Source organism: Lentzea miocenica (assembly GCF_033949945.1).
In the GTDB taxonomy this organism is placed as follows: domain Bacteria; phylum Actinomycetota; class Actinomycetes; order Mycobacteriales; family Pseudonocardiaceae; genus Lentzea; species Lentzea miocenica.
This window is the reverse complement of record NZ_JAXAVW010000045.1, coordinates 1-55,499: the sequence shown is the minus strand read 5'-3', so window position 1 is coordinate 55,499 and position 55,499 is coordinate 1. Positions and strand designations below refer to the sequence as shown.

At 68.4% G+C, this 55,499-nt stretch carries 59 protein-coding genes and 1 pseudogene (2 of these 60 only partly in view); 35 read left to right on the top strand and 25 right to left on the bottom strand.

The features are described 5' to 3' along the window. Positions 1-15, bottom strand: partial view of a hypothetical protein gene (locus SK803_RS40490; RefSeq protein WP_319971536.1) — the start only. Its footprint begins 108 nt before the window's first position; the window shows 15 of its 123 coding nt (coding positions 1-15); it begins with the start codon at positions 13-15; the stop codon falls past the left edge of the window. Here SK803_RS40490 and SK803_RS40485 point away from each other — a divergent pair. Beyond that, positions 1-963, top strand: the 3' portion of a protein-coding gene (locus SK803_RS40485) for a transposase (protein WP_319971534.1). 15 nt of this gene lie to the left of the window's left edge; the window shows 963 of its 978 coding nt (coding positions 16-978); its start codon lies off the left edge, out of view; its stop codon occupies positions 961-963. The genes SK803_RS40490 and SK803_RS40485 overlap by 30 nt on opposite strands. 50 nt (positions 964-1,013) lie before the next feature. Here the strand turns inward: SK803_RS40485 and SK803_RS40480 are convergent, their stop codons facing one another. Together SK803_RS40480 and SK803_RS40475 are read right to left on the bottom strand one after the other, a co-directional pair. Further along, positions 1,014-1,442 carry a hypothetical protein gene (locus SK803_RS40480; RefSeq protein ID WP_319971503.1) on the bottom strand — a complete coding sequence of 143 codons (429 nt, stop codon included), beginning with the start codon at positions 1,440-1,442 and terminating at the stop codon, positions 1,014-1,016. Then, complete coding sequence (locus tag SK803_RS40475) at positions 1,439-3,079, bottom strand: DNA repair helicase XPB (protein ID WP_319971502.1); 1,641 nt, start codon at positions 3,077-3,079, stop codon at positions 1,439-1,441. Before SK803_RS40475 ends, SK803_RS40480 begins: the two co-directional genes overlap by 4 nt. A gap of 110 nt (positions 3,080-3,189) precedes the next feature. Between SK803_RS40475 and SK803_RS40470 the strand changes: the two genes are divergently transcribed. The 4 genes from SK803_RS40470 (at position 3,190) to SK803_RS40455 (ending at position 5,954) form a co-directional block, all read left to right on the top strand. After that, the gene (locus tag SK803_RS40470; protein WP_319971501.1) at positions 3,190-3,774 is read left to right on the top strand and encodes an LppU/SCO3897 family protein; all 585 of its coding nucleotides are present in this window, start codon (positions 3,190-3,192) and stop codon (positions 3,772-3,774) included. 50 nt (positions 3,775-3,824) lie between these two features. Then, the gene (locus SK803_RS40465) at positions 3,825-4,307 is read left to right on the top strand and encodes an LppU/SCO3897 family protein (RefSeq protein ID WP_319971500.1); all 483 of its coding nucleotides are present in this window, start codon (positions 3,825-3,827) and stop codon (positions 4,305-4,307) included. Between the two features lie 54 nt (positions 4,308-4,361). Next, positions 4,362-4,880, top strand: a complete 519-nt coding sequence (locus tag SK803_RS40460) for an LppU/SCO3897 family protein (protein ID WP_455032253.1) — start codon at positions 4,362-4,364, stop codon at positions 4,878-4,880. A gap of 225 nt (positions 4,881-5,105) precedes the next feature. Next, on the top strand, positions 5,106-5,954 hold the full coding sequence (locus SK803_RS40455; RefSeq protein WP_319971498.1) for an LppU/SCO3897 family protein: 849 nt from the start codon (positions 5,106-5,108) through the stop codon (positions 5,952-5,954). A 98-nt stretch (positions 5,955-6,052) separates the two neighbouring features. Here the strand turns inward: SK803_RS40455 and SK803_RS40450 are convergent, their stop codons facing one another. Then, complete coding sequence (locus SK803_RS40450; protein WP_319971497.1) at positions 6,053-7,030, bottom strand: ABC transporter substrate-binding protein; 978 nt, start codon at positions 7,028-7,030, stop codon at positions 6,053-6,055. Between the two features lie 483 nt (positions 7,031-7,513). Here SK803_RS40450 and SK803_RS40445 point away from each other — a divergent pair, with 483 nt between their 5' ends. Genes SK803_RS40445 through SK803_RS40430 form a run of 4 tightly spaced genes read left to right on the top strand, consistent with a single transcriptional unit; the run spans position 7,514 to position 12,622 of the window. Then, positions 7,514-10,843: a nitrate- and nitrite sensing domain-containing protein gene (locus tag SK803_RS40445; protein WP_319971496.1), complete on the top strand. Its 3,330-nt coding sequence runs from the start codon at positions 7,514-7,516 to the stop codon at positions 10,841-10,843. Beyond that, a complete protein-coding gene (locus SK803_RS40440; RefSeq protein ID WP_030470879.1) occupies positions 10,840-11,259 on the top strand; it encodes a roadblock/LC7 domain-containing protein in 420 nt (139 codons plus the stop codon). The genes SK803_RS40445 and SK803_RS40440 overlap by 4 nt, the downstream gene beginning before the upstream one ends. Positions 11,260-11,289: 30 nt before the next feature. Further along, the gene (locus SK803_RS40435; RefSeq protein WP_319971495.1) at positions 11,290-12,036 is read left to right on the top strand and encodes a DUF742 domain-containing protein; all 747 of its coding nucleotides are present in this window, start codon (positions 11,290-11,292) and stop codon (positions 12,034-12,036) included. Next, positions 12,017-12,622, top strand: a complete 606-nt coding sequence (locus SK803_RS40430) for a GTP-binding protein (protein ID WP_030470877.1) — start codon at positions 12,017-12,019, stop codon at positions 12,620-12,622. Before SK803_RS40435 ends, SK803_RS40430 begins: the two co-directional genes overlap by 20 nt. 139 nt (positions 12,623-12,761) lie before the next feature. Here the strand turns inward: SK803_RS40430 and SK803_RS40425 are convergent, their stop codons facing one another. Further along, a complete protein-coding gene (locus SK803_RS40425) occupies positions 12,762-13,538 on the bottom strand; it encodes a hypothetical protein (protein WP_319971494.1) in 777 nt (258 codons plus the stop codon). Positions 13,539-13,658: 120 nt separating this feature from the next. After that, positions 13,659-15,911 (bottom strand): helicase-associated domain-containing protein, encoded by a 2,253-nt coding sequence (locus tag SK803_RS40420; RefSeq protein WP_319971493.1) that lies wholly within the window; start codon positions 15,909-15,911, stop codon positions 13,659-13,661. A 102-nt stretch (positions 15,912-16,013) separates the two neighbouring features. Between SK803_RS40420 and SK803_RS40415 the strand changes: the two genes are divergently transcribed. From SK803_RS40415 to SK803_RS40400, 4 genes and pseudogenes are all read left to right on the top strand, one after another. Beyond that, on the top strand, positions 16,014-16,199 hold the full coding sequence (locus SK803_RS40415; RefSeq protein ID WP_109633120.1) for a hypothetical protein: 186 nt from the start codon (positions 16,014-16,016) through the stop codon (positions 16,197-16,199). Between the two features lie 116 nt (positions 16,200-16,315). Continuing rightward, the gene (locus SK803_RS40410) at positions 16,316-17,698 is read left to right on the top strand and encodes an NAD-dependent malic enzyme (protein ID WP_319971492.1); all 1,383 of its coding nucleotides are present in this window, start codon (positions 16,316-16,318) and stop codon (positions 17,696-17,698) included. Positions 17,699-17,746: 48 nt separating this feature from the next. Continuing rightward, positions 17,747-18,220, top strand: coding sequence for a cyclic pyranopterin monophosphate synthase MoaC (gene moaC, locus SK803_RS40405; RefSeq protein WP_319971491.1), 474 nt, complete (start codon positions 17,747-17,749; stop codon positions 18,218-18,220). An 8-nt stretch (positions 18,221-18,228) separates the two neighbouring features. Beyond that, positions 18,229-19,109 (top strand): annotated as a pseudogene (locus tag SK803_RS40400) (molybdenum cofactor biosynthesis protein MoaE). Positions 19,110-19,346: 237 nt separating this feature from the next. Here SK803_RS40400 and SK803_RS40395 read toward each other — a convergent pair. Beyond that, positions 19,347-19,979 (bottom strand): transglycosylase family protein, encoded by a 633-nt coding sequence (locus SK803_RS40395; RefSeq protein WP_319971490.1) that lies wholly within the window; start codon positions 19,977-19,979, stop codon positions 19,347-19,349. 476 nt (positions 19,980-20,455) lie between these two features. Here SK803_RS40395 and SK803_RS40390 point away from each other — a divergent pair, with 476 nt between their 5' ends. Next, positions 20,456-22,825: an ATP-binding protein gene (locus SK803_RS40390; protein WP_319971489.1), complete on the top strand. Its 2,370-nt coding sequence runs from the start codon at positions 20,456-20,458 to the stop codon at positions 22,823-22,825. Here SK803_RS40390 and SK803_RS40385 read toward each other — a convergent pair. Together SK803_RS40385 and moaA are read right to left on the bottom strand one after the other, a co-directional pair. Continuing rightward, positions 22,789-23,076: a MoaD/ThiS family protein gene (locus SK803_RS40385; RefSeq protein ID WP_319971488.1), complete on the bottom strand. Its 288-nt coding sequence runs from the start codon at positions 23,074-23,076 to the stop codon at positions 22,789-22,791. The genes SK803_RS40390 and SK803_RS40385 overlap by 37 nt on opposite strands. Then, positions 23,073-24,131 (bottom strand): GTP 3',8-cyclase MoaA, encoded by a 1,059-nt coding sequence (moaA, locus tag SK803_RS40380; RefSeq protein WP_319971487.1) that lies wholly within the window; start codon positions 24,129-24,131, stop codon positions 23,073-23,075. Before moaA ends, SK803_RS40385 begins: the two co-directional genes overlap by 4 nt. A gap of 115 nt (positions 24,132-24,246) precedes the next feature. Between moaA and SK803_RS40375 the strand changes: the two genes are divergently transcribed. Further along, a complete protein-coding gene (locus SK803_RS40375) occupies positions 24,247-24,693 on the top strand; it encodes a MarR family winged helix-turn-helix transcriptional regulator (protein ID WP_319971486.1) in 447 nt (148 codons plus the stop codon). Between the two features lie 4 nt (positions 24,694-24,697). After that, complete coding sequence (locus SK803_RS40370) at positions 24,698-25,489, top strand: HAD-IIA family hydrolase (RefSeq protein ID WP_319971485.1); 792 nt, start codon at positions 24,698-24,700, stop codon at positions 25,487-25,489. Here the strand turns inward: SK803_RS40370 and SK803_RS40365 are convergent. Together SK803_RS40365 and SK803_RS40360 are read right to left on the bottom strand one after the other, a co-directional pair. Next, positions 25,486-26,082, bottom strand: coding sequence for a hypothetical protein (locus SK803_RS40365; protein WP_319971484.1), 597 nt, complete (start codon positions 26,080-26,082; stop codon positions 25,486-25,488). The genes SK803_RS40370 and SK803_RS40365 overlap by 4 nt on opposite strands. Next, positions 26,079-26,828 (bottom strand): Scr1 family TA system antitoxin-like transcriptional regulator, encoded by a 750-nt coding sequence (locus SK803_RS40360; RefSeq protein ID WP_319971483.1) that lies wholly within the window; start codon positions 26,826-26,828, stop codon positions 26,079-26,081. The genes SK803_RS40365 and SK803_RS40360 overlap by 4 nt, the downstream gene beginning before the upstream one ends. A 118-nt stretch (positions 26,829-26,946) precedes the next feature. Here SK803_RS40360 and SK803_RS40355 point away from each other — a divergent pair, with 118 nt between their 5' ends. From SK803_RS40355 to SK803_RS40335, 5 genes are all read left to right on the top strand, one after another. Beyond that, a complete protein-coding gene (locus tag SK803_RS40355; protein ID WP_319971482.1) occupies positions 26,947-28,065 on the top strand; it encodes a helix-turn-helix domain-containing protein in 1,119 nt (372 codons plus the stop codon). Between the two features lie 17 nt (positions 28,066-28,082). Continuing rightward, positions 28,083-28,646 (top strand): HD domain-containing protein, encoded by a 564-nt coding sequence (locus tag SK803_RS40350; RefSeq protein WP_319971481.1) that lies wholly within the window; start codon positions 28,083-28,085, stop codon positions 28,644-28,646. 70 nt (positions 28,647-28,716) lie between these two features. Next, the gene (locus SK803_RS40345; protein WP_319971533.1) at positions 28,717-29,502 is read left to right on the top strand and encodes a metallophosphoesterase; all 786 of its coding nucleotides are present in this window, start codon (positions 28,717-28,719) and stop codon (positions 29,500-29,502) included. 14 nt (positions 29,503-29,516) lie between these two features. Then, the gene (locus SK803_RS40340) at positions 29,517-31,112 is read left to right on the top strand and encodes an AMP-binding protein (protein ID WP_319971480.1); all 1,596 of its coding nucleotides are present in this window, start codon (positions 29,517-29,519) and stop codon (positions 31,110-31,112) included. A gap of 323 nt (positions 31,113-31,435) precedes the next feature. Beyond that, on the top strand, positions 31,436-31,828 hold the full coding sequence (locus SK803_RS40335; RefSeq protein ID WP_319971479.1) for a VOC family protein: 393 nt from the start codon (positions 31,436-31,438) through the stop codon (positions 31,826-31,828). Positions 31,829-31,885: 57 nt separating this feature from the next. Here SK803_RS40335 and SK803_RS40330 read toward each other — a convergent pair whose 3' ends face one another. Then, positions 31,886-32,260 (bottom strand): YccF domain-containing protein, encoded by a 375-nt coding sequence (locus tag SK803_RS40330; protein ID WP_319971478.1) that lies wholly within the window; start codon positions 32,258-32,260, stop codon positions 31,886-31,888. A 22-nt stretch (positions 32,261-32,282) separates the two neighbouring features. On the opposite strand from SK803_RS40330, the gene SK803_RS40325 reads away from it, so the two are divergent. Next, positions 32,283-33,239, top strand: coding sequence for a Gfo/Idh/MocA family protein (locus SK803_RS40325; RefSeq protein WP_319971477.1), 957 nt, complete (start codon positions 32,283-32,285; stop codon positions 33,237-33,239). On the opposite strand, the gene SK803_RS40320 is transcribed toward SK803_RS40325, so the two are convergent. Together SK803_RS40320 and SK803_RS40315 are read right to left on the bottom strand one after the other, a co-directional pair. Then, on the bottom strand, positions 33,218-34,423 hold the full coding sequence (locus SK803_RS40320) for an Nramp family divalent metal transporter (RefSeq protein ID WP_319971476.1): 1,206 nt from the start codon (positions 34,421-34,423) through the stop codon (positions 33,218-33,220). The two genes, SK803_RS40325 and SK803_RS40320, sit on opposite strands and share 22 nt — an antisense overlap. Before the next feature lie 63 nt (positions 34,424-34,486). Beyond that, positions 34,487-35,044, bottom strand: a complete 558-nt coding sequence (locus SK803_RS40315; RefSeq protein ID WP_319971475.1) for a TetR/AcrR family transcriptional regulator — start codon at positions 35,042-35,044, stop codon at positions 34,487-34,489. Between the two features lie 53 nt (positions 35,045-35,097). Here SK803_RS40315 and SK803_RS40310 point away from each other — a divergent pair, with 53 nt between their 5' ends. Further along, entirely contained in the window at positions 35,098-35,715 is a 618-nt protein-coding gene (locus SK803_RS40310; protein ID WP_319971474.1) for an HAD family hydrolase, read from the top strand. Here SK803_RS40310 and SK803_RS40305 read toward each other — a convergent pair. Next, complete coding sequence (locus SK803_RS40305) at positions 35,687-35,890, bottom strand: hypothetical protein (protein ID WP_319971473.1); 204 nt, start codon at positions 35,888-35,890, stop codon at positions 35,687-35,689. The two genes, SK803_RS40310 and SK803_RS40305, sit on opposite strands and share 29 nt — an antisense overlap. A 126-nt stretch (positions 35,891-36,016) precedes the next feature. Between SK803_RS40305 and SK803_RS40300 the strand changes: the two genes are divergently transcribed. Together SK803_RS40300 and SK803_RS40295 are read left to right on the top strand one after the other, a co-directional pair. Next, positions 36,017-36,406, top strand: coding sequence for a cold-shock protein (locus SK803_RS40300; RefSeq protein WP_319971472.1), 390 nt, complete (start codon positions 36,017-36,019; stop codon positions 36,404-36,406). 13 nt (positions 36,407-36,419) lie between these two features. Further along, entirely contained in the window at positions 36,420-37,007 is a 588-nt protein-coding gene (locus tag SK803_RS40295) for an HD domain-containing protein (protein ID WP_319971471.1), read from the top strand. Between the two features lie 58 nt (positions 37,008-37,065). On the opposite strand, the gene SK803_RS40290 is transcribed toward SK803_RS40295, so the two are convergent. From SK803_RS40290 to SK803_RS40280, 3 genes are read right to left on the bottom strand one after another with little or no spacing between them, the layout of a single operon-like run. Then, positions 37,066-37,500, bottom strand: a complete 435-nt coding sequence (locus tag SK803_RS40290; RefSeq protein ID WP_319971470.1) for a DUF2771 family protein — start codon at positions 37,498-37,500, stop codon at positions 37,066-37,068. Between the two features lie 31 nt (positions 37,501-37,531). Further along, positions 37,532-39,034 carry an MFS transporter gene (locus tag SK803_RS40285; RefSeq protein ID WP_319971469.1) on the bottom strand — a complete coding sequence of 501 codons (1,503 nt, stop codon included), beginning with the start codon at positions 39,032-39,034 and terminating at the stop codon, positions 37,532-37,534. Positions 39,035-39,037: 3 nt separating this feature from the next. Further along, complete coding sequence (locus tag SK803_RS40280) at positions 39,038-39,790, bottom strand: glutaminyl-peptide cyclotransferase (RefSeq protein WP_319971468.1); 753 nt, start codon at positions 39,788-39,790, stop codon at positions 39,038-39,040. 58 nt (positions 39,791-39,848) lie between these two features. Here SK803_RS40280 and SK803_RS40275 point away from each other — a divergent pair, with 58 nt between their 5' ends. From SK803_RS40275 to SK803_RS40265, 3 genes are read left to right on the top strand one after another with little or no spacing between them, the layout of a single operon-like run. Beyond that, positions 39,849-40,586, top strand: a complete 738-nt coding sequence (locus tag SK803_RS40275; RefSeq protein WP_319971467.1) for a DUF3027 domain-containing protein — start codon at positions 39,849-39,851, stop codon at positions 40,584-40,586. Next, on the top strand, positions 40,583-43,357 hold the full coding sequence (locus SK803_RS40270) for a sacsin N-terminal ATP-binding-like domain-containing protein (RefSeq protein ID WP_319971466.1): 2,775 nt from the start codon (positions 40,583-40,585) through the stop codon (positions 43,355-43,357). The genes SK803_RS40275 and SK803_RS40270 overlap by 4 nt, the downstream gene beginning before the upstream one ends. Before the next feature lie 2 nt (positions 43,358-43,359). Beyond that, on the top strand, positions 43,360-43,653 hold the full coding sequence (locus tag SK803_RS40265; RefSeq protein ID WP_319971465.1) for a hypothetical protein: 294 nt from the start codon (positions 43,360-43,362) through the stop codon (positions 43,651-43,653). On the opposite strand, the gene SK803_RS40260 is transcribed toward SK803_RS40265, so the two are convergent. Genes SK803_RS40260 through SK803_RS40250 form a run of 3 tightly spaced genes read right to left on the bottom strand, consistent with a single transcriptional unit; the run spans position 43,650 to position 46,849 of the window. Further along, a complete protein-coding gene (locus SK803_RS40260) occupies positions 43,650-44,945 on the bottom strand; it encodes an MFS transporter (protein WP_406601655.1) in 1,296 nt (431 codons plus the stop codon). The two genes, SK803_RS40265 and SK803_RS40260, sit on opposite strands and share 4 nt — an antisense overlap. A 4-nt stretch (positions 44,946-44,949) precedes the next feature. Beyond that, complete coding sequence (locus SK803_RS40255; RefSeq protein ID WP_406601654.1) at positions 44,950-45,375, bottom strand: MarR family winged helix-turn-helix transcriptional regulator; 426 nt, start codon at positions 45,373-45,375, stop codon at positions 44,950-44,952. A gap of 40 nt (positions 45,376-45,415) precedes the next feature. Continuing rightward, the gene (locus SK803_RS40250) at positions 45,416-46,849 is read right to left on the bottom strand and encodes an NCS2 family permease (RefSeq protein ID WP_319971464.1); all 1,434 of its coding nucleotides are present in this window, start codon (positions 46,847-46,849) and stop codon (positions 45,416-45,418) included. Between the two features lie 16 nt (positions 46,850-46,865). Between SK803_RS40250 and SK803_RS40245 the strand changes: the two genes are divergently transcribed. Further along, positions 46,866-47,129 (top strand): DUF2530 domain-containing protein, encoded by a 264-nt coding sequence (locus SK803_RS40245; protein ID WP_319971463.1) that lies wholly within the window; start codon positions 46,866-46,868, stop codon positions 47,127-47,129. On the opposite strand, the gene SK803_RS40240 is transcribed toward SK803_RS40245, so the two are convergent. Together SK803_RS40240 and SK803_RS40235 are read right to left on the bottom strand one after the other, a co-directional pair. Continuing rightward, the gene (locus SK803_RS40240) at positions 47,126-47,479 is read right to left on the bottom strand and encodes a hypothetical protein (RefSeq protein ID WP_319971462.1); all 354 of its coding nucleotides are present in this window, start codon (positions 47,477-47,479) and stop codon (positions 47,126-47,128) included. The genes SK803_RS40245 and SK803_RS40240 overlap by 4 nt on opposite strands. A 4-nt stretch (positions 47,480-47,483) precedes the next feature. Continuing rightward, positions 47,484-47,945 (bottom strand): DUF6247 family protein, encoded by a 462-nt coding sequence (locus tag SK803_RS40235; RefSeq protein WP_319971461.1) that lies wholly within the window; start codon positions 47,943-47,945, stop codon positions 47,484-47,486. 61 nt (positions 47,946-48,006) lie between these two features. Here SK803_RS40235 and SK803_RS40230 point away from each other — a divergent pair, with 61 nt between their 5' ends. Next, entirely contained in the window at positions 48,007-48,771 is a 765-nt protein-coding gene (locus SK803_RS40230; RefSeq protein WP_319971460.1) for an ABC transporter permease, read from the top strand. A gap of 136 nt (positions 48,772-48,907) precedes the next feature. Here the strand turns inward: SK803_RS40230 and SK803_RS40225 are convergent, their stop codons facing one another. Beyond that, on the bottom strand, positions 48,908-49,531 hold the full coding sequence (locus SK803_RS40225; protein ID WP_319971459.1) for a superoxide dismutase: 624 nt from the start codon (positions 49,529-49,531) through the stop codon (positions 48,908-48,910). 90 nt (positions 49,532-49,621) lie between these two features. Here SK803_RS40225 and SK803_RS40220 point away from each other — a divergent pair, with 90 nt between their 5' ends. From SK803_RS40220 to SK803_RS40205, 4 genes are all read left to right on the top strand, one after another. After that, the gene (locus tag SK803_RS40220) at positions 49,622-51,274 is read left to right on the top strand and encodes an ABC-F family ATP-binding cassette domain-containing protein (protein ID WP_319971458.1); all 1,653 of its coding nucleotides are present in this window, start codon (positions 49,622-49,624) and stop codon (positions 51,272-51,274) included. Then, complete coding sequence (locus tag SK803_RS40215) at positions 51,271-51,681, top strand: hypothetical protein (RefSeq protein WP_089949907.1); 411 nt, start codon at positions 51,271-51,273, stop codon at positions 51,679-51,681. Before SK803_RS40220 ends, SK803_RS40215 begins: the two co-directional genes overlap by 4 nt. Positions 51,682-51,716: 35 nt before the next feature. Further along, entirely contained in the window at positions 51,717-51,923 is a 207-nt protein-coding gene (locus SK803_RS40210) for a hypothetical protein (RefSeq protein ID WP_319971457.1), read from the top strand. 126 nt (positions 51,924-52,049) lie between these two features. After that, entirely contained in the window at positions 52,050-53,009 is a 960-nt protein-coding gene (locus tag SK803_RS40205) for a hypothetical protein (RefSeq protein WP_319971456.1), read from the top strand. Here SK803_RS40205 and SK803_RS40200 read toward each other — a convergent pair. Beyond that, positions 53,006-54,502: a glutamate--cysteine ligase gene (locus SK803_RS40200; RefSeq protein WP_319971455.1), complete on the bottom strand. Its 1,497-nt coding sequence runs from the start codon at positions 54,500-54,502 to the stop codon at positions 53,006-53,008. The genes SK803_RS40205 and SK803_RS40200 overlap by 4 nt on opposite strands. A 209-nt stretch (positions 54,503-54,711) precedes the next feature. Here SK803_RS40200 and SK803_RS40195 point away from each other — a divergent pair. Next, positions 54,712-55,499 (top strand): TrmH family RNA methyltransferase (locus SK803_RS40195; RefSeq protein ID WP_319971454.1); only part of this gene is annotated, 788 nt, incomplete at its 3' end.

The window sequence follows — 55,499 nt, the reverse complement described above, 5'->3', positions numbered from 1 at the left end:
GACCACCTTGCCCAACGGCGCGTCACCGATATCCCGATCGTGTGCTGCGACGCCGGATACTCACCCGCGGCACTGGGCGTGCTCTCCGAGCAGCGGGTGCACATCGTGGTCCGGCTGCGCACTGACAGCGTGCTGTTCACCGAACCCCCGCCTGCCACACCAGGCACCCCAGGACGTCCCCGCCGGCATGGCCCGCCGATGAAGCTGCCCGACCAGGCCACGTGGCCCGACCCGGATCAGGCCCAGATCGTCGCGGCCGGACCAGATCGTGCCGGACTGACCGTGACCTGCTGGCACCGGCTGCACCTACGCCCGTCCCGCGCTTACCGCGAACCCGACACCGCAGACCAGCCCGCCAAAGCCAACCGCAGACTGATCCACGGCGACCTGATCCGCATCCGCTCCAACAACCCCCGCCACAAAACGATCTGGCTCTGGCACACCGGGCCGCCCGACAACTTCAACCTCGACACCATCTGGCGGGCCTACCTGCGCCGCTTCGGCATCGAGCACTTCTTCCGCTTCGGCAAACAACACCTCGCCTGGACCACACCCCGCCCACGCACCCCGCACCAAGCCGAACGCTGGAGCTGGCTGGTCGCCACCGCCTACACCCAGCTTCTACTCGCTCGCGGCCTGACCCGCACCCGGCTACTGCCCTGGGAACGCGGTCACCTCATGAGCCCCCACCGGGTCAAACGCGGGTTTCGCGCACTTCGCGCCGAGCTGGGCACCCCCGCCCAACCACGACAAAACTCCACACCTGGCCAGGACGGCCACCCGGCCGCCCCAACCAGCACAAACACACCCGCTACCCCAAAGCCAAAGAGCCTCAGGGTTAAAACACCAGGCGTCTGCAAGTACCACCAACCCTTGATCGAATCGCCCTCAACCGCACCCAACCTCTTCGCCGCCTGCCGAACCGGTAGCCGCTCCGCAGGCTCCGAGAGCTGTTGGCAGTAGAAAAGTGCCTCTTGAGGTCGAGTTGGTGGTACTTGCAGACGCGTCAACAGCTAGTCGAGGGCGGCGGTGTGGCGTAGCTGTTCGGGCGTCGGGTCGGTGACCAGGACCTGCAAGGCGGCGGCGAACTGGTCGAAGCGCCGGTCGAACTCGGCCAGTTCGCGCGACGGCTCCGCGACCAGCGCCGCCCGCCCCGCCTTGGGGATCGCGGTCGCCAGCGCGTCACGAAGCGGCTGAGCCCGGCGCAGGGCCAGGAGCAGCGTCCACAGCCGCTGCTCGACGAGGGCCACCTGGACGGGATCACCGGTCACCCGCAGGAAGTCCGACCGCACGGCCGTGGCGCGGCGGCGCTGCGAGGGGCACGTGAAGTCGTCCGACCGGACCACCTGCGTGTCCGGAGCCGACCTGGCCAGCGACTCCTCCGACCGGAACCGCCGCACGGGCACGGTCCCAGCCGGGTCCCACATCCACCAGAACGTCATCCGACCAGGTCGTCCGCGTCGACGATCTTGTACGCGTAGCCCTGCTCGGCCAGGAACCGCTGCCGGTGCGCCGCGTACTCGGTGTCGAGCGTGTCGCGCGAGACGACCGAGTAGAAGTGCGCCTGCCTGCCGTCGCCCTTGGGACGCAGGATCCGGCCGAGGCGCTGGGCCTCCTCCTGGCGCGACCCGAACGTGCCGGACACCTGGATGGCCACGGACGCCTCTGGCAGGTCGATGGAGAAGTTCGCGACCTTCGAGACGACGAGCGTGCGCAGCTCGCCCTTGCGGAACTTGTCGAACAGTTCCTCGCGCTCTTTGTTCTTCGTCGATCCCTTGATCACCGGTGCGTCCAGCTCCTCACCAAGCTCGTCGAGCTGGTCCAGATAAGCACCGATCACCAGAGCCGGCTCGTCGGGATGCTGGTCCAGCACCCGCTTGACCACCGGGATCTTGGTCCGCGCGGTCGAGCAGAGCTTGTAGCGCTCCTCGGGCTCCGCCGTCGCGTACTGCAGCCGTTCGTTGTCCGTCAGGGTCACCCGGACCTCGGTGCACTCGGCGGGCGCGATCCAGCCCTGCGCCTCGATGTCGCGCCACGGCACGTCGTACCGCTTCGGCCCGATCAACGAGAAGACGTCGCCTTCCTGCCCGTCCTCGCGCACCAGCGTCGCGGTCAACCCCAGGCGCCGGCGACTCTGCAGATCGGCCGTCATCCGGAACACCGGCGCGGGCAGCAGGTGGACCTCGTCGTAGACGATCAGGCCCCAGTCTCGCGAGTCGAACAGCTCCAGGTGCTTGTACTCGCCCTTCGACTTGCGGGTGATCACCTGGTAGGTCGCGATCGTGACCGGCCGGATCTCCTTGCGCTCACCCGAGTACTCGCCGATCTCCTCCTCGGTGAGCGAGGTGCGCGCGATCAGCTCGCGCTTCCACTGCCGCCCGGCCACGGTGTTCGTGACCAGGATCAGCGTGGTCGCCTGTGCCTCGGCCATCGCCGCCGCGCCGACCAGCGTCTTGCCCGCGCCACAGGGGAGCACGACGACCCCGGAGCCACCGGCCCAGAACGCCTGGGCGGCCAGCCGCTGGTAGTCGCGCAGCTTCCAGTCGGTCTCGTCGAGCGCGATCGCGTGCGCCTCGCCGTCGACGTACCCGGCGTGGTCCTCGGCCGGCCAGCCGACCTTGAGCAGCAGCTGCTTGAGCCGCCCGCGCTCGCTGGGGTGCACGACGACGGTGTCGTCGTCGATCCGCGCCCCGAACATCGGTGCGACCTTCTTGTTGCGCAGCACCTCCTCGAGCACCGCGCGGTCGTTGGAGTGCAGGACGAGCCCGTGCACCGGGCTGTTGGTGAGCACCAACCGCCCGAACCGGCTCATCGTGTCGACCACGTCCACCAGCAACGGCTGCGGCACGGGGTAGCGGCTGAAGCGCACCAGCGCGTCGACCACCTGCTCGGCGTCGTGCCCGGCCGCGCGGGCGTTCCACAAAGCCAGCGGCGTCACTCGATACGTGTGCACGTGCTCGGGCGCCCGCTCCAGCTCGGCGAACGGCGCGATGGACGTTCGCGCGTCGTTGGCGAGAGGGTGGTCGACCTCGAGCAGCAGCGTCTTGTCCGACTGAACGATCAGTGGGCCATCGGTCACGGTGACCAGTGTCCCTGACGACGCCAAATGGGTTCGACCTGCGTCAACTGGCGACAACCGACTGTGAGGCGACACACGCAGCCAACACGTCGTGTCGTACGTTCTCGCGCATGAGCACCGAGTCGACTGATCCCGTCGAGCCACCGGCCACGGTGGCACCGGCTCCTGAGGAGACCGAGACCGACGAGTCGCCCAAGAAGAACACCTGGCTGAAGCCCGTCATCGTCGCCGTGCTGGCGATCATCCTGGTCGGCGGTGGCGTGTACGCGCTCACCGCGCTCAACGGCACGAAGGTCGGCGACTGCGTCAGCGCCTCGCCGAAGGACGTCGACAAGCCGGACGGCGACTGGAACGTCTCGTCGCAGGGCTGCGGCGACACGGCCGCCACGCACCGGGTCGCGAAGGTGCTGAACAGCGCCGACGACCCCTGCCCTGACGAGGGCATCTACGAGCCGGTGAAGTCGGGCGGCGACTCGCTGTGCCTGATGCCGAACCTCGCAGAGGGCAACTGCTACACGTCCGGTGACGACGGCGCCTTCAAGAAGGAGGCGTGCACCACCGAGTCGCCGGTGAAGATCGTGAAGAAGGTCGACGGCCTGCCCGAGGAGGGCACGGTGTGTCCGGAGGGTTCGAGCGAACTGCGGTTCAGCGAGCCTGCCTCGGTCTACTGCATGGGTGTGCACGAAGGATCCTGATCGGGTGAACTCGGTTGAGTTGACCGCTGTCCGACGCCGATACCCAGGCCATGAAGAAGGTCGGCCTGGGTATCGCTGTTGTCTTCGCGCTCGTCCTGCTCGGCGGGTTCGTGCTGAACCAGCTCGGTGACGTGACCAGGACGGCCCAGGTGGGCGACTGCGCCCGCATCTCCGGCGCGCTCGACAACCCGAAGTACGAGGCGCTCGACTGCGCCTCGGAGAACGCGAACGTCAAGATCGCCAAGGTCCTGCAGTGGAACGAGAACAAGTGCCCCGACGGCGGCATGGACTACTCGACCTACACGGGCGACTCCACGTTCTGCCTCATGCCGAACTTCGTCGAGGGCGCCTGCTACGGCCAGAGCCAGGAGACCGGCATCGCCAAGGTCGACTGCGCGACCAAGGACTCGGTGAAGGTCGCCAAGGTGCTCGCCGGCAAGACCGACGGTGCCGCCTGCGGAGGCTCACGCGCGGCGGTCTTCCCGGAACCCGCCGTCACCTTCTGCCTCGAGCGCGGCGACGAGAAGCCGTGATCTTCGGGTAAGCGCGGCACGCCCGTGCGTCTGCATGACACCCTCTGCGGCGTGATGATCGACGGGGAGGCCGGGCCGCCGAAGACGAGCGTGGCGAAGCGGGTGCTGACCTACGGGTCCACGCTGGTCGTCGCGGCCGTCGTGATCTACGGCCTGACCGAGTACCTGACCCCGATCCAGAAGCCGAAGCAGGGCGACTGCGCGTACCTGACCGGTGCTGCCGACGAAGGTCGCTACAACGCCGTCGACTGCTCGGCGCCCAACGCGAACTACGTGGTCGCCGGGACCGTGGCCAGGTCGGCGGCCTGTCCCAATCCCGCGGACGCCGACTGGGTGCCCGTCCGGGCGATCGACCCGAAGATCCGGTTCTGCCTGGTGCCGATCTACGCCGAGGGCGAGTGCTACGACGACTCCGGGTCCGGCTTCGACATCACCGCCGTGGACTGCGGCTCAGAAGGGTCGTTCCAGGTGGCAAAGGTGAGCAAGGGCACGTCGGCTCCCGCGTGCCCGACGGGTGCGGAGGCCCGCGCGTTTCCCGAGGTGAAGCTGACCTACTGCGTCGCTCCCCGGTGACTCGGCACAAGCGGCAGTAACGTTTCCGTAAAGCCCAGGCGGATTCCTTCGCCGCGTGGCAACCTCTGCTCCGGCCATGTCGGGGGGCGTGGGCCGTTCGGAGCATGCGTGCGAAACGGCTAGAGGCGCGTCGACGACTCATCTGACATCAGCTTCCCCGGAACCGGAGCCCGTCCACGGCTCCGGTTCCGACGTCTTTCGCACGACCCATCGGAGAGGAATCCAGTGACAACCCCCAACTACCCGCAGCAGCCTGGGCCCTACGGCCCGCCTCCCGGTGGGCAGCCTCAGCAGCCCTACGGTCAGCCGCAGCAGCCGTACACGCCGTCGCAGGGCATGCCCCAGCAGGGCGGCTACCCCGCCGACCCCTACGCCCAGCCGCAGCCGGGTCAGCCGATGGGCCAGCCTGGTCAGCCCGGCCAGTACGGTCCGCCGCCCGGCGACCCCTACGGCCCGCCGCCCGGCCAGATGCCGCCCGGTCAGCCCATGGGCCAGCCGATGCCGTACGGCCCGCCGCCCAAGAAGAAGGGTGGCGCAGGCAAGATCATCGGTGCGATCGTCGCGTTCGTGCTGGTCGCGGGCGGTGTCTTCCTGGTGAAGTCGCTGATCGGCGGTGGCCTGAACGCCATCACCGAGCCGTCGGCCAAGGCCGGCGACTGCGCGAGCGTCACGGGCACCACGATCAGCCCGAAGTACAAGAAGGTCGACTGCGGTTCGACCGAGGCGAACTACTTCATCGCCAAGGCCATGAACTCGACCACCGAGGCGTGCCCGAGCGAGGACTACGCCGAGTACACCGAGTCCGGTCGCCGCAGTTCCTCGCTGAAGCTCTGCCTGGTCGAGAAGCTCGAAGAGGGCAAGTGCTACCAGGAGGAGATCGTCAAGATCAACATGGAGGGCATGAAGGTCGTCCCGTGCCCGGCGGCCCCCAACGAGTTCGCCGTCACGAAGATTCTCAAGATCGAGAAGGTCGTCAAGGCCGCGACCGCCGAATGCGGTGAGGCCACGGCGGTCGCCTACGCCGAGCCGTCGCCGGGGATCACCTATTGCGTGCTCGCTGTCGAAGGCAACTGACAGGCAGCAACTGACAAAGGCGGGCCGGTGACCGGCCCGCCTTTCTCATGTCCTGTGACAACCGATTGGGAAACTTTCGAAAACGGCTGCGAAAACAGCTAGCTGGTCGTGCCCGGTGGCAGCAGTTGCTGCACGTCCAGGCGGCCGGAGAGCACGTCTTCGGTGTCCATCATGTCGGCGACCCGCTGGAGCCGGATCGGGTTCAGCGACAGCGGGAACGTGCCCACGGACACGAGGGCCGCGGTCGGCTGGTCGACGTCGGCGTAGCTGGTCAGCGAGTCCTGCACGGCGAGCTTGTTGGCCTGCGCCCGCTGCTGGGCCTCGCGGAGCACATCCCGAAACACCTTGAGCGTCTTCGGGTTCGCTTCGGCGAACTTCTTCGACGCCGCGTAGCCGGACATCGGGAAGTCCAGTGTCGGGCCGCGCGCGGTGTCCGTGAGGATCTTCGCGCCGATGTTGCGCTGCGACTTCGTGATGAACGGCTCGATCATGAACGCCGCGTCGACGGCGCCGGACTCCAGCGCCTTCTCCATCTCGGCGAACGGCATCGGCCGGAACTTGATCTTCTGCTTCTCGACCGCGGCGGTGTCCAGCACGGCACGCGTCGTGAGCGCGCCGATGTCTGTCTCGCTGTTCACGGCGATGGTCGGCGCGGCGTTCTTGCCGGGGTCGTCGTAGGCCGAGTTGGCCTTCGTGACCAGCGCCATCGAGTTCGGGCCGGCCTGGTAGGCCTCGCCCTGCAGCTGCAGCTCCGTGCCCTCGGCGACCGAGCGGAAGAGGCTGACGTGCGTGGCCCACGTGATGTCGAGCGTGGTGTCCAGCTGCTTGATGGCCTCCGCCTCGCTGGGCTGGGTCACCAGGTTGACCTGCAGACCGGCCTTCTCGAAGAGCTTCTCGGTCAGCGCGATCCGCAACGGGGCCACGTCGACGACCGGCAGCACGCCGATGCGCAGGATGTTGCGCTCCACGTCCGCGGTGCCGCCGTTCGAGGAACTTCCGAACAGGCTGCAGCTCGCGGTCAGAACACACGTGATGAGCACTGCGGCAAGCCGCAGAGCTTTGGCTCGGGTAGCCATGGCACCTCTCGCCGGTAGGCCTTGAGTAGCATCGATTTGATCAGTGAGTGTCGTTACACACCTGGTCCTCCGCAGCCCCAACTGGGCGTTCGGACGGACGTAGGGCATGCCGACAACCGGGGATGTTAACCACCTGAACGTATGAAACGACACCCCATCTCGATACGGTGAGTGCTTCTGGAGACTTCCCCCGAGTAGGGGGTGGCCATTACGCTCCCCGCCGGGTGGCACTGGTTGTAGTAGACCGACGTGTCTTCAGACGGGGTAGGGCGCCTCACCGGGCGCACCGCCTCTGTGCTGCAATTCGGCCCGTTTGACGAGTCCATGCTCGGTCCTGGGGAGAGACCGGGACACTGCTGCTGGAAGAGGAAGCCCAGAGTGGCCCGACGTGAGAGAGGTCCCAGCCAGTTTGGCGTGGGTGACACCACACGCTCCGAAAGGCCCGAATCGGGTGACGGACTGGCTGCGCTGGGTAACGGCACCATGACGGCGACACCGGACCCGGTGAAGGCCGACGGTGCTGGACCCGCATCAGGACCTGCCGCCCGATCCGCGGGGTGGCGGCTGCGCAACTGGCGGTTGCGCACGAAGTTGCTCGCGGTTCTGCTGATCCCGACTGTCTGTGCGCTCGTCCTGGGTGGCCTGCGCGTGCGCAGCGACCTCCAGGCCGCGACGGAGCTCAACAACCTGGCGAACCAGATTCGCCTGGAGACAGCGGTCGCGGACCTGGTGCAGCAGCTGCAGCGCGAGCGCGACCTGTCGGTCAGCTACGTCGCCTCGAACAAGAAGGTCGACCGGGTCGTCCTCGAGCGCCAGCTGCGCAGGGTGAACGACACCAGCGAGGCGTTCAGCAACAAGATCTCCGAGCTGAGCTCCGACCTGAACCCGGCTGCGGTCGAGCGCTTCCAGGTCGCGTTCAACCAGCTCAACCGCCTGAACAGCCTCCGCAACTCGGTGCGCGACACGCAGTACCCCGCCGAGGCCGTCCAGCGCACCTACTCGGAGTCGATCGAGACGCTCATCAGCCTCGGTGAGCAGACGATCTCCGAGATCAACGACCCCGAGCTGGTGCGACTGCACCTGACCACGAACGCCATCGCGCGCATCAAGGAGCAGGAGTCGCTCAAGCGGGCGATTCTCCTCGACGTCTTCCAGCGCAAGGCGTTCACGCCGTCCCAGCTCCGCGCCCTGCAGGCGGCCGACGCCGAGCTCGAAGCGGCCCGCAACGACTTCCGCAAGTCCGCGACGCCCGAACAGGCCAAGATCTACGACGACACCGTCACCGGCCTGATCGTCGACACCGCGAACGACATGCAGGAATCGGCGATCAACCAGCAGGCGGGCAAGAAGGACTTCACCCAGCTGACGTCCGAGAAGTGGGACATCGCCGCCACGCTGACGGTCAACCTGACCCGTGACGTCGAGAACCTGCTGGTCGAGCAGCTGCAGAACAAGACGGACGACACCGCCGGCGCCACCAGGACCCAGGCGTACATCGCGTCCGCCCTGGTGCTCGCGTTCCTCGCGCTCGCGTTGCTGATGGCGCTGTTCGTCGCCCGCTCGATCCTCAACCCGCTGCGCACGCTGCGCCGCACCGCCCTCGACGTCGCCGACCACGGTCTTCCGGACGCGGTCGAGCGGATCCTCGCGGACCCGAACCCGGAGAACGCGGCGAAGACCGCCGTCGAGCCGGTGCCGGTGCACACGCGTGAAGAGATCGGTCAGGTGGCGCGCGCGTTCGACGCGGTGCACGGTGAAGCGGTGCGACTGGCCGCCCAGCAGGCCCTCCTGCGTGACAACGTCAACGCGATGTTCGTCAACCTGTCACGCCGGTCCCAGGCGCTGGTCGAACGCCAGCTGAACCTGATCGACCGGCTGGAGCAGGACGAGCAGGACCCGGACCAGCTGGCCTCGCTGTTCGAGCTGGACCACCTCGCGACCCGCATGCGCCGCAACTCGGAGAACCTGCTGGTTCTCTCGGGCACGGACCTCTCGCGGCGCCTGACCCGGCCCGTCCCGGCCGCCGAGGTTCTCGGTGCTGCGGTCTCCGAGGTCGAGCAGTACGCCCGCGTGCAGGTCGGCCAGACCCCGGACCTCACCGTCCAGGGTCGCGCGGTCAACGACCTCGTGCACCTCATCGCCGAGCTGCTGGACAACGCCACGGCGTTCTCCGACCCGGTCACCAAGGTCACCGTTCGCACGGCGAAGACCCGCAAGGGCGAGCTGGCGATCGAGATCCAGGACCGCGGCGTCGGCATGGGCGACCAGGAGATCATCGACGCCAACGACCGGCTGGCGGACCCGCCGGACGTCGACGTCGCCGTCTCCCGCCGAATGGGCCTGTACGTGGTCGCGCGGCTCGCCAAGCGCCACGACATCAAGGTCCGGCTGCGCGGCAACGAGGACATCGAGGGCGGTACGACGGCACTGGTGATCGTGCCGGAGACGCTCATCGCGTTCCCCGGTCAGGCGCCGGTCTCGACCCCGCCGTCCGGATCCGGTTCGCTTGCCTCCGCGTTCGGCATGCCGTCGCCGGCCCCCGGCCTGGCCTCCGCCGAGCTCACCACCGAGATCGGCACCACGGCCACCAGGGCCAGCGGTATCGCGGGTGCGTTCGGTGGTGCCACCGGCACCACGCCGAGGATCGACGAGTCGAGCCCCAGCATCCCGGTCAGCTTCGTCCCGAGCTCCATCACCGACACCGGTGCCGGCGCGACGGCGGTGCCGGTCTACAGCGAGCCGCCGATCGAGGACGCGACGCCGTCCGAGCGGTGGCGTCGCGACCAGCTGGCGGCCGTGGAGCCCGAGGGCTCCTTCGGCGAGCCGACCCTCTTCACGGCCTACGAGGACCGGCACGAAGACGCCGGTGAGATCTCGTTCGAACCGGGCTACGAGACGACGCAGTTCGTCCCGATCCCGCCGATCGACGACGACTCGCACTCGAGCAACGGCGTCTCGCGGGCCCCGGTCGACACCGGGTCCCTGGACATCGGCATGGGGCACCGCAACGGCACGTCCGAGGCTTCTCGCAAGCAGGTCGAGCACGACCTGGACGCACCGACCGAGCGCCTGCCGATCTACGAGGCGGTTCTGTCGCAGTGGTTCCAGGCAGTCGGCAGCGAGACGTCCGCGTCCGCGGCCCAGCCTGTTCCCGCCGCGGCGGACGAGCACCCCGAACCCGCCGCGGCCAACGGCCGTGTCGAGTCGAGGCTCGGCAGCGTCGACAAGGTCGACAAGAACGGCGTCGAGTACATCGACGAGCCGGTCAAGGCTCCTCCGCTCTCGGACGGGCCCGAACCGGAACTGCCGACCCGCAAGCCCAAGCCTGTCCCGGCGGTGGCACCCACCACCACGTCGGCCGCTGGTCTTCCCGTGCGCCCGCCGCGCGCGAAGGTCCAGCCGGCGGTCGAGGAACCAGTGACCGCACCCGCCGAGCAGGAGCGAGTTGTGGAACCGGAGCCCGTTGTGGAGGAGACTCCAGCGGCGGCACCCACTTCCGAATCGGCTTGGCAATCGCCTGCCGACGAGGGATGGCAAGCGGCTCAGGCGTTGTTGAACAAGGCGCCGGAGTCGAAGACATCGGCAGGATTGCCAAAACGGACACCGAAGGCTCAGCTCGTGCCAGGATCTGCGGCACCCAAGCCGCAGGGCACGACGCAGACCGCGCAGCGGCCTCCGCTGCCGCCCCGCACCGCCGATGCGGTGCGCGGGCGGATGTCGAGCTTGCAAAGTGGTGTCAAGCGAGGCCGGCACGCATTGATCGAGGCATACGCTGGTGACCAATCGAGCCGGCAGAACGAGGAGCAGGAGTGACGACCGCAGCGCAGCCAGGCAGCTTTGGTTGGCTTATCACCGACTTCGTGCGGAGGGTGCCCGGCGTGGCACATTCCGTCGTGGTGTCCGCGGACGGGCTGTTGCTCGCGGGATCCCAGGGCCTGCCCCGGGACCGTGCAGAGCAGCTCTCCGCCGTCGCGTCCGGGCTGGTCAGCCTCACACAGGGCGCCGCCCGCTGCTTCGAGGCAGGCGGGGTCAACCAGACCGTGGTCGAGATGGAGCGGGGCTACCTGTTCCTGATGTCGATCAGTGACGGCTCGTGCCTTGCCGTCCTCGCCGCCCCCAACTGCGACATCGGCCTCGTGGCCTACGAGATGACGCTTTTGGTGGAGAGAGTCGGCCAACAACTCACCCCTGAGCTGCGTGCGCAGCTTCAGGGCGTGGTCCGTCGCTAGACCTCACTGGCAGTTCAGGGGTGAGAACAGATGGCTAGCAGACCTGGCGCTAGAGGCCGTGGCTTCGGTAGGAACTTCAACTACCAGGAGTGGGCCGCTGGTGGGTTCCAGTTCGACGAGCCTGACGCGATACCCCAGGAACAAGAGGAAGCCGAGGACACCCCCCACGATGAGCGGGTTACAGGGCAAGGGCTAGGCGATATGTCTCAGCGTGAGGTGGATGACTCGTCGTCGTATCCGTACGACGACGTGCCGAACCGGTTCGACATCGACGGGTACGGCTCCGGGTTGTTCGGTGGCCCGGGCGCGGACCTCTTCGGCCAGCACGAGATGCCGGAAACGGTGCCAGAACAACTGCCGTACACCACCGGGCCGCAGCCGGTGTACAGCACCGGCGCGCAGTCCGTTGTGCGTCCGGAGGAAACTTCTTCTGCGGACTCGGGTTCACTGGTGCGGCCTTACACACGCACCGGTGGACGCACACGTCCTGATTACGATCTTGCGATCGAGGCGCTGATTTCGACCAGCGAGCGTGGCCTCGAACGGGATGCCGCAGTACTTCCCGAGCACAGGTCGATCTGCGGGCTGTGTGTGGACACGCGGTCGGTGGCCGAGGTCGCGGCACTCCTACGCTTGCCTCTTGGCGTCGTGCGGGTGTTGATCGGCGACATGGCAAGCATGGGTTTGGTTTTGATTCACCAGGGCGGTCTGGTCGTGGGGGACCGGCCTTCCATGGAATTCCTGGAGAGGGTGCTCAGTGGGCTTCGCAGGCTCTAGTCCCCAGGGCGCCGAGGGCGCACGGAAGCCGACGACGTCTGCCAAGATCGTGGTGGCGGGTGGCTTCGGTGTGGGCAAGACGACGTTCGTCGGCTCGGTGTCCGAGATCGTCCCGTTGACCACCGAGGCGGTGATGACCGAGGCCAGCGCGGGGGTGGACGACCTCTCCGCCACGCCCAACAAGGTCACCACGACCGTCGCGATGGACTTCGGTCGCGTGTCGCTCGACAGCGACCTGATCCTGTACCTCTTCGGTACACCGGGTCAGCACCGGTTCTGGTTCATGTGGGACGACCTCGTACGTGGTGCCATCGGCGCCATCGTGCTGGTCGACACCCGCCGCCTGGCCGACGCGTTCGCCTCGATCGACTTCTTCGACGACCGGCAGCTGCCGTACGTCGTCGGCGTCAACTGCTTCGACGGCCTCCTGCACCACAGGCTGGAGGACGTGCGTGAGGCGTTGACGATCGACGAGTCGGTGCCGATCGTGACGTGCGACGCGCGCAACCGGCAGTCGACGAAGCAGACGCTCATCACGCTGGTCGAGCACGCCATGCGCCAGTGGATGTCCGTCCGCGCGGGCTGATCTCCTCCCTCGCGGGGACCAACTCCAGAACGAACGAGGCGAGCGCCACCTTCGGGTGGGGCGCTCGCCTCGTCGTTGCGGTCTGACTCAGTTGGTTCGCTGATCGTCCAAGCAGTGGTCCTTCCGCCGTGACTCGCTGCTATCCGATGGTCAGGCCGACGCCGATGTAGGCGCTGGCACCGACATCACCGGAGCCGAGGTCGATGCTGGCGTCAGCACCGACCCCGGCACTGGCGTTGATGTTCGCCAGGTCCGAGTTCACGCCCGCCTGTACGTCGGCACCGACGCTCACGTCGATGTCGGCGTCGAGGTGGACGCCGGCGTGCGCGTCGAGCACCGCTGCGGCGTGCGGGCCGACGTTGACCCAGATGCCGCCGATGTGGATCGCGTCGGTCTTGTCCTCGACGACCGTTGCGGTGACGACTTCGGTGACGACCGCCGCGGGTTCCACGGTGGGTGCCACCTCGACGACCGGTTCCACGGCTGTCTCGACGACGGTGGCGACAGCGGTGGGCGCGCGGTCATCCGTTGCGCTCACGTCAGCAGCGACATCTGCGTCTGCTGCCACCGCGGCGTCGACGTGCGCGTCCACCACTGCGTCGACGTGCGCGCCGACGATCGCGCCGACGCCCACTCCCACACCGACGTCCGCGTGGGCGCAGAGGCCCAGCGCGACCTGGATGCCACCGTTGGCCATGACGCTGATGCCGGGCCCGGTGTCGAGCGCGACGTGGGCGCCGGCCGCGACGTCGAGCATGTCGACGTTGCCGCTCACCCCCACCGTCGCGTTGACGTGGTTGTCCTGCAGGAGCACGAGGATCGGGTCGGCGGACGCCGTCCCCGATGAGAACGGCAAGGCGAACGCCAAAGCCGTGACGGTGGCGGCGGCTCTGAGCGCCCACCGGGAGCTGACCATTGCGCGGGTCCTCCTTCGTCGACGTGGGCGTCTCTCGGGAACGCCCACGTCAATCGACGCTAGGTCGCGAAATGGTCACGCAAGGGTGGACGTGCGGCACGTCCGGGGGATGACTGCCAGTCAGCTCTCGTCGACCAATGCGGCGGACGTGATGCGATGAAGAGGGAACCTGAGCACCTCTCCGTAGCTGTGGTCGTAGCCCTCGAGCACGCCACCGCCGACCACGTGCGGCTCGATCACGCGCTGTGCCGCCGTGCCGTGGGAGTCGACGAACCCGACGAGCACTCGCTTTCGCGCCCGTGCGGCCTGCTGGAGCAACGACAGGGTGGCCGACGGCCCCGCGCCGAGGTGGCCGGGGACGGCGATCCGTTCACCCCGTGGTGTCGCGGCGGCACGATCACCGGCCCGGACCAGCCGGACGAGTTCACCCAACCGCTCGTCGGCGGGCACTGCGGGTGACGCGATTTTGCGCGCACTGCGTTGCCGTGGCGTCGTCCGGCGCCCGCCCGGCCGCAGGTCGAGCACCTGGCCGTCGGGACCTTCCGCCGCCGGGGCGAACCCGGCCGATCGCAGCCCGTCCAGCACGTCCGCCAGCGGCAACGGGCTGACGAGCACGGTCGGGGCGATCCGGCGCAGCTCCAGCCGGGTGGCCTCCGGGTGTGCGAGCACCTCGCTGATCAGCACCGAGTCGTCGCACCGCAGGAACGAGCCGGCCGCGCCGCCGCGGAGCCTCCCGTGCCGGCGCGCGGCGTCGTCGATCAGGTAGGTCAGCGACTGCGGAACGGGCGTGCGCGAGCGGGTCTTGAAGAGTTCGTGCAGCTCATCGGCGGTGCGGCCGGAGTCGAGCGCACGGCGGACCGTGTTCTCGCTGATCCGGTAGACGGTCGCGCTGCCCGCCGACTCGACGTTCGCGACGATCGCCATCTCGTCCGCGAGGTCCGGGTCGAGCCTGCCAGGTGCGATGACGGTGAGGTCGGCCTGCACCAGCACGTGGTCGAGCGGTTCCGGCAACGCCTCGCCGAGGGTCTTGGCGGCGTGGCCGGGGCCCTCGTCGAGCAGCACGCGGCCCGCGCTGGTGATCCCGCCCAGGGCGAGCACGCCGACCGCGGTGCCCTCCTCGACGGTCCAGCGCACCAGCTCGTCGCGCTGCCGCCCGCCCCGGCGCGGCGCCCGCCAGCCGAGCAGCGCGGCCAGGTCGGCGGGGTTCGCGAGCGCGGTGCCCTTGGGGAACGCGGCGATCGCCTCGAGGATCCACCGGCGGTCGCGGGGTGCCTGGGCGCGGCGGACCTCGTCCGCGAGCGGGGTGAAGAGCTTGTCCTTCTCGTCGCGGCGGCCGATCAGCGCGGGCAGCCTGGGCAGTTCCAGCCAGGCGTGCGCGATCGTCGACCAGCGGACCTCGGTGGTCGCGGCGAGCCACACGTCCGCCTTGGTCGTCGGCACCCACTCCGGTTCGGCGGCCTCGGTGTTCGCGGCGAGGTCGGCGCCGACCACCAGCTCGATCAGCAGGGCGGCCCGGCGTTCGTCGACGTCGAGGTCCTTGGCTGCCTTGCGCAGCTCGCGGACGCCCATGCCGCCCGTCCGCAGCACCGGTGGCGGTTCGGCGGACCAGCTCGCGATGAGCTTTTCCACGTGCCGGACGAGTTCCAGTGCCTCGCCGCCGCCGGTGGCGTCGATGCTCTTCTGCTGGAGCGTCGATGTTTTCGGCTTCGGCTCGGTGACCTGGATCAGGCCGAGAGGGCGTTCGCCGCGCAGCTGGAGAGCGATCTCGCGCGGCAGCTCGACGGTGCCGGGATCGCGCCGCAGCAGCAGGTTGCGCGCGAGCAGTCGTTGGACGGGCGTTTCGGCCTTCTCCAGCGGCACGACCCGTGAGGCGTCCTTGGTGTCGCCGATGGGCGGTCCGGCGGCGAGCTTCTGCAGCACGCGCTGTTCGCCCTCGGTGATGCCGCTCAGGTCGTACGTCTGCCCGGTGGCGCGGCCGAGGTTGCCGGGATGAGTGCCGAACGCCTCCCGCGTGACCGGAGGGACCGACATAGCGTCGTCGTCGCCCCACACGAGCGCCTGGGCCCTGAGCTTGGCGACGGCCTGCTTGAGCGGCCTGGGCTTCACGTCGGGCCCGAGCAGTTCCGCGAGTGTGGCCAACGCCACGGGCTCGGCGTCCGCACCCTGCACGACCAGGCCTTCGAGCACGGCGAGCGTGAACGTGTCGAGGTCCTCGCAGGCGCGCGCGATCGACGCCCTGGTGCCGACCCGTGTCGCGAGCACGGACATATCGGCAGGTGGGGGCGTTGCCAGGTCGGGGCGCGCGCGCAGCAGCGCGACGAGTGCGATGTCGTCCTGGGCGCGCAGCCAGTCGGCGAGAGTGATGCCGGACATTCTCACCACGGTATATGGACCGCTGGAGATCCCGTCGTCGCCCGGATGAGAAAACAGGTCTGTCACACTTGTCGCGTCATCGGCACCACCGAGGAGGAGAACGTGGCGAAAGGACGCCCGGGACGGGTCGACCCGCACTGGCCGGAGGGCCCCGACGGCGGCCACCCCGTCACCGAACTGACCAGTGACGTGCAGGGTGCGCTCTCCCCGTTCGGCACGGTGACGTTCCCGCTGCCGGTGGAGGACCTCGGCTACACGCACCCGGTGACCGAGATCAACAAGTCCTGACGTGTCCTGATCGGACTGTCAGAGCGGTCTTAAGAACGCCGAGTCGCGTGAGTACCGCAAAGGGCCCGGGGATAGGCTCGTTTCCCGCTTGAGCTGTATTTCGTGGGAGGAAGACGATGCCGGTCCCCGGCCCTGGTTACTCGATCACCGTTCGCCTGGAGGCGCCGCCGTCAGCGAGCGCTGCGGGTGACCTCACGTCGGCCGTCGGCCGCGCGGGCGGGGTGATCACGGCGTTCGACGTCGTGGAGTCGCACAACGACCGCGTCGTCATCGACCTCACCTGCAACGCGCTGTCCGCGAACCACGCCAAGGACATCACCGACACGCTGGAGACGTTGCCCGGCATCGTCGTGCGCAAGGTGTCGGACCGCACGTTCCTCGTGCACCTCGGCGGCAAGATCGAGGTCGCGTCCAAGGTGCCGCTGCGCAACCGTGACGACCTCTCCCGCGCGTACACGCCGGGTGTCGCGCGGGTGTGCGAGGCCATCGCCAAGAACCCGGACGACGCCCGCCGGTTGACGATCAAGCGCAACACCGTCGCGGTCGTCACCGACGGCTCGGCCGTGCTGGGCCTGGGCAACCTCGGCCCCGCCGCCGCTCTGCCGGTGATGGAAGGCAAGGCGGCGCTGTTCAAGAAGTTCGCCGGCGTCGACGCCTGGCCGGTCTGCCTGGACACCCAGGACACCGAGGAGATCATCCGCGCGGTCGAGCTCATCGCTCCCGTGTACGGCGGCATCAACCTCGAGGACATCTCCGCGCCGCGCTGCTTCGAGATCGAGGCCCGCCTGCGCGAGAAGCTCGACATCCCGGTCTTCCACGACGACCAGCACGGCACGGCCATCGTCGTCGTGGCCGCTTTGCGGAACGCGTTGAGGGTCGTCAAGAAGGACATCAAGAACTGCCGCATCACGGTCTGCGGCGTCGGCGCCGCCGGTTCCGCGATCATCCGCCTGCTGCAGGCCCAGGAGCCAGGCGACATCATCGCCGTGGACGTCGACGGCATCGTGCACCGCGACCGCCCCGGCCTGGACTCGAACCTGAAGTCCATCGCCGCCACGACCAACAAGGACAACCAGTCCGGCCGCCTGCACGACGCGCTGGTCGGCTCAGACGTGTTCATCGGCGTCTCGGCCCCGAACCTCTTCGGTGCGGACCAGGTCGCCACGATGGCCAAGGACGCCATCGTGTTCGCGCTGGCCAACCCGGACCCGGAGATCGACCCGATGGAGGCCCAGCAGCACGCCGCCGTCGTGGCGACCGGCCGCTCGGACTTCCCGAACCAGATCAACAACGTGCTGGCGTTCCCCGGTGTCTTCCGCGGTCTGCTGGACGCGCACGCCCGCACCATCACCGACGCGATGCTGCTGGCCGCCGCGCAGGCCATCGCCGACGTGGTGGACGGCGACAGGTTGAACGCGTCGTTCATCGTCCCGTCGGTCTTCGACAACACCGTTGCTCCGGCCGTGGCCGAAGCGGTCCGCAAGGCAGCGACTTCCTAGGGGCTTTACGCACAGGCTGTAAGTCGGGGCCAGGCATACGATCGCGGTATGACCAAGCAGTTCACCCACCTGGACTCCCAAGGCGCGGCCCGGATGGTCGACGTCTCCGGCAAGGAGCAGACCACCCGGACCGCCGTGGCCACCGGGATCCTGCACACGACCGCCGAGGTGGTTGCGTTGCTGGGCGCCGACGGCCTGCCCAAGGGCGACGCCCTGGCCACCGCTCGCATCGCGGGCATCATGGCGGCCAAGCGCACCTGGGAGCTCGTGCCGCTGTGCCACCCCATCGCCCTGTCGTCGGTGGCGGTGGACCTGGCCCTGGCCTCGGACTCAGTCCTGATCTCGGCCACGGTCCGCACCACCGACCGCACCGGCGTCGAGATGGAAGCCCTCACCGCCGTCTCGGTGGCCGGCCTGACCCTGCACGACATGGTGAAGTCCGTCGACCCGGCGGCGTCGCTGGACGCGGTGCGGGTGGAGCGCAAGGAAGGCGGCAAGTCCGGCCTGTGGGAACGTCCGTGAAAGCAGTGGTGATCACGGCCTCCAACCGTGCCGCCGCTGGTGTTTATGAGGACCGCAGCGGCCCGATCATCGTTTCCTGGCTTGAATCGCGGGGTTTCTCGGTTCCGTCGCCGGTCGTCGTGCCGGACGGCGAACCGGTCCAGCTCGCGTTGACCTCCGCGGTGTCCTCGGGCGCCGACCTGGTGATCACCACAGGCGGCACCGGCATCAACCCGACCGACCGCACGCCAGAGGCTACCCGCGCGGTGCTGGACTACGAGGTGCCCGGCCTGGCCGACGTGATCCGCATGTCCGGCTGGCCGCGCGTACCGGGCTCCGTCCTGTCGCGCGGCGTGGCCGGCGTGGCGGGACGGACGCTGATCGTGAACCTGCCGGGGTCCACCGGCGGCGTGCGCGACGGGCTGGACGTGCTCGGCAACGTCGTAGAGCATGCGCTGGACCAACTGCGTGGAGGTGACCACAAATGAGCGTGGTGCTGCGAGCCGTCGTGACCGAGGAACCGCTGTCGGTCGAGGAGCACGCCGCTCTCGTGGGTTCCGACCGGGCAGGCGCGGTCGTGACGTTCTCCGGCGTGGTGCGCGACCACGACGGCGGCCGATCGGTGCTGGAGCTGGAATACCACTCGCACCCGTCCGCCGGCGACGTCGTGGCCGAGGTCGTCTCGGCGTTGGCCTCGAAGTACTCCGGGGTGCACGGGATCGCGGTGTCGCACCGGGTCGGGCCGCTGAAGATCGGCGACGTCGCACTGGCCTGCGCCGTGGCCGCCGAGCACCGCGGGGAGGCGTTCTCGTTGTGCGCGGACCTGGTGGACGAGGTCAAGGCCCGGTTGCCGGTGTGGAAGCGGCAGGTGTTCTCGGACGGCGCGGACGAGTGGGTCAACTGCCCCTGAGCGGGGCGAGGCCGGCCTTCGGGACGTGCGGGTCGGGTTGCGGGCCGCCTTGGCTCGATGGCCCGCTTCGCACCACCACGCGGCGTGCCCGGCACGGCTCACTTCGAGCCGCCACCACCGCCCAGGCCTGGGAACGCAGGCAGGGATCTCACCGTCGGGGGGTAACGGTGAGATCCCTGGCTCCTGCATCAGCCCACGTCAAAGCGGGGCCAACGGTCAATCGGCCAAAGCTCCCGCTCAGATGAGGATCTTGTGGCCCGGGAAGATCAGGTCCGGGTTCGTGAGGAATTCCTTGTTCTTCTCCACGATGGCCTGGTAACCGCCGGCGACCTTGTTCGCGTCGGCGATCTTCGACAGGGTGTCGCCCGCCTTGATCTCGTAGTTGCCGTTCGGGTTCGACTTCGAGCCCGCGACGGCGACCGGCGCCTGCTGCACCGGAGCGGCCTGGCGCTGCTGCGGCTGCGGCTTGCGCTGCTGCTGCGGGGCAGGAGCGGCCTTGCGGACCTGGCCCGCACCCATCTTCGCGGTGCACGCCGGCCACGCCTGGGGGCCCTGTCCGGCCAGCACGCGCTCGGCGACAGCGATCTGCTGCTCGCGGGAGGCGTTGGCCGGGTTGCCCTGTCCGCCGTAGGCGTTCCAGGTCTGCTGCGTGAACTGCAGGCCGCCGTAGTAGCCGTTACCGGTGTTGGCGGCCCAGTTACCACTGGCCTCGCACTGCGCGAGGGTGTCCCAGTCCAAACCAGGGGCGGCGTTGGCGGTGCCAACGGCCATGCCCAGAGGGGCGCCGGCGATGATGCCGACAGCCGCGACCTTGGCGATAGTGCGAGCGGCGGAACTCTGCTTGCCCTGCTTGCCTCGGTTAAAAAGCATGTGCCTCTCGGTCCACCGCACCTGCTGCCAGGAACTCGGGTTCGGGGCCCGGTACGTCCCTGCGTCCCAGTCCGGCGGTTTCTCTCGCTCGGGGTTGTTCCGGAGAACCCTCGGACTGGGCTCGGTGCTGGTCCTCCGGTCGTGCTCGTGACTGGTCGGGGCCAGCCGAGGAGCGACCGTACGTAACCGACGGAGGTCTCACCAAACGTTTCAAGCTGTGACGCGCGTCACAGTAACGGTTCGGATTGTTGTGTGGACTCTACAAACACACAGCTCAAAGGCGTCGTTATCGGTCCGTTTCCATTCTGAGATCGACCGAGATCTATTACGGAAAGTGAGGCGTGGCTCACGCGCTTTGGGCCATCGGAGACACGCTCCTCACGGTCGAGCGACGGTCGGCGCGAGCGGAGGCGACAGCGCGCCTGAACGCCGTCCGCGATCGACTGGGCAAGATCCAGTGGCCAAGATCTGAAGGCATGAGAATCGACGCGCTCCGGCAGGCGCTGGCCGCCAGACCGGGCCGGCCCGTGTCGTTCGACGAGCTGATCGACGCGATCTGGGGCGCCGAGCGTCCGGCGAACCCGAAGCAGGCGCTGCGCAACCTCGTGCAACGGCTGCGCGCCACCGAGCAGGTCGTCACCGAGCCCGGCGGCTACCGGCTGGTGCCGCGCAAGCCGGGGCCGCACCAGCTGCCGGCCGACCTGCCGGACTTCGTCGGCCGCGAGGAGGAACTCACCGCGCTGGCCGATTCGGACGCTTCCGTGCTCGCGATCACGGGTCCACCCGGTGTCGGCAAGACCGCGCTCGCGATCAGGCTCGCGCACCGGATCCGCGACCGGTTCCCGGACGGCCAGCTGCACCTCGACCTGCGCGGGTTCGCCACGGGCCCGGCGGTCACCGTCGACCAGGCGCTCGGCCGGTTCCTGCGTGCGCTCGGCGTGTCACCCGCGAACGTTCCGCTCGACCGCGACGAGCAGATCGCGCTCTACCGGTCGAAGCTGCGTGGCCGGCGCGTGCTGATCGTGCTCGACAACGCCACCGAGCTGAGCCCGCTCGTGCCGGACGTCAAGGGCTGCACGGCCATCGTGACCAGCAGGAACGAGTTGGCCGGCCAGATCAGGCTGGACGTGCTGGCCGACGCCGAGGCCCGTGCGCTGCTCGACCGGTTGAAGATCGGCGGCGCGCCGCAGGACCGCGCCGAGCTGATCAGGTTGTGCGCACACCTGCCGCTCGCGTTGCGCATCGCGGCCACGCACGTCGCCGACCGGCATCTGCCCGACTACCTGGCCGAGCTGCGCGGCGGCGACCGGCTGGACGCGCTGGAGATCGAGGGCGACGCAGCGGTGCGGGCGGCGTTCGCGTTGTCCTACAAGGCTTTGCCGGACGACGCGCAACGGCTGTTCCGACTGCTCAGCGTGCATCCCGGCGCCGACTTCGACCTGCCGGACACGGCCGCGCTCAGTGGTCTGTCCACAGAGGACGCAGCTCGGCGGCTCGACGTGCTGGTGCGTGCCGGGCTCGTGCAGCAGGCGGGAGAACAGTTCGCGCTGCACGACCTGATCCGGCTCTTCGCCTCGGAGCAGGTGGGTGAGGAAGGCCCGCCGGCGTTGCGGAGGCTGTTGTCCTTCTACACGGCCACCACGTCCCACGCCGCGGAACTCGCCTTCACCGCCACCAGACGCCTGGATCCGCTGCGGCTCGACGTCGAAGGGCGCGTGTTCACGACCGCGGACGAGGCACGAGGGTGGTTCGACGCCAAACGCGCGGCGCTCGTGACGGCCGTGCAGGTCGCGCCGCATCCGTTCGCGAGCCACATCGCCGACTCGCTGCGCGGCTACCTCGTCTACGGCGGCTATCGAACGGACTCGATGGCGGTGCTGACCGCGGGCCTCCTTTCGGCACGTGCGGCGGGCGACGCCGTGTGCGAGACGGCGATGCTCAACGGCTTCGGTCAGCTCCACTGGCTGCTGGGCGCGTACGACGAGGCGCTGAAGGCGTACGGCGCGGCGGCTCGGCTGGCCACCTCGGATCTGATGAAGGGCACGCTCTTCAACAACATGGGCCTGGTGCGGAGGGACCTCGGCGACCTCACCGGCGCGCTGGCGGACATGCGGGAGGCACGGCGACTGTCGTCCGACGAGCCGGCCCTGCTCGTGACGTTGCTGATCAACCTCGCCACGGTCCACGGCGCCCGCGCGGAGCTGCGCAAGGCGATCGAGCACCTCGACGAGGCCAAGCGGCTTTCGGAGGAGCACGGGTTCACGGTCAAGATCGCCATCGCGGACGAGAACATCGGTGTCGCCCATCGCGAACTCGGCGAGTACGACCAGGCCCGCCGCTGGCTCGAGGCCGCGCTGGAGGGGTACGGGAAGCTCGAGGCGTACAAGAACGACCCGAACGTGCTGGCCAACCTGGCAGGGGTGGCCGCGGAGACCGGTGACCACGAGCAGGCGCGAGTGCTGGCGCGCCGAAGCCTGGAAGCCGCACGGGAGATCAACGACGTCCGGGTCGAGGTCGAGGCGCTGGTCGTCCTGGAAGACCTAGACGCGGCCGTCGAGCTGGCGAACCGGATCGACTACCCGGTGGGACGGCACAAGGCGCAGCTGAAGCTCGCGAGGCGCGATCCGGCGCTCGCCCGGGAGCTGCTGCGGGACGTGCGGGACAGCGGTGACCTGCTGCTGGAGGCTCAGGCGTTGCTCGTGGTGGCCGAGGCGACCGGCGACCAGGACCTGGCAGCGGAGGCCCTGGAGCTGGCTCGATCGCGCGAGCAGGGCGCGGTGGTGGCGCGGGCGGAGGCGTTCCTGAGCGCTCAGCCGCCCGCGAACGGAGGCAGCACGTCCAGCTGAGCACCGGCGGGCACGCGCGTCGAGGTGTCCCGCACGGCGACGCCGTCCAGCAGGAAGCTCGACGCGGCGAGGACCTTGCCGAGCTGGGCGCCGTGCCGTTCGCGGATGGTGCTGACCACGAGTGCCACGGTGGGTTCGGAGGCGTCGAGCAGCAGGTCCTCGTCGGTCACCCCGGCCGCGGCCCGCGCACCCGCGAAGTAGCGGATCTTCACGGCGGTCCCAGGAGATGTCCCAGGGGATTTCACTGTCATCCTCCGATGGCGCTCATGGGACGGTCGGGCTGGTGGAAGCCCGCGTCGTTGATGCCGTGACCGGCCGCCTTGGCCCACATCGTGGCGCGCCAGGCGTCGGCGATCGCGGCGTCGGGGGAGCCGTCGCGCAACAGCGCGCGCAGGTCGGTCTCGGTCTGGCTGAACAGGCAGTTGCGGATCTGGCCGTCGGAGGTGAGCCGGGTGCGGTCGCAGGCCGCGCAGAACGGCCTGGTCACCGAGGCGATCACGCCGACGACAGCGGGGCCGCCGTCGACCAGCCAGCGTTCGGCGGGGGCACCACCGCGGGGCGCGGATTCCGGGGTGAGCGTGTACGCGGTCGAGAGCATCGCGAGGATCTCGTCGGCCGTGACCATGTTCGTGCGCGTCCAGCCGTGCTGCGGGTCCAGCGGCATCTGCTCGATGAACCGCAGCTGGTAGCCGTTCTCGACGCAGAACCGCAGCAGCGGGACGGCCTCGTCCTCGTTCATGCCGCGCAGCAGCACCGAGTTGACCTTCACCGGCTCCAGCCCGGCCTCGCGGGCGGCGTCGAGGCCGTCCAGCACGTCGGTGATGCGGTCGCGCCTGGTCAGCGTCGCGAACCGGTCGGGATCGAGGGTGTCGAGCGAGACGTTGATCCGGTTCAGGCCGGCGTCCTTGAGCGACTGGGCCCTGCGCTTGAGACCGATGCCGTTCGAGGTCATCGACATGCGCGGACGCGGCTCCAACTCGGCCGTCGCGGCGATGACCTGCTCCAGGCCGCGCCGCAGCAACGGCTCGCCGCCGGTGAAGCGGATGTCCGTGACGCCCAGGTCGACCACGGCGATCCGCATGAGCCGGATCAGCTCGGCGTCGGTGAGCAGCTCGTCCTTCTGCAGCCAGTCGAGGCCCTCGGCCGGCATGCAGTAGGTGCAGCGCAGGTTGCAGCGGTCGGTCAGCGAGACCCGCAGGTCCTTCGCGACCCGGCCGAACTTGTCGAGGAGCAGCGGCGTGTCTGGCCGTGCGGACACGTCAGAGGTGCCGCGCACGATGGGTAGTCCCAGATCAACAGCTGTCACCTCTCCCAGAGTAATGAACATCCCCTTGTGGATGACGCTACAAATAGGGTTTCTCACGTTCCGCCCGTTTGGAGCACCCTCACAAGGAATTGTCTTAGCGGCTAAGATGTTCAACATGGAACCTGAAGTGCTGGATAGGTTCACCTGGTACATGAGGGAGCAGAGCGCGCTCACCGTCATGTTCCACACGAAGGTCGCCGCCAAGATGGGCCTGTCCGCGACCGACGAGAAGTGCATCGACCTGGCCATGAGGGCCGAGGGACCGCTGACGGCCGGCCGCCTCGCCGAGCTCTCCGGTCTCTCCACCGGTGCGGTCACGGGCGTGATCGACCGTCTCGAACACGCCGGTTTCGTCCGTCGTGTCCGGGATCCGCACGACCGCCGCAAGGTCCTCGTCGAGGTCACCATCGGCGACGTGGAGAAGTTCGGGCACCTCTTCGAGGAGGCGCGGCAGAGCCTCATCGAGGTGCTCGGCCACTTCGGCGAGGATGAACTCCAGGTTATCGAGCGTTATCTCCAGCTCCAGATCGCGACGTTCCGCGCCCGCGTGATCGATACTTAGACCCATGTGGCACTACTTGATGGACATGGACGGCGTCCTCGTGCACGAGGAGCACCTCATCCCGGGAGCGGACGAGCTGGTCGCGGAGCTCCGTGCATCCGAGACCCCGTTCCTCGTGCTCACGAACAACTCCATCTACACGCCACGGGACCTCCGCGCGCGTCTGCAGCGCACCGGCCTGGACATCCCGGAGACGTCCATCTGGACGTCCGCGCTGGCCACGGCCAAGTTCCTCGACTCGCAGCGCCCGAACGGCTCGGCGTTCGTCATCGGCGAGGCCGGCCTCACCACCGCGCTGCACGAGATCGGCTACGTGCTGACCGACCGCGACCCGGACTACGTGGTGCTCGGCGAGACCCGCACGTACAGCTTCACCGCGATCACCAAGGCCATCCGCCTGGTCGAGGAGGGCGCGAAGTTCATCGCGACCAACCCCGACGCGACCGGCCCGTCGCGCGAGGGCTCGCTGCCCGCGACCGGCGCCGTGGCGGCGCTGATCGAGCGCGCCACCGGCCGTGAGCCGTATTACGTCGGCAAGCCGAACCCGTTGATGATGCGTTCGGCTCTGCGGGCGCTCGGCTCGCACTCCGAGAACGCGCTGATGATCGGCGACCGCATGGACACCGACGTGCGGTCGGGCCTGGAAGCGGGCCTGTCGACCATCCTCGTGCTGTCCGGCGTCTTCACCGCGGAGAGCGCCGAGATGTACCCGTACCGGCCGACGCGCGTGCTGAAGTCGATCGCGGAGCTCGTCGGTCACTCTCAGGACCCGTTCGGCGACTGGGCGGCCGCCTAGCTCCTTGGCCGCGGCGAGCACGTGGGCGCGCAAAGCAGCGCGTCCGCGTGGTCCTTGGCGTTCGGGTTCAGCCGGTAGGTGAACTCCGGACGACCGTGTCGGCTCTCATCGGTGAGGCCTCGCAGCAGATAGCCCGCTTCGCAGAGTTCGACCAGCGGTGCCCGTACGCTCGTGCGTTCGCTCCATACCCTGTCGAGCAAGGATTTGAGGGTGAAGGTCTGCTCCGGGTACTCGTACATCGCCCTCAGCACCTGCTGATAGGCCCGCCGGGGAGGCAACGGAGACAATGTGCGTGACTCCTCATCCTCCTGCAGCAGGAACGCACGGATCGTCTCTTGGGTGCCTGGTGCGATGCGGCACCGGGCGACATCCCCGGTTTCGTCCTGGGACAAGAGCTGCACAGCGCCGATGCGATCGAGCGTTTTGAGGGCGCCCCGGACGGATGCGTCGGTTCGATGTGGCCCACCTTTCGCGACCTCAGTGGCGGTCAGTTGCGCAGGGAAGCTGTTGAGAAGCCTGCTGAGAATGTGGCGTTTGAGCGCCAACCCTTGCAGTGAAAGCGCGTTCAGGGCGAAGCGAAGCTCGTCGTTCATCCAAGCCGCCCTTCCACGAGTTCTGCGATGAAGTCGGTCGACTCCTCCGCCCCCGACGTTGCACGCTTCAACGCCTCGAATCCCTGCAGCAGCAGTTGGCACGCGACCGGATCTTCGATGTACGAGTTGGAGCATGGTCGCTCCACGAACACGACATCGTCGTGCTGCGGGTGCCGGAAGGACAGAACAGCAAAAGACTCGGTCGCCTGCGGCATTTCGTCGGTGTGACAGCGCAGTACTCTGACACTGATCCGCCCACTTTCGGCCAGCCGCACGATGTTCATGAGGTGGACGCTCTCTGACCGCTTGCCCGCCGCTTGTCTCACGGCGTCCTCGGAGACGAGGATTTCGCTTTGGAGCGGTTCGTCCGCGGACGCGAGACGGGCTGTGTACTCGGGGCTGCGGTGCAAGGGCGGGAGCCCATCTCCGCCGAACTCGCGGAGGATGCTCACCTCGGGGTGAACGTCTCTGACGTCTTCCGCGGCGTTGATGACGAAATCGCCTGCTGCCTGCCGAGCGATCGGCTTCCACGTGGCACTGTTGACGCGGTAGATGAGCGCCAGCGCGATGACTTCGGTTGGGTCAGTCGGATGGAGAGCGTTCTCCATGAGGCTCAGCTTCGCGCCCGAAAAGCCGATCAGGGCGCCTGCGGCGGTCAGGCTCAGACTTCTTTGTTTCCGCCATGTTCTGACAGTTCGACCGACAGATCGCTCGGTCATGGAAGGCCGATAGTCGCGCTTCGTCACCGTTCCAACTTTCCGTAGTCGCTCTGACACATGACGCTACGATCGTGCGAGGCTGCGCAGAACTGACCGACGGTGCGAGTGCGGATTTCTCGACAAGGCGACTGATACGGGAGACCTGATGAGTCGAGCGGCGGCAACATCGACCAGCGGTCAGGGTTCGCGCTCGACTGGTGTCGTGTCGGGCTTCGTGCTCAAGCTGGCGAGGCAAGCGGCCGGACTGACTCAGGAAAGGCTTGCGGAGGCTCTTCCTGTTGACGTGACGACGGTGCAGGGATGGGAGTCGGGGCGCCGTCCGCTCGCCGCGATGAACGCGGGTGATTTCCTCCGCCTGACCTCACGACTGACCAGGCTGGGTGCTCCGGCATCCACGCGCCGGCACCTCACCGAGGCAATAGAAGCCGATCAGGTGTTGTCGACTGCCATCACCGCGGGAAGCACGATTGTCGACGCCGACTGCCACCCGCTGTCCGCCAGCGTGCATCGACGCACGACCACAAACCTGATCACCTGGCCGATCACCGGCACACTTCCTCACCAGTTGCGGGAGTTCACGCCGAAGGTGCCGCGCAGAGGGCCGGTCGCCCTCCATCCGACCTTGTCCGTTGAGCAGCGCTCGCAGTTCTTCGACCACCTGATCGCGATCGCGGAGCAAGGCACCTCCTCCGAGGAGGCGTTGTTGCGTCGGCAGGCGGTCTACCTGCTCGGGTTCGACGGGCGACCTCAGGTCGTGAACTGGTTGCGCGACGAGTGGCGCCGCGCGGGACGCCGCATCGTCCGGGACGGAGACGTCACGGGTCTGCTCGAAGCGCGATCTGCGTCTGTCGCGCTTGCTTCAGCGGGGGAGCCCACGCAGATCCACGACTTCGTTGAGCGGACGGCCGACTCGCACGCCGAAGTGGCGAACCTGAACTACTGGGCCTACTGGATCGGTGACCTGAGCGACGAGCAGACGAACGACGCGTTCATGTTGATCGACGACACGCGTTCGTGGACAGGTGCTCGGCTGCTGACCCACCTGATGGACCGGCTTGCTCCAGAGTCAGCGCACCTGCCGCTGAACCTTCACACGCTGCATGCTCTGGTCGCGTCTCGTCCGATGCTCCTGACCAGCCGGGCTGGTGTCCGCAAGCGGCTTGACGACGTTCTCGACCGTCTGGCGTCGAGTGGCAACCTGACCAATGCAGGCCGTGATCAAGTCGCAGGCCTGCGGTACGCACTGCGCATCGCTGACCGCTGAGAGAGGACCGAACAGACGTGTCAGACCAGGCAGCTGCCGCGCTCGCCGCCTTCGGCTACGAGCTGGGAATTCTCAAGCGCATCCGGCGGTCTGGCTGGTGGCACGCGGGCGTGCGCGACCCGGAGTCCGTCGCCGAGCACAGCATGCGAGTGGCGCAGCTTGCAGCCCTGCTCGCCGCGGAGGAGGGCGCGGACCCGGCACGGGCTTCGTTCATCGCCCTGTGGCACGACACCCAGGAGACGCGGACGGGTGATCTGCCGCACACGATCAGCGGGTACATGACCAAACCTGATCCGCGTCGGATCACCGCCGACCAGACGGCGAGCCTGCCCGAGGCTTCACGCGATGCGGTCCGGGCCGCTGTCGACGAGTACGAGGACCAGCAGTCCGTCGAGGCGTTGTGCGCGAAGGACGCGGACAAACTGGAGATGCTTCTGCAGGCGGTCGAGTACCGGGACGTGGGCGTGCAGAGGGTCGACGGGTGGATCGATTCGGCACTCAAGAGTGTCAAGACCGAGACGGCGCGCAAGATCGCCGAGGCCGCTCTGGCGATCTCCCCGCTCGCCTGGCGCGAGCGCTGATCTGGGCTGACCACTGACGCGCGAGCATCCATCGCTTATCGTCGCGGACGTGGACACGGATCGACGCCCGATGTACGTCGTTGGTGACGTGCACGGGCACCTCGCAGAACTGACCAGAGCCCTGCACGTCGCCGAACTGTGCGACGAGGAAGGGCACTGGACGGGCGGCGAGGCCGAGCTGTGGTTCCTCGGCGACTTCGTGGACCGCGGCCCGGACGGCGTGGGCGTGATCGATCTGGTCATGCGCCTCGGCGAGGAGGCGGCCGAGGCGGGCGGATCGGTCAGCTCGCTGATCGGCAACCACGAGGTGCTGCTGCTCGGCATGCACCGGTTCGGCGACGACCAGGTGCCGGACAGCATGGGCCCGCGGTCGTTCGCGCGCAGCTGGCTGCTCAACGGCGGGCTGCGCAGCGACCAGGACCGGCTGACCGACGAGCACGTCGAGTGGCTGACGACGCGACCGGTGCTGAAGCTGCGCGACGACCACCTGCTGATGCACTCCGACACCGTGGCCTACCTCGAATGGGGGTCCTCGATCGAGGAGGTCAACGAGGCGGTTCGCCAGGTGCTCAAGAGCGACGACCTGGTCGACTGGTGGGAGTGCTGGCGCAAGATGACGACCCGGTACGCGTTCCGGGGTCCGCAGGGTCCCGAGATCGCGGACGAGCTGCTGGCCACGTTGGGCGGCAACACGATCGTGCACGGCCACAGCGTGATCGCCGACCAGCTCGGCGTGACGCCGGAGGAGATCGACGGGCCGCTCGTGTACGCCGACGACAAGGTGCTGGCGATCGACGCGGGCCTCTACAGCGGCGGTCCGTGCCTGGTCGTCCCCTTGCCATACGCCGAAGCCTGACTACGGTCGGGTGGATGACCGCCAGCTACTCCTCGGGCACGTCCGCCGCCCCGCTGCTGGGCGACACGATCCACGCGAACTTCGCCGCGACCGTCGCGCGCTTCGGTGACCGCGAGGCACTTGTCGACAAGGCCACAGATCGACGGTGGACCTACGCCGAACTGGCCGCCGAAGTGGACCGCGCCGCCGCCGGGCTGGTGACGCTGGGAGTCCGCAAGGGCGACCGCGTCGGGATCTGGGCGCCGAACTGCGCCGAGTGGGTGTTCGTGCAGTACGCGACGGCCCGGATCGGCGCGATCCTGGTCAACGTCAACCCTGCGTACCGGGTGCACGAGCTGGAGTACGTGCTGAACCAGGCCGGCATCCACACGCTGGTGTCCGCGCGCACGTTCAAGACCTCGGACTACGCGGCCATGATCGAACAGGTGCGGCCGCGCTGTCCCGAGCTCCAGCACGTCGTGTTCACCGACGATCCACAGTGGACCGGAACGGAGATCCCGGACGTCGAGCTGGACCGCGACGACCCGATCAACATCCAGTACACCTCCGGCACCACGGGATTCCCCAAGGGCGCAACGCTTTCGCACCACAACATCCTCAACAACGGCTACTTCGTCGGCGAGCTGATCGACTACACCGAGCACGACCGCATCTGCGTGGTGCCGCCGTTCTACCACTGCTTCGGCATGGTCATGGGCAACCTCGCCGCCACCAGCCACGGCGCGTGCGTCGTGATCCCCGCCCCGGCCTTCGACCCCGCCAAAACCCTTGCGGCGGTTCAGGAAGAGCGCTGCACCTCGCTGTACGGCGTGCCGACGATGTTCATCGCCATGCTCGACCTGATCGACGGCTACGACCTGTCGTCGTTGCGCACCGGCATCATGGCTGGCTCGCCGTGCCCGGTAGAGGTGATGAAACAGGTCGTCGACCGCATGGGCATGCGCGAGGTCTCGATCTGCTACGGCATGACCGAAACCTCCCCGGTGTCAACACAAACGCGGATCGACGACTCGCTCGACCGCCGAGTGGGGACAGTCGGCCGCGTCGGCCCCCACCTCGAAGTCAAGGTGGTCGACCCGGACACCGGCCTCACCGTGCCGCGCGGAGTGCCGGGGGAGCTGTGCACCCGCGGCTACTCCGTCATGCTCGGCTACTGGAACGAACCCGGGAAGACGGCCGAGGCGGTCGACCAGGCGGGCTGGATGCACACCGGCGACCTCGCGGTGATGGACGACGACGACTACGTGAACATCACCGGCCGCATCAAGGACATGGTCATCCGCGGCGGCGAGAACATCTACCCGCGGGAGATCGAGGAGTTCCTCTACACCCACCCGGACGTGCTCGACGCCCAGGTGATCGGCGTGCCCGACGCCAAGTACGGCGAGGAGCTCATGGCCTGGGTCCGCCTGCGCGAGGGCGCCGCACCGCTGACCGCCGAGGCCGTCCGGGAGTTCTGCACCGGGAAGCTGGCCCACTACAAGGTGCCGCGATACGTGCACGTCGTGGAGGAGTTCCCGATGACGGTCACGGGCAAGGTCCGCAAGGTGGAGATGCGGGCCAAGGCCGTGGAGCTGCTGAGCCTCGACGACAACACCCGCCACGCCTAGCGAGGGTCGCCGCACGATCACGCACGAGTGGGGCGGCGGAGGCAGGCCCTCGTCTCGACGTCTCGACACCGTGGTCGGCGTGGCCCGCGCAGGCGTCAGGTTCTCGCGGACAAACGTGCGCGCGGACGTGTCCGAGGACGTGGTCGAAGGCGCCACGACGGGTTCGATCACTCGGCCGCGAGCACGGCGAGAAGCGGAGTGTTCACGGAGCGAAATCGTTCCGCCGATCAACTATCTCCGCAGGTCACGAACGGGTGAAAGGGCACTTGTGCATCCGGTGTGACGCGCGCAACATCGGTGGATTCCGTCGAAGGAGGCGCCCCATGCTCACCGCCACCAAGACCACCACGATGCTGCCCGTCGAAGACCCGGAGCGGGCCGGGCGCTTCTACACCGACGCGCTCGGGCTCAAGCCCGTCGCCACGGCGCCGGACGGCACGCGGATCTTCGCGCTCGGTCAGGGCGACGCGCTGGGACTGATGCCTGCGGAGAAGGGCGCGCAGACCGGGCACACCGTCATCAGCTTCGAGGTGCCGGACCTGGAGTCCGAGATCCGCGAGCTCGAGGACAAGGGCGTGCACTTCGAGGACTACGACCTGCCCGACTTCAAGACGGTCAACCACATCGCGGTCATGGGCAACGAGCGCGCGGCGTGGTTCACCGACACCGAGGGCAACATCCTGTGCCTGCACGAGCTGCTGGGCGACGAAGCCTGACAGCCGTGCCACTGAGTGATCTCCCGCTTCCCGCCCCCGACGGGAAGCGGGAGATCCTCACGGGACGTCGACGATCTCCTTGCCCAGCGGCACCAGCGAGACCTTCACCAGCTTGAAGTTGGCGACGCCGAGCGGGATGCCGATGATCGTGATGCACAGCGCGATGCCGGTGACGATGTGGCCGATGGCGAGCCAGAGGCCGGCGACGATGATCCAGATGACGTTGCCCAGCAACGACCCGGTGCCCGCGCCAGGCTTCTCCACGACCTCCCGGCCGAACGGCCAGAGCGCGTAGTTCGCGATCCGGAACGACGCGATGCCCCACGGGATCGTGATGATCAGGATGCAGCAGATGAGGCCGGCGACCGCGTAGCCGACGGCCATCCAGAACCCGGCGAGCACCAGCCAGATCACGTTGAGGATGAGGCGCATGCTTCCAGCCTAAGCTCACCTCATGAAGTGGGGTGTGATCGCAACGGGCGGAATCGCGCAAGCTGTTACCGCCGACATGCTGAAAGTCGAGGGCGTCACGGTTCTCGCGGTGTCCTCGCGCGATGTCACGAAGGCGCAAGCGTTTGCCGAGCGGTTCGGCATCGAACGCGCGTACGGCGACTACCGCGATCTGCTCGCGGATCCGGACGTCGACGTCGTCTACGTGGCCACGCCGCACGGCCAGCACCACGAGGTCACGCTCGCCGCGCTCGACGCCGGCAAGCACGTGTTGTGCGAGAAGGCCTTCGCTCTCACGGTCGCCGACGCCGAGGAGATGGTCGAACGGGCGAGGTCGAAGAACCTCTTCCTGATGGAAGCCATGTGGACGCGGTTCAACCCGTTGATCCGCAAGGTGCACGAGGCCGTCCGGAACGACGAGATCGGCGAGGTCCGGATGGTCCGCGCGGACTTCGGTTTCGCGCACGCCTTCAACCCCGACGACCGGCTCTGGGCGAAGGAGGCGGGCGGTGGCGCGATGCTCGACCTCGGCGTCTACCCGGTCGCGTTCACGCATCAACTTCTAGGCGTACCAACGCACATCCGCGCGCACGGCAGCAAAGTGCCGACCGGAGTGGACGCTGAGGCCGGCATCCTCCTGGCCTACGACAACGGTGCGCACGCCCTGCTCGGCTGCTCGCTCGTCGCCGGGATCGGGTGTGCCGCCACGATCGTCGGCACCAAGGGGCGCATCGACATCGCCGACCCGATGTTCAACGCCACCAGGGCGACCATCAACGGCGTCGAGCACACCATCGAGGACGAGGGCTACACGCACCAGATCCGCGCGGTCGAGGAGTCCGTCGCCGGCGGCCTGACGGAGCACCCGTCGATCACCTGGGCGAACACCCTGGAGGTCATGCGCACGCTGGAGGAGGCCCTGCGCCAGCTCGGCGTCTCCTACGCGGAGACTGTCAAGTAGATCAGCGCGACGTTCAGCACGACCACCGCGAACGCCACCACGCACGCGGCCGCGGTGACCGAGCGCCGGTTCGTGAAGGATCCCATCACGGATCGGCGCGCGGTCAGCCACACCAACGGGATCAGCGCGAACGGGATCCCGAACGACAGCACGACCTGCGACAGCACCAGCGCGAACGTCGGATCGACGCCGAACGCCAGGATCGCCAGCGCGGGCACGAGCGTCACCAATCGGCGTGTCAGCAACGGAATCCGCACTCGCAGCAGACCGTCCATCACCACCGCGCCGGCATAGCAGCCGACGGCCGTGGACGCGAAACCCGAAGCCAGCAAACCCAGAGCGAACAGCAGCGCGATCCCGCCGCCCAGCTGGGCCGAGACGGCCGCGTGCGCTCCTTCGAGCGTGTCCACGCCTTCCTCGCCCTGCAACGCCGAAGCAGCGAGCAGCAGCATCGCCATGTTGACCGCACCGGCGAGCAGCATCGCGACGACGACGTCGATCTTCGTCGCGCCGAGCACCGACGGGTTCTTGCCGTGCCGGTCGCGCGCCAGCGCCGAGTGCAGGTAGACCGCGTGCGGCATGACCGTGGCGCCGAGCATGCCCGCCGCGAGCAGCACGCTGTCCGCGCCGTCGAACCGCGGCACCAAGCCGGAAACAGCCCCGGAAACCGACGGTGGTGCCACGAAAAGTCCCGCCATGAACCCGACCGCGATGACGATCAGCATCGTCGTGATCACGCGCTCGAACGGCTTCTGCCCGCGTTTGTCCTGCACCAGCAGCAAAATCGTCGACACGACACCGGTGATCACACCGCCGAGCAGCAGCGGGAGGTCGAACAGCAACGCCAGCGCGATCGCCCCGCCGAGCACCTCGGCGAGATCGGTGGCCATCGCGACCACCTCGGCCTGGCCCCAGTACGCGAGCCGCACCGGGCGGGGCAGGTGGTCCCGCACGGCCTCCGGCAACGACTTCCCGGTCACGAGGCCGAGCTTCGCCGACAGGTACTGCACGAGCCCCGCCATGACGTTCGCGACGACGAGCACCCACACCAGCAGGTACCCGTACTTCGCGCCCGCCGCGGTGTTCGTGGCCACGTTGCCGGGATCGACGTACGCGATCGCGGCGACGAACGCCGGACCGAGCAACGCCGCACCCGCGCGCAGGCGCGTCGAAACAGCGACCACCGGACACCTCCCCTTGCTGCAAGTTTATTGCAACAAGGGGTCACCTACTCGCGGATTGTGGTCTCAAGCACCTCGGGGAAGTGCCTCCAGCATCGTTCTGGCCACCCCGACGACGGCGTCCATCGCGCTGTCGAGGTCGCCGCTCGGCATCAGCAGGTGGCTCAACGCCAGTCGCACGGTCGTCTCGGCAGTGAGCCGCACGTGCCGGCCGGGAAAGTGCTCGGTGAGGTGCCGCTCGACGACCTCGGTCGCGTGGAACAACACCGGATGGCCGCGAATCGTCAGGAACGGCAACAGGTCCTCGGCGTCCTGCCCGGTCAGCACGGCGGAGACCAGCCGGTCCTTCTCGGTCCGTTCGAAGGTGTAGCGGAACGCCGACCGCATCGCCTCCCACGGGTCGGGGTTCTCCTTGAGCCGCGTGACGATCCCGGAGAGGTACTCCTCCGTCTGATGCGCCGCGACGGCCTGGACGAGCCCTTCCTTGTTGCCGAACTCGTTGTAGACGGTCTGCCTGCTCACCCCGGCGCGGCTGGCGACCTCGATCATGCGCAGCCCGTGGAAACCGTGGGCCGCGAGCAGGTCCGCGGCTGAGTCCAGTAACTGCTCGGTGATGTCGCTCACGCGCTCAGCTTTTACACAGTTATGGGTTTTGTAAAGACGTAGAGTGAGGTTCTGTGCCGTTCACCGTGGGTTTCGACCTGGACATGACCCTGATCGACCCGCGACCTGGCATGGCCGCCGTGCTGAACGAGGTGGGCGCCCGCACCGGCCACGCCCTCGACGGCGAGCACTTCGCGGCGAACCTCGGCCCGCCCCTCGACATGACCTACCGCGACATGGGCGTGCCAGAGGAGGAGATCCCCGAGCTGGTCACGCTGTTCCGCGCGCTGTACCCGGACCTCGTGATCCCCGGGACGGTCGCGCTGCCAGGGGCGGCTCAGGCGTTGCAGTGCGTCCGGGAGCTCGGCGGGCACACCATGGTCGTGACCGGCAAGTACCGCAAGAACGCCGCACTGCACCTGGAAGCGCTCGGCTGGGAGGTCGACCACCTCTACGGCGAGCTGTGGGCGACGGGCAAGGCCGAGTCGCTCAAGCTGCACGGCGCGGCGGTCTACGTGGGTGATCACGTCGGCGACATGCGCGGGGCGGCGGCCGCCGGAGCGCTGGGCGTCGGCGTCGTCACGGGGCCCTGCTCGCGAACCGAGCTGGCAGAGGCGGGTGCCGCGGTCGTCCTGGAGGACCTGCGCGAGTTCCCGGACTGGCTCAGGACTTCTTCCGGCGTGCTTTCCTGACCACCGCGATGATCCCGAGCGCCAGGCCGATCGCGGGGGCGTAGGTCGCGATCACGTTCAGCCACACCGGCAGGTCGCTGTGGCCGGTGGCGAACAGCACGAAGACCACGATGATCGCGAGCACGCCAACGGCGAACACGCCCACTGCCAGCGGCATCAGTTTCACTGCGGTCATGGTCAGCAGCGTAGTCGCGCTAACGGAGGTGCCCTCCGCCTGGTCTTCTGGCTACTCTGGTGGGACGCGTCCTGGGTACGCCTGGGGCGCGTTCGTTGTGCGACAAGCTTGGGAATGGTGAGCGCGGTGCCGACCGGCAAGGTCAAGTGGTACGACACGGAGAAGGGCTTCGGATTCGTCACCCAGGACGGTGGCGAGGACGTCTACGTCCGCAAGGCGGCGTTGCCTCCGGGTGTCACCGGTCTGAAAGCCGGCCAGCGCATCGAGTTCGGCATGGCGGAAGGCCGGCGTGGCCCGCAGGCGCTGTCCGTGCGCCTGGTCGACCCGGCGCCGTCCGTCGTGGAGGCGACCCGTCGTCCCGCGGAGGAACTGCACGGCCTGATCGAGGACATGATCAAGCTGCTGGAGAGCAAGGTGCAGCCTGACCTGCGCCGCGGCCGATACCCGTCGGACAAGAAGAGCATGAAACTCGTCGCGGAGGTCGTCCGGGCGGTGGCGCGGGACATCGATCCGTAAAAGGATCGGCGTCATGTCGTCTGACGCGGACAGGATCGTCGAGTTCCTCTACGAGGTCGGCCAGCTCAAGCGCCTGCCCCGAGCGGGGTGGCTGTTCGCCGGGGTGCAGAACCCGGAGTCGGTGGCCGCGCACTCGTTCCGGGTGGGCGTTCTGTCGTACGCGATCGCCGTCCAGGAGGGTGCGAACCCGGACCGGGCGGCGACGCTGGGGCTGTTCCACGACGTGCCGGAGACGCGGATCGGCGACATCCCGTACGTCGGCAAGCTCTACCTCGACGTGAAGGTGCCGCCGGAAGCCGTTGCCGCGGACCAGGTCCGGCACTTGCCCGCGCCGCTGGCCGCGCACATCGAGGCGTTGGTCGCCGAGCACGAGTCCGCGAAGAGCTATGACCACACGCCGGAAGCGCGCTGCTCGCGTGACGCGGACAAGCTCGAACTGCTGTTGCAGGCACGGGAGTACCAGGCTGCTGGGATCACGAAGATGGAGCGCTTCATCCAGACCATGCAGGCGTCGGTGGTCACCGACACCGGCAAGGCGCTGATGGACTCCGCGCTCCGCATCGCCCCGAGCGAGTGGTGGGAAGCCTTCGGCAAGCGCTGACCGCACGCGGGGCCCTTGCGTGCGCCAGGAGAGTACGAAAGCTCCCCGCGTGCGCTCATCAGCGCGTGATGTCGACGACCCACGAGCCGCGCATCAGCGGCTGGCCGGTCTCCAGCACCGCACCGGCGGCCTCGTGCACCTCGATGCGCAGCAGCTGGTCGGAGTCGTTCGGCACGGCGAGCGTGTAGGTGTAGTCGTCGCCCTTGCCGAGCAACGGCGAAGAGCATCCTTCCTGCACCTTTGCGGCGTTCTCGTACACGCACACGACCTCCCAGAGGCCGTCCGCGAGCTGCCCGTCCACCGAGATCTGCACGACCTTGCCCGGCGGCACCTTGAGCGAACCGGGAGCGTTCTTCTCCGCGCAGTTGTCGCCGGCGACGTCGCAGTAGATCGTCGGCTCCATGCGGATGGTCTTGCCGTTCGCGTAGAACGTGACCTCGGGGTCGTGCTGCTGGAGCGAGCATCCGGACAGCACGAGAACGCTGGCGGCCATTACAGAAGCAAGTCGACGCACGTCAGGCAGCCTACGGGGTGGCGTGGGCCGGCCTGCGGACGAGCCGGTGCAACGACGTGCCGTTGCGGTACATCCACGTCTGCGTGAGGCCCAGCGCGAGCAGCACGGAGAGCACCAGGAAACCGACCCAGAACGTCGCCGGCAGCAGCACGCCCAGCGCACCGCCGAAGACCCACGCGAGCTGCAGGATCGTCTCCGAGCGGCCGAACGCGGACGCCCGCGACTCCTCCGGCAGGTCGTCCTGGATCACCGCGTCCAGGCCGACCTTGGCCAGCGAGGACGCCGTCGCTCCCAGCAGGCCGACGACGGCCGCGGTGATCAGGCCGGGCAGCGCCGCGGCGACGATCGTGGCGCCGAGGGCCGTGCCGACGCAGGCGAGGATCACCTCGTCCGGTTTGCCGAAGTGCTGGCGCGCGCCGATGGCGTTGCCGAGGAAGCTGCCGATGCCCGCGGCCGCGGCGATCACGCCGAGCAACAGCAGTTGCCGCACCGCGTCACCCTCGGTCTGCGCCCGGACCACGAAAGCCGCGAACAGCGTGAGGAACCCGGTCAGCATGCGGAGGGAACCGTTGCCCCACAACGCGACCACGACGTGCCGCGACACGCGTTGCTTGGCGGGCCTGGGGGTGAGCGTGGCCGGGACCTCGCCCTCGGTCACCTCGACCCACGACGGGATCCTCATGCAGACGACCGCGTTCACCAGGCACAGCACGGCGGTGAACCACAGCGCGCCCGGCGAGCCGAACAGATGCGCGAAGCCCGCGGCGAACGCACCGAACACCGCGCCCGCCGCGAGACCGAAGACCGTCATCCGGGCGTTGGTCTTGGACAGCGTGATCTCCGGCGGCAGCACGCGCGGGGTGATCGCGGACTTGAGCACGGTGAACGACTTGCTGAGCACCATGCTGCCCAGCGCCGCCGGGTACAGCAGCCAGTTGTCGAAGTTGAGCGCCATCACGATCGCCAGCACGATCCGCAGCACGCAGGACGCGGCCAGTGCGAGCCGCCGTCCTCGCTGGATCTTGTCCAGCAACGGCCCGATGACCGGCGCGATCAACGCGAACGGCGCGACGGTGATCAGCAGGTAGAGCGCGACCTTGGTCTTGGACTCGGCGGACGCCGCGGAGAAGAACAGGGTGTTCGCCAGCGCCACGGCCATCGCCGCGTCGGCCGCGTAGTTCATCATCACGGCGTAGGTGACCGAGGTCATGCCGGACTTGCCGGCGCCGTCGGCGTGGGCCGCGCGCCGGAACGCCGCGACCGCCTGCTGCGAGATCTGCTTGCCGCGGAACCAGGCGACGCGCGTGACCGTGAGCTTCTTCGGCGGCTTGGGCGTCGGAGTGGTCTGCTGGTCCTGGTTGGGCAGCGGGCGGGTGTTCTGGGGCCGGCGCGGCGGGGGCTCGAAACCGTGTTCGGACGCGGCCTCGCGACGCCGCCGCGGCTGGTACTCGTCGTCCTGCCACGGGTAGCGCTTGGGAGTCGGTTCGTCACTCCACCCGCGGTCGCCGGTCACACGTCAATCCTGCCCCATCCCGTTGAACCTCACCCGGAAGATGGTCGGCCAGTTCTTGCCTGTGACCAGGAACTCGTTGGTTCCGGGGATGTGCGCGATGCCGTTGAGGACGTCGACGTCACCGGAGGGCTTCAGCGAGGCGAGGTCGTAGGCGTTGACGACCTGACCGCTGGCCGGGTCGATGCGGATGATCTCGTCGGTCTTCCACACGTTCGCCCAGACCTTGCCCGCGACGCACTCCAGTTCGTTGAGCTGCTCGACCGGCTTGCCGTCCCTGGTGACCTGCACGCTGCCGGTCTCCTGGAACGACTTCTGGTCGCGGAAGGTCAGCTTCGCGCTGCCGTCGCTCATCACCAGGCGCCCGCCGTCGTCGCAGATGCCCCAGCCCTCGCCCTCATAACCGACGCGGCGGATCTCGGCGAGCGTCTTGCGGTCGCGTTCGATGGCCACGCCGTTGCGCCAGGTGATCTGCCAGATGGTGTCGCCGACGACGGTGATGCCCTCGCCGAAGAAGTCCTGCGGGAGGTCGACCTTCTTCTGGACGTTCCCGCTCGACGGATCGAGGGCCCGCATCGTCGACTGACCCTCGAGGCCGGTGCCCTCGTAGAGGACGCCGTCGACGAGTTCCAACCCCTGGGTGAACGCCGACGTGTCGTGCGGGATCTTTTGCAGGACTTCTACCTGCGGTTTTGCTGGCTCCTGCGTTGAGCAGGCAGCCAAAACCGCGACGAGGACCAGCCAGACGGGTGAGCGCACCCAACGGAGGGTGGCACGAGTTTTCGTCCCGGCGAAGTCCTGCGGCACAATTCACCACGTGACCGCGACTGAGATGCTCCTCGACGCCGTTGATCTCGCCCGCGCCGCCGCTCAGGAAGAGGCGGGTGTGGACAGCGTCGGCGCTCATGTCGGGGTGCACGGCGAGGACGAGTACTCCGTCACGCACCTGTTCGAGGCCGAGCACGCGGGCTACCGCGGCTGGAACTGGGCCGTGACCGTCGCCCACGCGGGCGAGGGTTCCCCGGTGTCGGTCAGCGAGGTCGTGCTGCTGCCGGGCCAGGACGCCCTCGTCGCCCCCGAGTGGGTGCCGTGGAGCGAACGGGTCCGTGCCGGCGACCTCGGTGTCGGTGACCTCATGCCACCCCGCGAGGACGACCCGCGCCTGATCGAGGCCTACGTGCAGTCGGACGATCCCGCGATCGAGGAGGTCGCGCTGGAGATCGGCTTCGGCCGCACGCGGGTGCTGTCCCGCGAGGGCCGCGTCGACGCCGCCGACCGCTGGCTGAACTCCGACTTCGGTCCCAAGTCCGACATGGCCCGCAGCGCCCCCGCGCACTGCGGCACGTGCGGCTTCTACACCCGCGTGGCCGGTGCGTTCGGCGCCGCGTTCGGCGTGTGCGCGAACGAGATCGCGCCCGCGGACGGCCACGTCGTGCACGTCGAGTACGGCTGCGGCGCCCACTCACAGGTCGAGGTCGACATCAGCCCGATGGTGCCGGTCGCCGACCTGGTCTACGACGACGCGCAGCTGGACGTTCTGGACGTCTCGGAGTGACCGACCCGTTCGGCACCGAGGCCCTGCGCACCTCGGTCGTCGCCGCCTGGCGTGGTTCGCCCACCCGGTTCCGCGAAGACGCGAACGCCGAAGAGGACCTCCGCCTCGGTGGCTACCGGGACCGCCTGCTCGTCGAGCTCGCCCAGAACGCCGCCGACGCGTCCGGCGCCGAGCCCGGTGTGTTGCGGATCACCCTGGTCGGCAACGAGCTCCGGGCCGCCAACACCGGCGCCCCGCTGACCGTCGCCGGTGTCGCCGCGCTGGCGTCGCTGCGTGCCTCGGCCAAGGAGTCCGGGGTCGGGCAGTTCGGCGTCGGGTTCGCGGCCGTGCTGACCGTCACCGACGCGCCGCGCGTGATCTCGGCCTCGGGTGGCGTGGAGTTCTCCGCCGAGCGGACTCGCGCCGAGGTGCCGGAGCTGGCGTCCGAACGCGGCGGCGACGTGCCGGTGCTGCGGCTGGTGTGGCCCGTCGACGAGGTCGTGCCGGACGGGTTCACGACCGAGGTCCGGCTGCCGCTGAAGGTCTCGCTGTCGCTGGACGACCTGGCCGCCGAGGTTCCGGACCTCTTGCTGGCGTTGCCGGGCCTGCGTCGGATCGAGGTCGGCGCCGAGGCGTGGGAACGCTTCGTCACCGCGGACGGCGTGGTCACCGTCGGGTCGTCGCGCTGGCTGGTCGAGCGTGCTGTCGGTGAGCTGCCCGCGGAGTTGGTGCAGGGGGTCGAGCAGCGTCCTCAGTGGACGGTCTCGTGGGCTTACCCGCTGGAGTCCGCGCTGGGCGAGGACGTGTTGCACGCGCCCACGCCGACCGACGAGCGTTTGTCGTTGCCTGCTCGGTTGATCGCCACCTTGCCCGTCGAGCCTTCCCGGCGCCGGATCCTGCCGGGGCCGGCCGCCTGGGCGGTGCTGGACGCGGCCGCCGCGCTGTACCCGGCTCTGGTGGCTCGGATTCCTGCGGTCGAGCGGACCGCTCTGGTACCGCTGCCGGGGTTCCCGTTGTCCGAAGTGGACGATCGGCTGCGGACCGCGGTGCTGCGTTCGTTGCGTGCCGCGGAGTGGCTGCCGCTGGCTTCCGGCGAGTGGATCTCGCCTGCTCGTGCGCGCGTGCTGGACGTCGGATCCGAGGAGCTCGTCGAGCTCGTCGAGGACGCGCTGCCGGGGCTGCTGGACGCTGAGCTGTCCGCGCCGGTGCACGCCAAGGCGTTGGCCGCTTTGGAGGTGCCACGGGTTTCCACCGCCGAGGTGGTGGCCGCGCTGGCCGGTGTTTCTGGTGATCCCGGGTGGTGGCGGGACGTCTACGCCGCGTTCGCGCCTCTGGCCGAGGTCGACCCGGACGTCCGTGAGGCGCTGCAGTCCCTGCCCGTGCCGTTGGCCGATGGGCGGACGGTCACCGGGCCTCGCACGACTTTGATCGCTGACGAGCCGTTGCCCGGGCTCCGGGTTGTGCATCCGGATGCGGTGCACCCGTTGCTGGTGCGGTTGGGGGCCGTTGAGGCCGGGGCTTCCGAGCTGCTGGCTGATCCTTCGTTGCGCGAGAACGTGGCGCGGTCGTTGGAGGACGCCGAGGCTGGGCTCGACGGCGAAGACCTGATCGAGACCGTGCTGCGGTTGGTGGATCGCGCCGCGCTGCGGGCTGGGGAGGAGCCTTGGCTGGGGGCGCTGGCTTTGCCGGACGCTTCCGGTGAATGGCATCGGGCGGACGAGTTGCTGCTGCCCGACTCACCGCTGGTGGGTGTGGTCGAAGCGGACGCGTTCCCGGTGCTGTCCAAGGAGATCGCCGACACCTACCCGCGCGCCGCCCTGGTGGCCATCGGTGTCGTGGACGGCTTCTCGCTGGTGGTCGACGACGAGCCCTCGGGCCCGGAGCACGACCTGGCCGACGAGTCCGCGTGGTGGTCGTCGGTGCCGGACGAGCCCACTCGGGTGGTGGCGGTCCGGGATCTGGATCTGGTGGCCGACTGGCCGGCCGCGCTGCGGTTGCTGGCTTCCGACCCGGTCACCTGGCGGGCGGTCACCGAGCCCGACGGGTACACGGGCTGGTGGATCGCCCGGCACGCTTCGTTGTCCGGCAAGGCTCCGCGCGAGTACCGCCTTGCTGAGGCTTCGCTGTTGGACGGGCTGTTCGACGCCGTGCCGGATCTGGAGCTGCCGGAGCACGTGCTGCGGGCCGCCGGTGTGCGGTCGCGGCTGGAGATCCTGGACGAGGACGACGCCGAGTTCGTGCTGGGGCGGTTGGGGGATCCGGATCGGGTTGTCGCGGACGCGGTGGTGTTGCGGGCTCATGCCGCGTTGCCGGACTGCGAGTTCGTGCCGCCTGCTCGGGTTCGGGTGCTGAGCGGTGAGGTCGTAGCGGCGGACGACGTCGTGGTGCTGGATCACCCGTGGTTGCTCGGGGTTGTGCCGGCTTCTCGGGTTTTGCTGGCTGACGGGTCTGAGGAGTTGGCGGACCTGTTGGATCTGGCGTTGGCCTCTGAGGAGTTCGACGGGTCTCCGGATCACGTCGGCTCGGTCGTGCGGTGGGAGGACCTCGGCGCGGTTCGGATGGCGTGTGAGCTGCTCGAGGTCGCGCTGCCGGACGGGGTTGTCGTGGTGCACGACGAGCTTCTGGTCGACGGACATCGGGTCGAGTGGTGGATGGCGGATGGGGTTCCACATGCCGCTGACACGCCGGAGGGGCTTGCTCGGGCGCTTGCCTGGGTGACGGAGCGGTGGGAGGACCGGCACACGTTCGCCGCGCTGATCACCGACCCGACGGCCGCGACTCTGCTGGGCTGACCGTGGCCGAGGAGTCGCTCGACCAGCCGTGGCTGCTGGAGATCCTCGACCAGGTGCGGGCGGTCTGGCCGGACGGCATTCCCGACGAGGATCTCGACGTGGTGCTGGCGGCGCTCTGGGAAGGGTGCGGCAACCGGAACTTCGCGCTGGTCGTCGAGGCCCTGACCGGGGTGAGCCGGCACGTCGCGTACGCCACCCATGTGATCAGGGCCGAGGAGACCGTCAAGCGTCTGCGGGCGCGGGTGGACGAGATCCACGACGAGCTGGGGAAGCACGGCTGGGATCCCGACGACTAGGCAGCCGCTGTGACAGGCTCCCGACGAGCCCGCCGCAGCCGTGGCTTCGCTATGTCGCCGCGCCTGGTCAGGATGATCCAGGCGGTGATCGTCACCAGCATCGAGACTGCGCCGCCGATGATGATCGGCGCGCGGCCGTTGATCTCGCCCAGCCAGCCCATCAGTGGGCCGCCCACTGGGTTGCCGCCCAGGAACACGAGCATGTAGATGCCCATCACCCGGCCGCGCATCTCGGGTTCCACGGCTAGTTGGATGGTGGCGTTCGCGGTGGTGTTGAAGGTCATCATCGCGATGCCGACCGGGATCATCATCAGGCCGGTCAGGAGCATCGTGGGCATCAGGCCGGACACGATCTCCAGCACGCCGAAGACCACGCCGGAGCCGATGAAGACGGACAGGCGTGGGGTTTTCCGTCTGGCGGCCCAGGTCGCGCCTGCCAGGGTGCCTACCGCGATCAGGGTGGAGAGCAGGCCGTAGGCGTCGGCGTCGCCGCCGAAGACGTTGCGGGCCATGATCGCCAGGGTCATGTAGAAGTTCATGCCGAAGGTGGCGATGAAGAAGACCAGGACCATCACGGTCAGGAGGTCTGGGCGGCTTCTCACGTAGCGGAGGCCTGAGAGCAGTTGGCCTTTTTCGCGCGGTAGGGGGTCGGAGCGTTGTAGTTGCGACGTTCGCATCAGCCAGATGCCGCCTACTACGCCTACGAAGCTGATGGCGTTGGCCAGGAAGACCCAGCCCGTGCCGATGGCGACGATCGTGACGCCCGCGATGGCCGGGCCGATGATGCGGGCGAGGTTGAACATCATCGAGTTGATCGCCACGGCGTTGGTCAGGGACTCGCGGCCGACCATTTCCACCACGAAGGACTGGCGTACCGGGGTTTCCACTGCGGAGAAGCAGCCGAGCAGGAAGCAGAGCACGAAGACGTGCCAGAGCTCCACTACGCCGGTCACGTCCAGGATGCCCAGGGCCAGTGCGCAGATGCCCAGGGCGGATTCGAGCCAGAGCAGGAGTTTGCGCTTGTCCAGGCGGTCGGCGAGGACGCCGCCCCACATGGAGAGCAGCAGTACCGGGAGGAACTGGAGTGATGCGGCGAAGCCGAGGGCCAAGGGGGAGCCGTTGGTCAGTTCCAGGACCAGCCAGTCCTGGGCTACGCGCTGCATCCACACGCCGACCAGCGAGATGATCTGGCCAGAGGCGTAGAGGCGATAGTTGTATATGCCTAAGGAACCGAACATTCCGGTACGACGAGGTGGCGAACTGTCTGCTCCACCACCCGCGTAACCCGACACGTCCTTACTGCCCCGCCATCCTGTCGATGATCTCGGCGGCGCGCGAGAGCAGTTCCCGTTCTTCGGGTGGCAGCTCCGCGAGCCTCTTGTCCAGCCACGCTTCGCGGGCTGTGATCTCGTCTTCGAGGTACGACAAGCCTTCGCTGGTCAGCTCGACGATGGCTTGACGGCCGTCGGTGGGGTGCGGGCTGCGCGTGGCGAAGCCGAACTCCTCCAGGGCGGCGATCACTCGCGTCATGGACGGCGGTTGGACGCCTTCCTTGGCCGCTAGTTCGCCCGGGGTCAGCGGGCCGCACTTGTGCAGTGTGGACAGCGCGGACACCTGAGTCAGCGACACCGCCGAGTTGGTGCGCTGTGCTCGCAGGCGACGGTTGAGGCGCACGACGGCAAGCCTCAGCCTGCTCGCCAGTCCGTGCTGATCGATCGCCACGTAGTTAGCATACCTCACGAAATAGTTTCCTGCCGAAAGGTCAGTTGAGCAGGGCCTGGATCGGACCCAGCGCGAAGTAGACGACGAAAGCGGCCGCCACGATCCACATCAGCGGGTGGATTCCGCGTGCGCGGCCGGTCAGGGCCTTGAGCAGCACGTAGCTCACGAAGCCCGCGCCGATGCCGTTGGCGATCGAGTAGGTGAACGGCATGACCACGATCGTGAGGAACGCGGGCAGCGCGATGGTGAAGTCGCTGAAGTCGATCTCGCGGACCTGCATCATCATCAGCGCGCCGACGATCACCAGCGCGGGTGCCGCCGCTTCGATCGGGACGACCTCGTAGAGCGGCGTGAAGAACATCGCGAGCAGGAAGAGGACGCCGGTCACGACGTTCGCCAGACCCGTGCGCGCGCCTTCCGCGATGCCGGAGGCCGACTCGATGTAGACGGTGTTCGACGAGCTGGACGCGGCGCCGCCGGCCACCGCGCCGAGGCCGTCGACGAACAGCGCCTTGCCCACGTTCGGCAGCTGGCCGTCCTTGTCGATCAGGTCCGCTTCCTTGCCGAGGCCGGTCATCGTGCCGACCGTGTCGAAGAAGTCGGTGAGCACCAGCGTGAACACGATGAGGGCCGCGACCAGCGCCGGCAGCCGCGTCCAGGCGCCGAACGACACGTCGCCGAGCAGCGACAGGTCCGGCACGCCGAAGATCTGGTCGGGCAGCGCGGGGTAGCCGAGGTTCCAGCCCTTGGCGTTGACGCCCGCGGACGGCCCAGCCTTGACGAGCGCTTCGAGGATGATCGCGAAGATCGCGGTGCTCACGATGCCGATGAGGATCGCGCCCTTGATCCTGCGCGCGAAGAGCACACCGGTGACCACGAGTCCGACCACGAACACGAGCGTCGGCCAGCTCGCGATCGACCCGTTGATGCCCAGTCCGACCGGCACGGTGGTGTTCGCGGCGTCCGGCAACCGGCGCACGAAACCGGCGTCCACCAGGCCGATGAAGGTGATGAAGAGTCCGATGCCGACCGCGATGGCGGCCTTCAGCTCGTTCGGCACGGCGTTGAACACCGCGGTCCGCACGCCCGTGACCACGAGCAGGAGCACGACGAGGCCGTTGACCAGGATCAGGCCCATGGCCTCCGGCCAGCTGACCTTCGCGGCCACGCTGACGGCGACGAACGAGTTGATGCCCAGGCCGGTGGCCAGCGCGAACGGGTAGTTCGCGATCAGTCCGAAGAGGATGGTCATCACACCGGCGACCAGCGCCGTCACCGCCGCGACCTGACCGACGGGCAGGATGTTGCCCAGCACGTCCGGGTGCGCTCCCGGCCCCGTCGGCGCGAAGCTGCCGATGATCAGCGGGTTCAGCACGACGATGTACGCCATCGTGAAGAACGTCACGACACCGCCACGCACTTCCCGCGCCACGGTCGACCCGCGCTCGGAAATCTTGAAGAACCCGTCCAGCATCTGCTCTCCTTACGATGTGTCCGAACGCGACCCCGCTCCACACCCGCCGCCGCTGCCTCACCGGCTGGCCGATCCCGTGCCGGTGGTGCTGGGCGGTACCGCGCTGTGGTTCCTCGGGTTTTTCGTCGTTCTGCTCGTCGACCGCTCGAACAGCACCCTGCTCTGGACGACTCTGTCCGGCGGTCTGCTGGGGATCATCGGGTACGGAGTCTTCTACTGGCAACGCCGGGCCGCGAGGCGGGGATCACGGACCGCCCAGCAGGGACTTGAGGATGCCTAGCCGGTCAGCTTCGGATGGCCGGTGCCTGCCCAGGTGACCCAGACGGTTCTGCGCTCTTCATCGACGACGTACCAGATTCGGCCGGCAGACGTGACCTCGTACTGCCATTGATCGAACACGACGCCATCGTGTGTGTGGTGCCGCAAATCTCCCTTGAGGAGGTGTTGTCGGTTCGGGTTCACGATGGAAGTGGGGTGCTCGCTCAGCACAACCCACGCATCCCAAGCGTTCGATGCCGCAGTGCGGCAGAGTTCCTCCCAACCTTTCGCTGCCACGGTCGTGCCGAAGCGGACTGCATAACCGTCTGGACGTGGAGGCGGCGTCATGTGCGCGCCGCGTTTTGCCGGCAAGAGCTCACATCTCCATCGGGTTCGGCACAGGACCGAAGTCCCCGAAGGTCGGCTCACTGAGCGCGCGGTGAAGCTCCGGGTCCGCGTGCACGATCGCGGTGTTGGCCCACTCGTGCATGACCTGCGCGAGCAGGGACCACTGGCCGAGCTCTGCGGAGGCTTGGATAGCCTGGACGAACTCCTGGACGAACTCCGCGCGGTCAGATTTCGGGAGCACCGCGATCCAAGGGAACTCGTCCAGCAACGCATCCCCCACGGCGTCGGGGCCTGCATGCCGGAACACGGAACGCATCGCGCGGGCCGCCGTGACAGCTGCGCTGTGGCGGTACTGGTGATGGTCGGCCCGCACCAGCAGTAGATCGGCCCCGTCGCGGCGCTTGACGCGCACTTCATGTTGGTCGGCGATGGCGGCGACACTCTTCGGGTCGCGAGCCAGCTCGCTCCACTGCACTTCGTTGACAGTCACCTCGCAATTCTGAACTTATTCAGCATTGTTGGCAACTGCACGATCGGGTGTGATCACCGCCATGATCGACGCCACCGACTGGGTCCGGCTGCTGGTCGTCTGCCTCTTCTTCACGGCCGCCGCCGCGGCGACGGCCTGGGCGACGGGCCTGACCAAGCCGCAGCCGTTCCTCACGGCCGCCGCGAGGGCTGTGCTGCAACTCGCCGCGGTCAGCGCCGTGATCACGTTCGTGCTGACGCACCTGGGCCTCACCGGCGTGTTCCTCGCCGTCATGGCGATCGTGGCCACCGCGACCTCGGCTCGCCGCACCGAGACCGGCCGCAAGGGCGTGTGGGTGGCGGCCGCGATCCTGGTCGGCCCCGTGCCCGCGCTCGGCCTGCTGATCGCCATCGGACTGTTGCCGGTCCAGGGCATCGCGCTGATCCCGGTCGGCGGCATCCTGATCGGTGGCGCGATGACCGCGACCACCCTCTCGGTCAGGAGAGCCCTCGACACCCTCAAGGACCGCCACGGTGAGTACGAGGCTGCCCTGGCGTTGGGGTTCGTGGAACCTGCCGCGGCGCGGTTTCTCATCCGTCAGCCGGCGGCGGAGGCGTTGCTGCCGCCGCTCGACCAGACCAGGACGGTCGGGCTTGTCACCCTTCCGGGCGCTTTTGTGGGCATGCTCCTGGGCGGGGCTCCCGTTTGGCAGGCCGGCGCACTACAAATCGTGGTCCTGCTCGCGTTGCTCGCGGTCGAGGTGGCCGCTGTCGCCACCGTGGTCGAGCTGGTCGCGAGGGGTCTGATCAGGAGGGCTTCCCAAGGAAGCGAAGTTAGGCTAACCTAAGTCTCGTCGCTTCGTGGTGGGAGCGGCAGTCAGTTCGGGAACGGACGAGGCCCCCGCTCTGGGCAGAGCGGGGGCCTCGTCGTGTTCGGCGAGCGGGAAGCTTTGTCGGAGCACCCAACGCCGAAGTCTTGAACCCTCAGCCGAGCCGCAGGCCGTTCTGGCCCGCGCGCGCCGCCTCGAAGCGGGCGGAGACGTCCTCCCAGTTGACGACGTTCCACAGCGCCGAGATGTAGTCGGCCTTCAGGTTGCGGTACTGCAGGTAGTACGCGTGCTCCCAGATGTCGAACGCGAGCAGCGGCGTGGTCGCGATCGACAGGTTGGAGTGGTGGTCCTTGAGCTGCAGCGTGACCAGCTTCTGGCCGATCGGCTCCCACGCGAGGATGCCCCAGCCGGAACCCTGGATCGAGGACGCCGCCGCGTTGAGCTGACCGCGGAACTTGTCGAACGAGCCGAAGTGCTCGTCGATCGCGGCCGCGAGCTCGCCGACCGGCTTGTCGCCGCCGTTGGGCGAGAGGTTCTTCCACCACACCTGGTGCAGCGCGTGTCCGGCCAGATGGAACGCCAGCGTGGTCTCGAGGCCGACGATGGAGCCGAAGGACTCCTTGTCGCGGGCTTCCTCGATCTGCTCGAGCGTGTCGTTCGCGCCCTTCACATAGGCGGCGTGGTGCTTGCCGTGGTGCAGCTCGTTGATCTCGCCGATGATCGCCGGCTCCAGGTCGCCGTAGTCGTAGTCGAGATCCGGCAGCACGTACTGGGCCATGACAACTCCCCATTTGCAATCACTTGGTACTTGCAACTTACTGGCAACAAGGCCAGTTAGCCAGTTGCGGGGGCACGTAACGTCGGAAGCGTGTCCGTGCTGACAGCCAGGAACATTTCGCTGTCGTTCGGTCCGAGGACCGTGATCTCGGAGGTTGATTTCGATGTTTCGCCTGGTGACCGCGTCGGTCTGATCGCACCGAACGGCGTCGGCAAGTCGACTTTGCTGCGCCTGCTGTCCGGTGAGCTGCGTCCGGAGACCGGATCTGTCTCAAGCACCGGAACCGTCGCGCACCTGACGCAGGAGACCCTCCACGTTGCTGGAGAGTCGCTCCGCGACCACCTCGCCCGCCGCACCGGCGTCGCCGAAGCCGAAGACTGGTTGCAGAAGGCGGCCGAGGCGCTCGGTGAAGGTGGCGGCGAGGACTACCCGGACGCGCTCGACCACTGGACCGCGATCGGTGCCGGTGACTTCGACGAACGTGCGGAAGCCGTCTGCGAACGTCTTGGGCTGCCTGCGGATCTGCTCGACGGCCGTGCGCCGGACGAGTTGTCCGGTGGGCAGCAGGCGCGGCTCAGGCTCGCGGCGGTGTTGCTGACGCGGGCGGACGTGTTGCTGCTCGACGAGCCGACGAACGACCTCGACGCCACCGGGCTCGACCTCCTGGAGTCCCACGTGAGCGGGTGTCCGGGCGCGATCGTGCTGGTGAGCCACGATCGGGAGTTCCTGGCGCGCACCACGACCGCGATCGCCGAGCTCGACGAGTTCTCGCACGAGCTCACCGTGTTCGGTGGCGGCTGGGAGGCCTACGTCGAGGAGAAGGCGAACGCGGGCCGCCGGGCCCAGGAGGAGTACGAGGCCTACTCGGTCAAGCGCGACTCGTTGGTGCAGCGCAGCCGCCAGGTCAGGGAGTGGTCGCGGCAGGGCGTGCGGCGTGCGACCAGTGCCAAGGCGCGCAACGACGAGCCGGACAAGAACGTCCGTGCGGCGCACAAGCGGGGAGCGGAGGGCCTGACCGCGAAAGCGTCCGTTGTGGACCGTCGGCTGGCCAGGCTGGACGAGGTCGAGGAACCGCGCGAGGCGTGGGAACTGCGGCTCACCCTGCCGTCGGCCGGGCGTGGCAGCTCGGTGGCGTTCACGTTGCGCCAGGCCGTGGTCAGCCGCGGTGACGTGACGCTCGGGCCGATCGATCTCACGATCGGCGCCGGGGAGCGCTGGCGGATCACCGGACCGAACGGCTCCGGCAAGTCGACGTTGCTCGGCGCGCTGCTCGGCCGCGTCCCGCTGATCGACGGTGACCGCTCGATCGGGCCCGGTGTCGTCGTCGGCGAGGTCGACCAGCTTCGAGCCGAGTTCGCTTCGGGCGAGTCGGCGTTGCGGATCGTGGCCGGCGCGACGGGGCTGCCGGACGTCGAGGTGCGCACGTTGCTCGCCAAGTTCCGGCTGGGCGCCGACGCCGTGCTGCGGCCGGCCAGGGAGCTCTCGCCGGGCGAGCGGACCCGTGCGGGCTTGGCCTTGTTGCAAGCTCGTGGCACTACGTGTTTGGTGCTCGACGAACCTACGAATCATCTCGATTTGCCTGCGATCGAACAACTGGAACAGGCGTTGGAAAATTACGAGGGCACGTTGTTGCTGGTCACGCACGATCGGCGGCTCGCATCGGCCGTGCGGGTGGATCACGAGATCAACGTTCGCGACCTCCTCACGTTTCCTCGTGTTAAGGGTGGAAGATATGACTCATGACCACCGAGGAGGACTGGCCGGTCGAACAGACCTGGTCAATGCGCAACACCCACTGGCACGCCTATGTGGAGCACACGTCCCTCGACCACGCTTCTCCTCGGCAGGTCCGGCTCGAGCGCACGCCTGAGGAAGTGCTGACCTCGCCCGCCGAGGTCGCGGCGTGGCTGGAGGTCAACCTCCGCAGCGCCACCAGGCCGGAGGAGACCGGCAAGAAGCGGGTCAAGGACGAGCGCGACTTCACCGACTCGAACCGGGTGCACGCCTCACTGGCGTCCCGCGGCGAGTCGATCTACACGGGCGTGAAGGGCGAGCTGACGCTGGCCGTCGAGGCCGTGACGCCGGACGAATGCCGGATCTCCCACGACGGTGCGGACGTAGCGCCCCTGAAGTCGGGCCGCCGCCGCTAGATTCGGTCCCCTGGGATTCACGCTCTGGGGGAGCAATGAAGCGGTTTCTGCCGAGTTTCGGCGCGCTGGTTCTGGTCGCGGCGCTGGTCGGTGCGGTGGTGTGGCTGAGGCCTGAACCTCCGCGACCCGCGCCGGCACCGTCGCTGGGGGTCGTCCTGCAGTACGCGGACGGCTCCCGGCTGTGGAGCAGTGCCGACGGTCGGCCGCGGCCGTACCTGCAACGGGGTCGCCTGCGTGCCTGATGCACGCCAGTGGACGGCCGGCTACACGCCGCAGCTCGCGGTCACGGTGTTCGTGGACCAGGCCGGTGCCCCGGCCGACGTCGTGTTCTGGGGGATCAGATGAGGCGACTTCTTCCTGTTCTGGGTGTGCTGGTTCTCGTTGGTGCCGTTGCGGCCGTGGTGTGGGAACGGTTCGACGAGCCGGAGCCACGCTATGTGGTGCTGCAGTACGCGGACGCCTCGGAGCTGTGGCGGTCAGGCGAACCCGAGACGCCGCTGGTCAGGCAGATCGTCCGGGAGCTCGCCACGCGGGCGTCGTTGTCGCTGGACCAGCTGCGCAACACCGGTGCCGTCGTGGTGACGACGATCGACGCGAGGGCGCAGTCCGCCGCGGCGGCGGCCATGCGGGAGAGGTCGGCGGCCAAGGCCTCGGTGACCGCTGTCGATCCCGCCCGTGGCGCGGTGAGGGCCTATGCGCCGGGCGGTGATCCCGCGGTGGACTTCGCGGGCGGTGTGGTGAAGGAGCCCGGTTCGGTGTTCTTCCCGTTCACCGCCGTCGCGGGCCTGCAGGAGGGCAAGGCGCTCGGCGAGGGCGACGCGCAACGGGCGATCGCCATCGCGCATCGGGCCGGTGTGCCGGAGTTCGCGGACGTCGCGGGCACCCGGACGAAGTTGCTCGACGGTGCGGGTGGCGGGCTGCGGCCGCTCGACCTGGCGTCGGCTCATGCGACGTTCGCCGCGGACGGCGTGCACCGGGATGCCCACTTCGTCACGCACGTCACCGACGTGCACGGTGCGACGCTCTACCAGGCGCTGGACACGCCGCAGCCCGCGTTCGACCGGGATCCGGTGCGCAGCAAGGAGATCGCTCAGCAGGTCACCAAGGTGCTGAGGGATGACCCCGCTTGCGGCAACGATCTCTACATGGCGTGCCGTGCCGGTGTGTGGCCGCTGGAACCGGCTCCGGCCAGGCACGCGTGGATGACCGGGTACACCCCGGAGCTCGCGGTGGCGGTGTTCGTCGGCGGGGACGAGGCCGGCGGCGCCGTTGACGCCGGCCTGCCCAAGGCCGTGTGGGGGACGTTCCTGGAGAAGCTGCGGTCCTAGCCCACGTGCCACGTGTGCACGGGTTCGCCCGCGTGCATCAGCTCCATGTACCGCTTGAGCATGCCGCTCAGGGCCGCATCCCTCGACAGGCCACGTTCCTCAAGCAGCGCAACGGTTTCCCGCTGCCACGACGATCCCGTGCGCCGTGCGAGGCAGCGCTGCTCGATGACCCCGAGGTAGCGCTCGCGTGCCTCGTCGGAGACTCCGCACTCGCGCAGGCCCTCGTGCGCCATCGGCAGGAGCCGGCGCAGCACCAGCTCGTCCGGCGGGATCCAGCCGATGCCCGGCCAGTACAGCTGGGCGTGCATGCCGTGCCTGGCGCCGGTGTAGAGGTTCTCCTCGGCCGCCTGGAACGACATCTGAGTCCACAGTGGACGTTCTTGGGCGGCGAGTGCCCGCTGGGTGCCGTAGAAGAAGGCGGCGTTCGCCATCGTGTCGAGCACCGTGGGTCCCGCGGGCAGGACGCGGTTCTCGACGCGCAGGTGCGGCACGCCGTCGACGACGTCGTAGACCGGGCGGTTCCAGCGCCAGATCGTGCCGTTGTGCAGGCGCAGCTCGGAAAGACGAGGCGCGCCACCGGCTTCGAGGGCCTCGATCGGGTCCTCGTCGTCGGTTTCCGGCAGCAGGCTGGGGAAGTAGCGCACGTTCTCCTCGAACAGGTCGAAGATCGACGTGATCCACCGTTCACCGAACCACACGCGCGGACGGACGCCCTGGTTCTTCAGCTCGTCCGGGCGGGTGTCGGTGGCCTGCTGGAACAGCGGGATCCGGGTCTCGTGCCAGAGCGCTTTGCCCAGCAGGAACGCTGAGTTCGCGGCGATGGCGACCTGAACCCCTGCCAGGCACTGTGCGGCGTTCCAGTGCGCGGCGAAGTGCGTCGGTTCGACCTGCAGGTGCAGCTGAACCGATGTGCACGCGGCCTCCGGCAGGATCGACTCGGCGTAGCTGAGCAGCTTCTCCGGGTTCTTGCCCGGCATCGCCGGACCTTCCATGTGCAGCACCATCTCTTCGCCGCGGGCTTTGAAGATGGTGTCGTTGAGCAGCGCGTACCTCGGTGCCTCGGAGAGCCACTTGCGGTCGAAGTGCCTCTCCCGCAACGTGGGCAGCAAGCCGATCATGGCCAGATTCGCGCCGACGTCGTTGGCCTTCGAATCCGCGTTGTCGAGCGATGCGCGCAGTTCCTCTTCCAGTCCAAGCATCTCACCGCCCGCGAGCTCGCGCGGTGGGACGTTGATCTCCAGGTTCTGCTGTCCCAGCTCCAGCGTGTAGGAGGGGTCGTCGATCTTCTCGAGCACCTCCGAGTTCGCCATCGCCGGCCGCATCGCGTCGTCGACGAGGTTCAACTCGATCTCGAGCCCCATCTGCCGACGGGGAAAGGAAAATGTGTCTTCGGCCAACATCGTGGCCAATGCGTCGAGACTTCGCTGCATCTTCTCGCGATAACGCTGGCGATCGTCTCTGGTGAACGTGCGGCTGGACACTTCACTTCCCATGCCGCTACCCCTTCGCTCGGCGCTGGTGGGCGCGGGCCAGGCGGAACGCCCAACGTGACACAGCGGAAACCTTGTTTACATCGCCCAAAACGGTGCTCTCTGTCACGTCGAGGTAACAACCAGCGATCATCCGCTGGTCGGGCGTGCGCGGTTCCGCCCTCCGGACTACCTCGCCTGTTCCACCTCACGCAGGATGCGAAACTTCCGGCGTGGCGAAGGTGATCGAGATCAACGACCCGGCCGATGCGAGGTTGGACGACTTCCGCGACCTCTCGACGGCCGATCGCAGGCCTGACCGGCCGGGAGGGCGAGGTCTCGTCATCGCCGAGGGCGTCGTGGTGGTGGAACGCCTGCTGGCCTCGCCGTACCCGGTGCGCGGCCTGCTCGGCGTGCGGCGGCGGATCGAGGCGTTGGACCTCTCCGACCTGGACGTTCCCGCCTACGTGACGTCCGCCGAGGTGATGGCGTCAGTCGTGGGGTTCCACCTGAACCGAGGTGTGCTGGCCGCCGCCGACCGCGCTCCGGCGGTGTCTCTGGACGCGCTGGTCTCCACCGCTCAGCGCCTGGCCGTGCTGGAAGGCGTGGGCGACCACGAGAACCTGGGTTCGATCTTCCGCAACGCCGCCGCCCTGGGCGTGGACGGCGTGGTTCTCGGCCCAGGATGCAGCGATCCGCTGTATCGACGCAGCGTGCGGGTGTCGATGGGCCACGTGCTGCGCGTGCCGTTCGCTACCACGGATGAATGGCCCGCGGCGCTGAACATGTTGCGGCACAAGGGGTTCACAGTTGCCGCTCTGACCCCGCGCGCCTCCGCCCCGCACCTGGCGGACGCAGGCCTGCGTGGCCGCCGCGTGGCCGTGCTGCTGGGCTCCGAGGGCCCGGGCCTCACCGACGAAGCCATCGACGCCGCCGACGTGGCCGTGCGGATCCCGATGTCGTCCGGCGTGGATTCCCTGAACGTCGCCACCGCGGGCGCAGTGGCGTTCTACGCGTTGCT

Coding starts and splice junctions, on each gene's coding strand:
- SK803_RS40480 (WP_319971503.1), bottom strand. CDS start 1,442: ATGACGTTCTGGTGGATGTGGGACCCGGCTGGGACCGTGCCCGTGCGG.
- SK803_RS40470 (WP_319971501.1), top strand. CDS start 3,190: ATGAGCACCGAGTCGACTGATCCCGTCGAGCCACCGGCCACGGTGGCA.
- SK803_RS40465 (WP_319971500.1), top strand. CDS start 3,825: ATGAAGAAGGTCGGCCTGGGTATCGCTGTTGTCTTCGCGCTCGTCCTG.
- SK803_RS40460 (WP_455032253.1), top strand. CDS start 4,362: ATGATCGACGGGGAGGCCGGGCCGCCGAAGACGAGCGTGGCGAAGCGG.
- SK803_RS40450 (WP_319971497.1), bottom strand. CDS start 7,030: ATGGCTACCCGAGCCAAAGCTCTGCGGCTTGCCGCAGTGCTCATCACG.
- SK803_RS40445 (WP_319971496.1), top strand. CDS start 7,514: ATGACGGCGACACCGGACCCGGTGAAGGCCGACGGTGCTGGACCCGCA.
- SK803_RS40435 (WP_319971495.1), top strand. CDS start 11,290: ATGGCTAGCAGACCTGGCGCTAGAGGCCGTGGCTTCGGTAGGAACTTC.
- SK803_RS40425 (WP_319971494.1), bottom strand. CDS start 13,538: ATGGTCAGCTCCCGGTGGGCGCTCAGAGCCGCCGCCACCGTCACGGCT.
- SK803_RS40420 (WP_319971493.1), bottom strand. CDS start 15,911: ATGTCCGGCATCACTCTCGCCGACTGGCTGCGCGCCCAGGACGACATC.
- SK803_RS40410 (WP_319971492.1), top strand. CDS start 16,316: ATGCCGGTCCCCGGCCCTGGTTACTCGATCACCGTTCGCCTGGAGGCG.
- moaC (WP_319971491.1), top strand. CDS start 17,747: ATGACCAAGCAGTTCACCCACCTGGACTCCCAAGGCGCGGCCCGGATG.
- SK803_RS40395 (WP_319971490.1), bottom strand. CDS start 19,979: ATGCTTTTTAACCGAGGCAAGCAGGGCAAGCAGAGTTCCGCCGCTCGC.
- SK803_RS40390 (WP_319971489.1), top strand. CDS start 20,456: ATGAGAATCGACGCGCTCCGGCAGGCGCTGGCCGCCAGACCGGGCCGG.
- SK803_RS40385 (WP_319971488.1), bottom strand. CDS start 23,076: ATGACAGTGAAATCCCCTGGGACATCTCCTGGGACCGCCGTGAAGATC.
- SK803_RS40375 (WP_319971486.1), top strand. CDS start 24,247: ATGGAACCTGAAGTGCTGGATAGGTTCACCTGGTACATGAGGGAGCAG.
- SK803_RS40370 (WP_319971485.1), top strand. CDS start 24,698: ATGTGGCACTACTTGATGGACATGGACGGCGTCCTCGTGCACGAGGAG.
- SK803_RS40365 (WP_319971484.1), bottom strand. CDS start 26,082: ATGAACGACGAGCTTCGCTTCGCCCTGAACGCGCTTTCACTGCAAGGG.
- SK803_RS40355 (WP_319971482.1), top strand. CDS start 26,947: ATGAGTCGAGCGGCGGCAACATCGACCAGCGGTCAGGGTTCGCGCTCG.
- SK803_RS40345 (WP_319971533.1), top strand. CDS start 28,717: ATGTACGTCGTTGGTGACGTGCACGGGCACCTCGCAGAACTGACCAGA.
- SK803_RS40340 (WP_319971480.1), top strand. CDS start 29,517: ATGACCGCCAGCTACTCCTCGGGCACGTCCGCCGCCCCGCTGCTGGGC.
- SK803_RS40335 (WP_319971479.1), top strand. CDS start 31,436: ATGCTCACCGCCACCAAGACCACCACGATGCTGCCCGTCGAAGACCCG.
- SK803_RS40330 (WP_319971478.1), bottom strand. CDS start 32,260: ATGCGCCTCATCCTCAACGTGATCTGGCTGGTGCTCGCCGGGTTCTGG.
- SK803_RS40325 (WP_319971477.1), top strand. CDS start 32,283: ATGAAGTGGGGTGTGATCGCAACGGGCGGAATCGCGCAAGCTGTTACC.
- SK803_RS40305 (WP_319971473.1), bottom strand. CDS start 35,890: ATGACCGCAGTGAAACTGATGCCGCTGGCAGTGGGCGTGTTCGCCGTT.
- SK803_RS40295 (WP_319971471.1), top strand. CDS start 36,420: ATGTCGTCTGACGCGGACAGGATCGTCGAGTTCCTCTACGAGGTCGGC.
- SK803_RS40290 (WP_319971470.1), bottom strand. CDS start 37,500: ATGGCCGCCAGCGTTCTCGTGCTGTCCGGATGCTCGCTCCAGCAGCAC.
- SK803_RS40250 (WP_319971464.1), bottom strand. CDS start 46,849: ATGCTGGACGGGTTCTTCAAGATTTCCGAGCGCGGGTCGACCGTGGCG.
- SK803_RS40230 (WP_319971460.1), top strand. CDS start 48,007: ATGATCGACGCCACCGACTGGGTCCGGCTGCTGGTCGTCTGCCTCTTC.
- SK803_RS40225 (WP_319971459.1), bottom strand. CDS start 49,531: ATGGCCCAGTACGTGCTGCCGGATCTCGACTACGACTACGGCGACCTG.
- SK803_RS40215 (WP_089949907.1), top strand. CDS start 51,271: ATGACCACCGAGGAGGACTGGCCGGTCGAACAGACCTGGTCAATGCGC.
- SK803_RS40210 (WP_319971457.1), top strand. CDS start 51,717: ATGAAGCGGTTTCTGCCGAGTTTCGGCGCGCTGGTTCTGGTCGCGGCG.
- SK803_RS40200 (WP_319971455.1), bottom strand. CDS start 54,502: ATGGGAAGTGAAGTGTCCAGCCGCACGTTCACCAGAGACGATCGCCAG.